Below are 49778 nucleotides of genomic sequence, written 5' to 3'. Positions count from 1 at the left end.
AAACACGCTCGACCGATCGTAGCGGCCGTCGCCGTCGTCATCGCGCAGGCAGCGAATGCGCCCGCCGGGCCGGCCGTCGCCGTCGATGCCGTTGGGGTAATCCCGCATCTCGGCGACCCAAAATCGCCCGTCGGGGCCCCAGTCGAACGCCACGGGATCGACGACCAGGGGCTCCGCGGCCACGAGTTCGACCGTCAACCCATCGCGCGGCCGCAGCGCGGCCAGCGACTCCGCCGGCGATTTCGCCCGCGGCGCCGTACTGCCGAGCAGTTGGCGAAACGAGCGGCGATCAACCAGATCCTTGAGCCGTGCCGTGTCCTCGTTCTGCACCCACAGATGCGCGGAATGGAACCAGGCGCCGTTGTTCGTACCGCGGCGCGAGATGAGCGGCAACGCGCCGCTCTCGCCCGGTTGCGCGGCCAAGGCCTGCTCGGTCCAACCCTCGCCGGGAATGTACAAGGCTACGCCGGACCCGGACTCATTCGCATAGACCAGGTCGAGAGTCAAATCGTCGTTCAGGTCGACCAGGCGCAGTCCGGCATCGCGCTGGGCATCGTCAACGAACCGCGCCCCGGCCGGCCATTTCCAAGGCCGTGCCTGCCAGGCGTCGCGCTGGGGGTCCCAGGCATAGGCTGCCTGCCGCTCTGCGTTGGCGACGAGCAGTTCGGTCTGCCCGTCGCCGTCGACGTCATACAGACGCCACCCCCGATCGAGATGCGCCGCCGGCGTTGAGCCGCCGGAGACCTCCATCCCCGCGGCGATCGATGGCACCTCGCGCCATTGCTCGCCGACGTAGCGGAATCCGCGCATCGCGCCGGTGCCCGCGGCCGCAAGCAGGATCATCTCGCCTTGAGGGCCGGCGATTCCGAATCGTGCCTCGCAGGCCGGCGCGCCCCGATCATCGACCAGTGCCATGGGAAACGGCGAGTCGATCCAGCGGCGCTGTTGCGGCTGCCAGACGCGCGTCTGTTGCACCCGATCGTTGGCGATCACGACGTCCTGGTAGCCATCGGCGTTCACGTCGATCAGACGGATGCCGTGGTCGGCGCCGTTCGCCGCGCGCAGCGGCACGCCGCCCGTCAGGTTCCACTCGAGCCGTTCGGCCGCTTCGCGAAAGTTCAGGAATTTGACCCGCCGTCCATGCCTGGCAATGGCGCCGTCGATGAACTCCACGACCTGTTCAGGCCGGATCCAGTTGTGCGGGTGAAAGACCAGGTTGAACACGCCTTGCTTGACGACCACGGCATCGAGCGCGGCTTGCCAATCGTCAATCGTGCGCGGATTGTTCGGCTGCTGGACATGCTGCGCCGACCAATCGCTGGGCACGACACACGGAAACTCCCAGCAGCAGCTCCCAATCAGATAGGGATACGGATAGTCGTCGATCGTGTTGGCAAACGAGGGAAAGGGCAGATAGCGACGAAACCGCTCGGTACCGTCGTCAGCGACCACCAACGCGCGCGGCAACGCCGGATCGTTCGAGGTCAGCAGATTGAATACCGAGCTGTCGATCGACAGGAACCGGCCGGCCGCCGTGACGCGGTCGAAGATCTCCGCGTAGAACCGGGGGCTGACCGTGTTCTGCGAATCGCAACACGGCATGCGAAAGGCCACGGGGCGGTTGTTGGGCACCCCGGCCAACAGGTCGATGCAGTTGAAGCAGGTCTGCCGCGCACGCGCCAGGTCGCCGTCCTTGAGCAGTGGGCAGGGGTGGTCGATCGTGTGAACGTCGAGGTTCAACCCCTCGCGCAACCACGACTGCAAGTGCGGTTCGGCCGGGTCGACCTGGTTGGTCATGATGCTCACCGGCGCGCGGCCGTCGATCTGCTTCAACCGCTCGAGGATCGGCCGCAGATAGGCCTCGTACTTGCGCCAGTCGCGCAGATCGTCGATCGCCAACACGACCACCGCTTCGACGTCCGGTTCACCAATCCATTGCGGCGTGGTCAGGCCGGCGTGGTGTCGCGTCGGCCAGTAGGGGTTGTGCTCTTGAAGATGCGTCAGCCGATTTCCCGAGCGGGCCGAAACGACGCTGGCGGGCGAATCATTCGGCAACCCCCACGTCTCGCCGCCTCGCGCGCGACCGGGCAACACGACGCTCAGGGCCAAGGCGAGGGCGCAGAAGTACGGGGGGGCAAAGCAACGTCGGCGACCCATGACCTCGATCTCTCTTCAAATTGCAAGGCGCCATCCGTGTAATCCGCAGGAAGGGCGCAGCCCTCCGGTTCCTTTGTCACAGTTGGAACTATCGTAGCAAAGCATTTCCACTTGGTGACTTACGCTCTCTGGTTGTCTTGCACCTTTACGGCGCTATACTTCTTCTTGGTGGGCCAGACTCCCCCTTAGCATGGTTGTTGGGGCTGAAGGGGAAAAGCATCCGTGGGGGATGCGGGCGGCCAGCAAATTGATTTGCGATCGCCGCGCCGCCCTATCACCCCGCGAAGCCCCGGAAAGGCGTTCCGGGAGCAGTTTACACCGCTTGCGCTGGGTTGCGTGCCAATTGCGGCGTCGATCTCCGCCGGCAGCATGCCCCCCGGCACCGACGAGGGGGCGCGCTTCGCCCAATGCCGCGGAGGAGCGAGCCGCCGCCGGCAGAACGCGCCGGGGCACCTTTCGCTACGGAATGCGAGGCCATGAAAACCCAAGTCGATCTGCTCGAGGAAGTGCGCTCGCTGCGGCGACGCGTGGCCGAGCTGGAGTCGGGCATCGCCACCACGGAACCCTTGTCGAAGGCCCAGGCCAGCCTGCCGCTCGACGAACGCCAAGTCGCCTACTTGCGGCTGTTCAAGCAAACGCAATTGCTCCAATCGATTCTCGACAACATCGGCGACGGGATCGTCGTTTGTGATCATCGAGGCTACTTTCTGCAATTCAATCCGGCGGCCGAGGAGCTGTTGGGGCGCGGTTCGTTCAACACCTCGCGCGCCAACTGGCCCGAATACTACGGCCTGTTTCTGCCCGATCAGCAGACGCCTTTTCCCGCCGAGGAGCTGCCCCTTTCACGATCACTCCGGGGCGAAGACATCGATAATGTCGAGATTTACGTCGTCAACGAAGCGCGCCCCGCGGGGCTGTGGCTGAGCGTCACCTCGAGACCACTGCGCGACGAAAGCGGCGAGGTGCGCGGAGGGATTGCCGTATTCCGCGATGTTACCGAGTCGAAAGTGGCCCGCGCCACGCTGCTCGACAAACAGCGTCTGCTCGAACACCTGCTCGAATTTCACGAGCGCGACCGAACCTTGACGGCTTGCGAGATCCACGACGGCATGCTGCAGGAAATGAGCGCGGCGCTGATCCATTTGCAGTCCGCGCTGCACCGACTGCCGCCGCAAGCGGCCCAGGAATTAGAGACCACGCGCGAATCGATCGAGCGCGGCGTCACCGAGGGGCGCAGGTTGATCGCAGGACTCCGGCCTCCGGTGCTCGACGAGCAAGGTCTGCTGGCCGCCCTGCAAATGCTGGCCGATCATCACTGCACCGATGAGCGCGAGGTACATTTCGACCACGACGCATTGCCCCAGCGGCTGCCTCCAATCGTCGAGGGCAACCTGTTTCGCATGGTACAGGAATGTTTGAACAACGTCGCCCGCCACAGCGAGGCCACCGAGGCCTGGGTCGAATTGCGCCACGCGGCAGGGCAACTCCAGCTGATCGTGCGCGACAATGGCATCGGCTTCGACCCTCTCCAGGTGCGCGGCCAGCGATTCGGTTTGATGGGAATACGTGAACGCGCACAAATGCTAGGCGGAAGCGCGCAAATCACCAGCCAACCCGGCAGCGGCACCCGGCTCGTGGTCCAACTGCCATGGCCTGCGGCAGCAGCCGAGCCTGGCATGTAGTACAAAATCTGTAAGGGCAAAGACAGGATCGCAAAGGGGACGGGCAAACGGGAACCGAGGCGGGGCCGTGGGGGCTTCGCGCTACACTCTCCATGGGTACTTAACCGGCCCGCCTGGTAGGCGGCCAAGAGGATGCGCAACATGTCAATTCGGGTACTAGTGGCAGACGATCACCAGGTCGTGCGATCGGGGATCGCTCGCCTGCTCGAGGACTCTGAAGTCGAGATCGTGGGAGAAGCAACCACGGGCGAAGATGCCCTGCGCCAGGCCACGCAGCTCCGCCCCGATGTGCTCCTGCTCGATATCCGGATGCCACAGCTCGACGGCCTCAACGCGCTGGCCCGTTTGAAAGTCGATTCGCCGGCGACCAGCGTGTTGATCTTTTCGAGCTACGATAATCCGACGTATATCGCACGCGCCGTGGCCCTGGGAGCAAACGGATACTTGATGAAGAACGCCACGCGCGACGACTTGCTGACCGCCATCCGCACGGCAGCCACGGGGGGCAACATCTGGAGCCGCGACGAGCTGCGGCGCGTGACGGGGGCCCTCGCCACGCCGCGCGTGCCCGGCGACAACGAGGTGCCGCTCACTCAGCGCGAGAGCGAAGTGCTCAAGCAGATGGCCTATGGCCTGACGAACCGTGAAATCGCCCAGTCGCTCGGAATCAGCTACGAGACGGTGAAAGAGCACGTCCAGCACATCCTGCGCAAGATCGGCGTGAATGATCGCACGCAGGCGGCCGTTTGGGCCGTGCGCAACGGCCTGGTTTGACCCTCGACTCTCTGCGCTTGCATCGCGAGGTGCAAGCGCAGATAACGTGGCGCTGCCCTGGGAGCAGTTGCGCCCCGTTCACCTGAGGCGATCCGTGCCGAAGCCGACCGACGTTCGCATCGTTGCCGCGAGCATGCAGCTTGCGCGCCTCGCCTATCGCACGCCGATCAAGTTCGGTGGGCGCGTGATGAACGAGGCCTTGATGTGCGACGTCGCCATCGAGGTCGAAAACCGCGCGGGACGCCGCGCGCAGGGGCGCGGTTCGATGCCCTTGGCGCACGTCTGGGCCTGGCCCTCGCAATGCGTCGATGGCAGCGTCGCGTCGGCCGCCATGCAGGCCTTTGCCGCTCGCTGCGTCGATGCGGCCCTGAGCTGCAAGGCAACGGGCCACCCTTTGGAATTGACCCACGCGTTGGGACTCAATCATCCGTCCCTGGCCCGATCGATCGAGGCGGAACTCGCGCTTGCTGAGCCGCTGCCCCGGCTCGCGCAGCTCGTGGCGGCCAGTCCGCTCGAGGCCGCCGTGCACGACGCCTTTGGCCGCGCCTTGGGCCAGAACAGTTTCGACGTGCTGGGCGCGGAGTACGTCGATCGCGATCTGGCTTCGTGGCTAAACGCCGATTTCCGTGGGGAATATCTCGATCGATATACGCTGCGCCGGCCCAAGCCGCGAATGCCGCTGTATCATCTCGTCGGGGCGCTCGATCCGCTCACGCCGGCCGACGTCGCACAGCCCGTCGGCGATGGGCTGCCCGAAACGCTGGGAGCATGGATCGCGGCCGACGGCCTGACGCATTTGAAGATCAAGCTCAACGGCGACGACCTCGCCTGGGACGTAGAACGAGTGATCGCCGTCGAGCAGGTGGCCGTCGCGGCCCAAGCGGCACGCGGCTGCTCGACCTGGTGCTACTCGCTCGACTTCAACGAGCGCTGTGCCGACGTCGCGTACGTGCTCGATTTTCTTGCCCGCGTCGGCGAACGGGCGCCGCTCGCCCTGGAACGCGTCCAATACATCGAGCAGCCCACGCACCGGGACTTGCAGTCCCATCCGGAGAACCGGATGCACGCGGCGGCCCGTATCAAACCCGTGGTGATCGACGAGTCGCTGGTCGATTTCGAAAGCCTGCTGCTGGCCCGTGAGCTGGGCTATTCGGGCGTGGCCCTCAAGGCATGCAAAGGCCAGACAGAATCGTTATTGATGGCGGCCGCGGCCCAGAAATACGGGATGTTTCTCTGCGTCCAGGATCTGACGTGCCCCGGGGCTTCTTTCCTGCATTCGGCCAGCCTCTCGGCCCGCATTCCCGGCGTCGCGGCGATCGAAGGCAACGCTCGGCAATACTGCCCCGCCGGGAACCAGGGCTGGAGCTCACGCTACCCCGGCATGTTTTGCCTCTCGGACGGCGAATTGGCGACCAGTTGCCTTTCCGGGGTCGGGCTGGGGTTCGATTGGCCGTAAACCGCGCCGCTTGCCGGCTTGGCCGACAGCATCACGTCGGATTACTGCTTAGCTTGCGCGCAGAGCCGGACGTGGTGCTGCCGCGCCGAACGTCAGCAGTCGTCGCGGAAATCGGGAAGAAACAGCGGCACATCCGTCGTAAGTCGTTACTCGATGAGAATTTCGACCTGCTGTCGCAAATCTAAAAAAGCGATCCCCCGCGGCACTGGTACGGCAATTGCTTTTGCCTGAAAGCACGTTTGGTCTGAGGGCACGACGCCCTCCACAGAGGAAAGGCCATTTGCATAAGGCGCAAGCCCATGTTGATTCACAGCTATCGGGCGGAAGGTCCGGCATTGAAGGAAGCCGTTCGCTGGGCCGCGGCGAAAGAATCACGACGGGAGCGGAACCACGGTCAATACGGAGGCGTCGAATCGATGTTGACGCTGCCGGGCAACGTGGCGCCACGGAATACCCCGGACGGAAAAAAGTAACCAATCGACCACGAACCACCGAGCGTTGCTTGCAGTAGGCGGACCAGCAACGTTCGACACCCACAGCTTTAACCCCAAACGTATTGGACGGAGACAAAACGATTATGTCCGCCGCATCTGCAGGTACTACTCGCCGCGACCATGACCTGGAAATTCGCGTCCAGTCGGCGCTCGCAGCGAGCAATATTCCCGCATTGCGACGCCTGGTTGTCGAGGCGTTGGATGGAACCGTAACGCTGCGAGGTCGGGTCTGCTCGTTCTACGAAAAACAACTGAGCCATACGCACTGCCGCCATGTACCTGGCGTGGACCGGCTCGTGGATGCCATCGACGTGATTGCCGCGTCGCGTAACCGTACGGCCGTGGCATGAACTGATACACCGAGGCCGTTACACCGAAACCGACACACCGAACAATGCGAACTACTCTCGCTCCCCCCAAGTGAGAGTTTGCCCCCGGCGAAGTCAACTCCTCCACACTCTCCCAAACTTCCCGTGGGCCTTCCCAGAGCCCGGGTCTTCGGACCCGGGCCTTCTTTTTTTACCCGCGCGTCAGGATGCCGGCGTTTGCGCCCGCGGCTAAACTGAACGGGTTCGCCGAGCTTCAGGAGCTTCCTCGACCGGGACCATTCGTGCGTCACGCCTGCTTCGTGTCCCTGTTGTTTGCGCTGGCCGGCCCTTGGGTGCCGAACCTGGCCGCGGTCCGGGCCGCCGCGGTGGTCGTGACGAATCGCACGAACGGGACCGTCGAATTCCGCCTGCGCGCCGCACATGGCCCGTATGCCGACCCTGACTTCCAAGCCAAGTCCGGTCCGCGCCCTTTCAACGATTACAAGCTGGTGTCGGGCGAAGTGCGGCCGATCGCGGTGCTGGGGCCGGTGGAATTGGAATTCCCCTCGCTGGCCGGCGCGAAACATTACTTGCTCGAGCCGAACACGGTCAGCTATTTCGGCGAGTTCGCCAACGGCGTCGATCTCGAGCAGGTCAGCTTCACCGGCGGGGAGGAGACCGTGCCCGACGCCCCGTTGGCCGAGATGCTCGAAGGCATCCCGCCGGGATACGACGTGGAGTTCAACCGCCGCGCCGCATTGGCGCCCCTTGCGGTCATCCCGGTCAAGATTCTCGTTGACGACAACGAAGCGGCCCGGCAAGAGATCTGGCAGCAGCGGCTGACCAGACGACTGGAGATTGCCTCGCAGATCCTGGCACGCGCCTGCCGAGTGCGATTCAAAGTCGTGGCTTTCGACCGCTGGGAAACGACCGACAAGGTCACCGACTTCGTCGAATTGCTCGGCGAGTTCGAACACCGCGTCGATCCGGGTCCCGCCAAGGTCGCCATCGGCTTCGCGAGCCAGTTCGAACAGCCCGATGGCCCAACCAAACTGGGCGGTGTGCGCGGTCCGTTCCGCCGACACTGCCTGGTGCGCGAGTGGCCCAACAAGATCGTGACCGAGGCCGAGCGTCTGGAAGTCCTCGTACACGAGCTGGCGCATTTGCTGTGCGCCACCCACAGCCCCGAGCCTGACTCGGTCATGCGCCCGATCCTGGGTGACGGCCGGGCGCGGGCTCGTAACTTCCGCATCCAGATCGATCCGGCCAACGCGCTGATTTTGCACCTGGTCGGCGAAGAGCTGCGCGTGCGGAACATCTATGGCCTCAGCGAACTCAGCACCACCACCAAGCTGCAACTCGCGCGGATTTATGCCGAACTGGAAAAGGTTCTGCCCAACGATCCGGCCGCCTCGCAATTCCGCGATTTTGTCCGCTTCAGCCTGGCACAAAGCACGCGGCGCGAGGAAGTTGTGTTGCTCGAAGCCACGCGCAGGGTGCTGACCGCGGTGACCGAAGTGTTGCAATCGACCGCGCCGCCCCCCGCCACCGAAGCAGGTGCAGCAACCGAGGCTGCGCTGGCCAATGGACCGGCAGGCGACGCGCTGACGAGCCGCCTGGTGAGAACTGCTGCACGAGCCGCGCGCGGCACTCCGCCGCAGATCCAGCGATTGGCCCTGTTCCTGGGTTTGGCCTTGGCCCTCGACGATACCAACTCCTTGGCCGGTGTCGCGGAGCTGCGCAAGATTGCCGAGACGATTGACGACGAAGGGTCGCGGCGCGTGCGCAGCTCGTACTTGAGCCGGGCGACGATGCTCGATCGTACCGATCTGGTGAGCGAATTCTTCTTCGCCGCCGCGCTCACCGCGGCGCTGGGCCCGACGCAAGGCGAGAATCTGGGGCTAGTACGGTTGACGAGCCCGGCGCGCGAAGCACAAGGCTTCAGCTTCGCGCAATACGCCGCGCAGCGTGCCGGCGGCCACCTGGCAAAATTCCTGGCCGAACAATCTCCCGAGCACTGGGGCTGGCTCGATCGCTTCGCCGTGGCCGACGTCATGCCTCGTATCGACGAGCTACCAGAGAAGGTGACACCCAGCGACTTTGACGCGCGCTATGGCGGTCCAAGCGACGCTCGGTTCCAGGAGGTTCGACAGCGGATCGACGTACGCATCGGCCTGCTCCCCGCTTATCGCTCCGAAGCGGCCGCAGATTAAATCGCCTTAAGGACTCACTCGCCCCGATGCGCGAGGTAGGCGCTTCATGGGCGTTCCTGATCGGTTCGAAAAATCGCGAGCCTCGCTGGGTAGAATCGGGTCATCGACTCTTCGGACCGACCAAGCGAGGCGGCTGCGCAAGGCAGCGTGGCCCGGCAGGTTGCTCAATCTGGCCGCGCACTTTGCTTGCCGGATCGCGAGCCAGATGCTTCACTGGTGCGCGGCATGGCACAATTACCCGACACCGCAGCCACACCAGCCTCGTCCCAACGGGTGCTGGGCGAACACATCGGCCGGATCATGGCGATCATCGTGCTCGTGCTCGATGGCATCGGCCTGGTCTTGACCGCAATCCAATGGCTCGGTCTCGGGGGCGAGCCGCAAACCATGTTCGGAGCGAAGCCGCCGGCGTGGTTGGCGGTGGGGTCGGCGATCGTTGCCGCGGCCGGAACGCTGGCCGCCATCTTGGTGCTTGCCAGGCATCGCCGCGGAGCACGACTCGCCTTAGTCGCAGCGGCGTTGTCGGTGTTGTTTCTGCTGACGTGTTGTCTCGTGGCCGTCGGCGAAGTCGTCCAGCTTTATTCCGAGGTCTACGCCCCCGGCCCCGAGGCCAACGACGAAACTACGAAAACCCGGTTCATCCGGCTCGGCTTCACCGTGGCCACAATCGTCGGCGCGGCACTCGGCGCGTTTTATCGCGGGCTGCTGGCCTGGGCGACGAATCGCAGCAATGCGCAGGTGCGCCTGGTTGCGTAGTCCTGCTGCCGCTGGCCGCTGGTCAGGAACCGACGGCGCCAAAGACGCAGTGGCCCGCGGCGATCGTCGCGGCGATTGGCAACCCAGGCGCTGCAACCGTTGCGTTCGGCAAGCGGAACAACGCCAGGTCAGCCGGCTCGCCGGTCGCAAGGCCCTGTACGGGCAGCCCCACCAAGGCGGCCGGTTGCGAGGTCGCCATCGCGATCGCAGTCGGCAGATCGACACCTGCCATTTGCATCACTCCGGCAATGCCTGCGCCGATCGGGCGCGATGCGCCGGCAAGCAACTGATCCTGGCCGGCAATCACCAGCCGGCCGTCGGCGAGAATCTCCAGCTCGCCATCCATGCTCGTGTAGCGTCCCGGCGGCAGACCTGCCAGGCCCGACAAATCGCTGACCAACACAATGCGTTCGGGCCCCTTGGCCCGCACGAATACGCGCACGACCTCCGGGGGAAGGTGATGACCGTCGACGATCAGGCTCGCGGTCAGCCGGTCCTCGGCCAGTTGGTCCCAGAGATAGTTGGGATGGCGCCGCAACGCGCGGTGGGCGCCGTTGCCCAGATGCGTGCTGAGGCGCGCGCCCGCGTCGACCGCGGCCCGAATCTGAGCGCCCGTCGCCGCCGTGTGGCCGATGGCCACGGTCACGCCGCTGTCGACGCACCGGCGGATCAAGGGAATCGCGCCTTCGTACTCGGGCGACAAAGTCAGCAAGCGAATCCGACCCATCGCGGCGGTTTGCAGTCGTGCGAACTCGTCCCAGCAAGGCGGTCGGCAATGCGCCAGCGGGTGAGCCCCACGTGGGCCGTCTTCTTGAGAGATATATGGGCCCTCGAGATGGATCCCAACCATTTGGCGGGCTATCTCGGGACGCTCTTCGCACGCGCGGGCCACGGTGCGCATACCGTGCGCGAGCACGTCGAACGACTGCGTCGTCAGCGTCGGCAAGAATCTCGTGACGCCGTGGGCATAGATCGCCTGGCCGATGGCGGCGACCTGATCAACCGTCAGTTCGGGAGAACTGAACTCGTGTCCCAACAGGCCATTGACCTGGAGGTCGACAAAGCCGGGAGCAACCACGGGCAACTGGTCGTCGCCGCGCGTGCGAGCGCGCGTTGCGATGGCTGCGATCTGCCCAGCCTCGATCGTCAGCCGCGCCGGGGTCAACGTGTCGAACAACAGGGCGTCGAACTGCATCGCAGATAGCCTGCCGGAAGACGCGCCTTTCCGCCAGGCGCAGCAGAGGTCCGGGGGCAGAATAACCTCGCGAGAGAGTCCGAACCAGGGCACGCTCGCACGGCGTGCCGCCACGAGCAGCCGGCGACTCGGCGGCCTAGTAACGCGGGATGCTGCCGCGCAGCGCGGTGAGGGGCGAAGCCGATCCGACCCACTCGTTGCGGTGCCAACTGCCGGAGACCCAGCCGTGGGCATAGCGCGAAGTACTAGGCGTCGGATTGGCGGCCGGCCGTGAATTCGACAGGCCGAACCAGCGCCGCGATTCGATCCGGTTTTGTCGTGCCTGGGCCGATCTTGCGGCGCGCTGACGGACGGCGACCTTGGGATCGTCGTTGCGGCGGATCATTTCCTGATAAAACCACATCTCGGGCGTCGGCTGTAGTTCGCCCAAGGAGATCGGAGGCGAGATGACCGGCGAGCCTGCGGAGGCCGGGGCCGGTTCCGACTCTTGGGCCCGTGCCAGACCCGGAACCAGCAACAGCATCAACGCGCCGATCTTCAAGAGCCGCTTCATCGACGGATACTCCTCACCGGGTCGGACGGAAATCCCCGCGGCGATCGACCGATCGAACGTCGGGGACGTCTAAGAAGCGTTTCGGCTGTTGCCGATCGCACGGATTAGTCCGATCGCGCGGGAATCGCCGGTCGTAAGGTGCCCGCGGCGCGAAGCTGGAAAAGATCGGCAGACTTTAACGCCACAAACACGTCAGGGCGCTAAATGATCGGCTGCTGTGCCTGGAGAAAGCCGTGGAAATCAGCCTCGTCACCCTGCACGACCAGCACATAGACGAGCCCGCGTTCCTGCCAGCAGTCGCTCGTCACGCCCCGGGTGGTCAACGGCCGGAAGCCGGGCGTACCCGGTAACGGGTTGCCGGCGATTTGCAGTCCACGAGCCGGCATCACCAGCAGGTAAGCCTGCTGTTTACCGCCCGGAACCAGCCGATACAGCACCCCGCTGGTGCCCAGGCAGTTTCGTGCAGCCACCCATTCGACGCGCGGATTTCGCTTCACGGCCGGGCTGTAAGGGAACCCGCGCGGCACCGCCTCGCTCAGCAATCGCCCGGGCTTGTCCATCTCGTCGAGGCAAAACGTCGCGGCTGCCTCGAGAATGTCTTCGCGGGTATAGCTGCCTCGCGGCGCGTAATAGATGGCCAGTCCCAACGATGCCGCGGCGGCCAGTCCGATGCCCAGCCAGAACGGCGAGAATGGCCGCGACCGGCGCGGAGAGTCGCCCCTCTTGGAGCTGTCCGCAACCGCCGTCGGATGGGCCGCCAGCGTCAATTGGAGTTCGGCAACCGGTGGCGTCGAGGCTGCGGCAATTGCCTCGTCGACTATTTGAACTTCGATCATCTCCTCGACTATTTGAACGTCGATCATCTCCGCGGCGATCGTCGCGGAAGTCTTGCCGGCGCCGTCGGGCAAGGCCTGCGCAGGCTCACGCTGGACGATCGAAGCATCGCCGGCACTCAAACCGGCAAGCACCCGGGCGGCAAGATCCGCCGGCGGTTCGACCGAGGCCAGCGCGGAGCGCACCGCGACGTCGAATTGCTGGACGCGCGCCAACCTGCGGTTCGCCTCGGGATGAGACGCCAGATGCTCGGCGAGGCCCGACAATTCCGGCTGCCGAACGTCGTCCGTGTCGGCTCGGCAAGCGTCGAATTGTTCGTCAAGGCGTTCGTCGATCATCGTCGGGACCGATGGGTTTGCCGCAGTGTTTCGCTGCCCGCATGTTCCGCGGCAGCCGGCTCAGCGTCCTGCATGCAGTTCGAGCTCTAACAGTTTTGTCCGCAGATGGCTCTTGGCGCGTGACAACCGGCTCATCACGGTCCCGATCGGCAATTCCAGCCGCTCGGCAATTTCTCGATACGAACAATCCTCGAAATAGAACATCAACACGACCAGCTTGAAGTCGTCCGGCAACTCGTTGAGTGCCTGCTGCAAGCGGGCCTCGTCGAGCGGCGTCTCCTCGGGACGATCCTCAGGAATCGCGTCGAGATTTAATTCGATGGAACTGGCGTTGAACGGGGCGCGGCGTCTCCCGCGCCGCAGGTAGGCGTGCCGCAGGATCGTCAGCAACCAGGCGCGCGCAGCCTCCACTTCGCGAAGCTGACCCAGCTTTTCCTGCGCGACCAAAAACGTCTGCTGGGTCAGGTCTTCCGCGTCGACCGTGCTGCCGGTCAAGCGGTAGGCATAGCGATAAACCGGCGCCAAATGTTCAGCCACCAACTGCTCGATCAACGCGGCGGCAGGCGGCGCGAACGTGTCCGGAAAATCTTGCGAGTCCGGGTGCTGCCCTGCAGCAGGCGGACACCCCTTCGACTCCTCGCAAGGGAGTTCCCGGAATGTGCTGCCGCGAGGCTGCGAATCGTCAACCATGCTCCGTCTCTTTCTGGGAGGCGCAACCGCGGGCCATTATTCCCGACCGCAAGCCCCCGGAGGAGGCTTTTTCCGAAAAACTATTCGGCTCGTGCTAGGGATGCTTGCGAAATTGGTCCCGACCCGGGAATAATCTGGCTCGCAGGTGGCTCCCTTTATATGGCCGGGGGGTCGATTCGGTTCGACCGTTGACCAAACGGTTTGACTGGTGTCATTGCCCGGGCCATGGGTCGCCACCAATTTGGGCGGATTTTTTGTTCCTCGTATCACGAAGAGAAGGGTTTCCCAATGAAGAAGCTCGCTTTCCTCGCCGTGCTGGGCCTCGTCCTGGTCGGCAACACGCTGGGTTGCAAGCCGAAGGAAGAGGGCGCTGCCCCGGCGACTGAGCCCGCTCCGGCCGCCCCGGCTGGCGGTGAAGCCGCTCCGGCCACCCCGGCGACTCCGTAGTTTGAGCGTCCCGCCTACGGCGGGAACGCGAAGTTGTTCGAGCAGCCTGCCTTTGGCGGGAACGCGAGAACAACCTCTCGCCAAACATGAAAAGGGACCGTTCTTCGGAACGGTCCCTTTTTCGTTGGCTGCTTCTCTGACCGAACACGCGTTGCCCCAGCCATGGCGGGGCGCGTGGGCTACACGCCCTTGTTCGGCTTGGGTACGCGGTTACCGGTCGGCCCTCGGCCGCGGCGGCCGCGCTTCGCCCGGGTGGCCGATTCGATCTTCACCTCGTCCAACCGCTTGCCCAGCGACGCGCGAAGCTGCTCGATTCGATCGCGCAAGGCCGCGGCCTTTTCGAATTCGAGCGATTGCGCCGCCGACAGCATCTCTTCTTGCAGTTCGACGATGTACTCCTCGGTCACATATTGCACCTCGTCGGTCCGCCCGGCCGCCGCGTTGGCCGACGAATGGGCCGCGGCCACGGCCTCGATGCCGGCCCGAATGTGCTTGCGAATCGACTCGGGCGTGATGCCGTGCTCGGTGTTATAGGCGATTTGCAATTCGCGGCGGCGGCGCGTCTCGCCCACGGCCCGCGACATCGACTCGGTCATCGTGTCGGCATACAGCACCACTCGGGCATTGACGTGCCGTGCCGCGCGGCCGATGGTCTGAATCAACGAGGTCTCGCTGCGCAGGAACCCCTCCTTGTCGGCGTCGAGAATCGCCACCATGGAAACTTCGGGCAGGTCGAGACCTTCGCGCAACAGGTTCACGCCCACGAGGGCCTCGAACCGTCCTTCGCGCAGATCGCGCAGCAGTTCGACGCGTTCGAAGGCGTCGAGTTCGCTGTGCAGCCACTTGCACTTCACGCCTTTTTCCGTGAGATAGTACGACAAGTCTTCGGCCAAGCGCTTGGTCAGCGTTGTCACGAGCACTCGTTCGCTCACGGCGGCGCGGGCGCGAATCTGTTCGAGCAAGTGCGGCACCTGCCCGCGCGCGGGGTGGATCTCGATCTCCGGATCGAGCAGCCCCGTCGGCCGGATCACCTGTTCGACCACCTCGCCGCCGGTTTGCTCGAGTTCGTAAGGCCCCGGCGTGGCCGAGACATAGACCACTTGCCGGATCTTCGCCTGAAACTCCTCGAATCGCAGCGGGCGATTGTCCAGCGCGCTCGGCAGCCGGAAGCCGTGATCGACGAGCGTCCGCTTGCGGCTGTAGTCGCCGGCGTACATCCCACGCACCTGCGGCACCGTGACGTGCGATTCGTCGACGATCAGCAGGTAATCGTCGGGAAAGAAGTTGAACAGCGTATCGGGCGTCGAACCCGCCGGCCGGCCGCTCAGCGGGCGGCTGTAGTTCTCGATGCCCGGGCAATAGCCCACCTCCATCAGCATCTCGATATCGAAGCGCGTGCGCGCCTCGAGCCGCTGGGCTTCGAGCAGCTTGCCCTGGTCCTTGAATTCCTGCAGCCGGGCGACGAGTTCCTCCTTGATCGAATTGACGGCCGCGTGAATGCGCTCTTCCGGCATCACGAAGTGCTTGGCCGGGTAGATGAACAACTCGTCCTGGTGCGAGATCACCTCGCCGCTGGTCGGATTGATGATCGAAAGCTGCTCGATCTCGTCGCCCCAGAATTCGATCCGCACGGCGAACTCTTCGTAGCTCGGCCACAATTCGACGCAATCGCCGCGCACGCGGAACTTGCCCCGGGCGAATTCCACGTCGTTGCGGTCGTACTGGATTTCGACCAGCTTCATCAATACGCCGTCGCGATCGGCCGATCCGCCTCGTTCGAGGCCAACCATCATCGAGCGATAATCCTCCGGCGATCCCAAGCCGTAGATGCACGACACACTGGCCACGACGATCACGTCGCGCCGGCTGACCAGCGCGCTGGTCGTCGCCAGGCGCAACCGATCGATGTTCTCATTGATCGACGCATCTTTTTCGATGTAGATGTCGCGCTGCGGGATGTACGCCTCGGGCTGGTAATAGTCGTAGTAGCTGACGAAGTAGTGGACGGCGTTGCGGGGAAAGAACTCCTTGAACTCGGCGTAGAGCTGCGCCGCGAGCGTCTTGTTATGCGAGAGCACTAGCGTCGGGCGGTTCAGCCGGCGAATGACGTTGGCCATCGTAAACGTCTTGCCCGAACCGGTGACGCCCATCAGCACCTGGTGCCTGCGCCCGGTGGACAGGCCCTGAGACAGGGCCTCGATCGCCTGCGGCTGATCCCCGGCCGGGGCGAACGGTGCAGCGAGTTCGAATTCCACGTCCCTTGGCTCCTGGGGGGCCCTGCGGCTGGGGCGATGTCTCCGGTGACGCGGCTCCGACCACCTGCCGGACACATCGCCCAAACCGGGAATTATAGACATCGGCCCTGTGTGTCGAGCGATTCCTGCGGGCGATTCTCGACCAGCTTGGCCGGGGCCGCGCGGCGCGATTACACTGCACGGACGTTTGTACGATTCGCCTTTCGATCTTTACCGGCCAACCCTGAGGGCCACCGCGCGATGCCAACTCTCACCCGATCTACCTGGCTGGCCCTCGCCCTGGGCCTGGCGAGCCTGCTTGACGGCACCGGCCTCCGCGCCGACGACGCGCCAGCCGAGGGGACTCCCAAACCGGAAGGCACCCTGGCACGCTCGAGCTATGCAATGGGCCGCGAGTTCGGCGAGAATTTTCGCAATCAGTTCATTGAAATTGACTTGCAGGCCCTGTACCAGGGCATTGCCGATGGGCTCAAGAATAACCCCTCGCCGCTCTCGGCCGAGGAGGCGCAAGCGGCGCTTAAGGAGCTCTCCGCGTTGCTGCAGCAGCAATACACGGCGCGCCGGCAAAAACTCGCCGAGGCAAACAAACGCGCCGGCGCCGACTTTTTGCTCGACAATGGCAAGCAAGAAGGCGTCGTGATCCTCGCCAGCGGGCTGCAGTACAAGGTGGTCCGCGTGGGCAAAGGCGAGAAACCCGCGATCACGGACCGCGTCGCGCTGCACTATCGTGGAACGCTGCTCGATGGAACCGAATTCGACAGCTCTTACAAGCGCGGCGAGCCCCAGCACTTGAATGTCGCCACGGCCATTCGCGCCTGGAACGAGGCCTTGCCGCTGATGTCCTCCGGCTCGAAGTGGATCTTGTACGTGCCGCCGGAACTGGCCTACGGCGAAAAGGGGAGCGGCGAAAAAATCCCGCCGAACGCGACGCTGGTGTTCGAGATCGAGCTGCTGGGGATCGATTAGCCGCGATTTCCGAGCGCGGAAATCCCCCTCACTTCGAGCTGGGAGACGCCGCCTCGGCCGGGTCATCGTCCAGCGGCAACAAGTAGGGCCGCATCTTGTCCAGCGTCGCTGGGCCAATGCCGTCGATATCGAGTAATTGCTCGATGGATGTGAATGCGCCGTGCTCGTCGCGATAGGCGACGATCCGGTGGGCAGTCGTCTCACCCACCTCGGGCAGCAGTTCTAACTCCGGCCAGGCGGCCTCGTTCAGGTCGACCAAGAAACGCGCCTGGCGCGCGGGCAGCCGGTCAAAGTCGATCAAATCGATGCCGCGGCGCCAGAGGTCGATTCGCCACAGCAGCAGCGCGACCAGGGCCAGGGCTACGAGCATTGCGACCGTGCGCTGGTCGTGCCGCTGCAAAAACGCCTTGGGCGCTTGGTGCTTTTCGCTACCCGCTGCCGATCGATCCACAGCACTGCCACCTGGGACGCTACACTGAACGCACTCGACGCAGAGCCGGCCCGGCGCCGGCGTACCGACCCGATCTGGATCAGGCGATTCCCGTGGCGAAGGATTTTACTCCGGTTTGTTGGGATCAACAGCTTGCCGACTCCTGGCAGGCCCTGCTGCAACTGGCCGTTCGCGAGGATCTGGCCCGGTTGTACGACTGGACCTCTGCGGCCCTGGTGGATGTCGAGACCGAAGCCCGCGCCGCAATCGTGGCCCGCAAGGCGGGAATCCTGGCCGGGCTGCCGGCGGCCATCATGACTTTGGCCGAGTACAGCCGGTCGGCCCAGTTCGCAGCCCTCGTCGCCGATGGCGCCGCCGTGCAGGCAGGCCAGACGGTGGCCGTGGTGAGCGGTTCGGCGCGTGCCTTGCTGGCCGCCGAACGCGTCATGTTGAATATCCTCGGCCATCTGTCCGGCATCGCCACGCTGACGCGGCGCTATGTCGACGCCGTGGCTGGAACCGGCGCGCGCGTCTACGACACCCGCAAGACGACGCCCGGCTATCGCCGTTTGGAAAAATACGCCGTGCGGCTGGGCGGGGGCCACAATCATCGCACTGGGTTGTTCGATCATCTGCTAATCAAAGACAACCATCTGGCCGTGGCCGAGTCGCAGGCGGGTGGCTCACTTACGCCGCGCCAGGCCGTCGTCCGCGCGCAGGAATTCATGGCCCAAATGCTGCCCGAGGGCCAGCGCGCCGTGATCATCGAGATTGAAGTCGATCATCTCACACAACTGATCGACGTGCTGCCGGCCGGTCCAGATATCGTGCTGCTGGACAATATGACACCTGACGAGTTGCGCGAGGCCGTGGCCATTCGCAACCGCCTGGCCCCGCACGTCGAGCTGGAGGCCTCGGGCGGCGTGCGTCTCGAAACGGTGGCCGCGATTGCCGCGACGGGGGTCGAGCGGATCAGCGTGGGGGCCCTGACTCATTCGGCCCAATGGTTCGACGTCGGCCTCGACTGGAACCCCGCTGCACTCGCCGAAACGCCGGGCAATTGACTGTTGTGACGGCTGTAAGGGTCGTCTACTCGCCAGGTAGACGGATCGACCTGGCCGCGAGCGTCCCGTCGGGACGATTTTTCGCCGATTTCCTGCGGAGTTTGACAAGCCTAGCGAGCGAACTAGGGTTCCCATGCATCCATGCCTCGGGGAGGGGAGTGGGTGCATTGACTGGCGCGGCAGGGATAGCTGGGAGCTAGAGGGGACCCTGCCGCGCCATTTTTATTGTCCAGCGGACGGATCAACCGCTGCCGGGCGACTCACCCATGACTCGCACTGGCCCAACAGCACGCCGGACTTCCTGTCGCCGCGGCTTCACGTTGCTCGAGGCGATCGTTGCGATGGCCATCATGGCAATCGCCGGCACGGCCTTGATCTCGGGCGTGTTCAGCGCGATCGAGAATGCCGATTTTGCCGCCGAAGCGCAGATCGCCCAGGGCCTGGCAGCACAGATGCTCGACGAGATCGCCGCCCGGCGCTATGCCGAGTCGGGAGCAGGGGCCTATCAAGTCACGCTGGGGCCCGAAGCCGGTGAGACGAATGGCGTCGTGCGCACGGCATTCGACGACCTCGATGACTACGCGGGGCTGAGCAATACGCCGCCGGTCGACCGCTACGGCGTGGCGCTGGGCACCGAAAATGGCTCCGGCGCGACGCGCAACGCCGCCGCTGCCGCGCCCGCCAGCTTTTTCTCCACCTGGCGTGTCGACGTCGAAGTGAACTACTTGAACGCCACGAATCTCAGCCAGACGAGCAGCACGCCGACCGATTTCCGCGAAGTCCAGGTCAAGGTCTATCGCACCAACGGCAGCTCGCCACGACTGGTCGCCACGCAACGCAGGGTGTTTGCCTATGTGCCGCGCCCCTAGCTGCCGACTTGCCGCCGCGCCGCGCTGGCGGGCACCCCGTGACGGGATGACCCTCGCCGAATTGCTGATGGCGATGGTCATCACCGGCCTCCTGGCCGGGATCGCCGCCGGCATGGCCAATGCCACGTTTCAGGGCCATCGCTACAGCCGCGGGCGCTCCGACGCCACGCAGCATGCCCGCGTCGCCTGCGAGCGCATGGCCCTGTTGATCTCGCAGGCCTATGCATCGCCGACGCATCCGGGGGTGGCCGTCGTGTACAAGACGGTCGGGAGCGAACAGTTTCCCGATACCTTGGTCATTTGGACCCCCACCGGCTCGCCGGTGAACACCGCCGGGCCACCGCAAATCAGCGAATGCGTGTTCATCTGCTGCGACCCGGCCGCCCCGCAACGGTTGATCGAGCTCCGAGCCCCAGGCGACACGCGCACGCTGCCGCTGGACGACACGATCAACGATTCCGCGAACCAGGCCATCGTCGCGGCATTGAAAGTCGCTCCGACGAGCACGGTCATCGAACTGACCCCCCTGGTGCGCACTTTCACGGTGAGCAGTACGTCGCTGGGCGCCGTGCGTTTCGAGCGCAAGCTGCATCCGACGACCGCCGAATGGACGAGCTACCAGGCCAACACGCTCGCCTTCTCGGCGATGTCCTGGCCGCGGGACCTGTGGGGCGCCACGGTCGGCATGCGTCAGTGCACGGTGCGATACGAGCTGCAGCTGATGCCCGGCGACGAGGCCGTGCTGACCGATCCGCAAGGCGTTTCGGCCTTGCCGTTTCTTGGCTCGGCCACGTTTTACGACGACCTGAAGGCCACGCACTAGCGAAGGAGGGAACCCACGATGTTGCGTTCGACCGATCGCTCCGCTCGGCGCGGCGCGGCCATGATCATCGTGATGGTCTTGCTGGCGATGACCATGGTCGTCACCTACTCGGTCTTGCATACCAGTGCGACGGTCACGCAGATCCAGGCCAACGGCGGTCGCGAAGATCGGGCCCACCTGGCCGCCGCGGCCGGCATCTCCGCCGCACTGCGGGCCATGCACAACGCGAGCGTCTGGACAGGCGTGAGCACGACGCTCACCGGCAGCCTGTCGACACTCGACAGCTACAGCGTGACCTACACGGCCGGCGACAGCTCGCTGACGGTGAGCAGCTCTGATTATGCCGAGTATCCCTATCGCGTGACGCTGCTCTCAACTGGCACGGCGGTCGACTCCAGCAATCCGGCGCTCAGCTCGACCCACCAGATTCGGGTCGTCGTACAACTGGTGCGCGAACAGTTGTCGGCACAACCGTCGAACTGGTCGTCGCTGTCAAACTACACCGTCTACCAGAACAAAGACTCGAGGGTCGTCAAGATCGACTTTCCCTGCAGGATTACGGGCAACGTGTTATTCAATGGCGACCTCGACCTTTGCAGGGACTATCCCGACGGCAGTTCCCGGGCCACGTTCACGATTGACATGGGGAATATGCCTGGCGCCGGCCAGGCCGATTATCGGCCCTTCGGCGGCACGGTCACGCTCAACGCCGACAAGCAATTGAACGACGACTCGGCGGTGCTGAGCGCTCAGATGCAGACGGCGGTCAATACTATTTCCGGTGCGGCCGCGTCGCTTGGCTCCAGCATGTCCTCGGTGACCACCTATCGCCTGTATGCCGGAGGGCCGGTCTACTCGATTCCTGCGCTGGCTTCGAGTATCAGCAACGTCACGTTGGCACCCGACGTACCGACGAACCCCTTGGGTATCTTCCGCGCCACCTCGAACATCACGGTCGGCAGCAATGTCACGATTCAGGGCATGCTGCGCAGCCCTGCGAAAATCACCATCTCGGGCAGCAACGTCGTGGTCTCGGGAGCGAACCTCGGCCCCTTGCGCGGCTCGTCCACGCCCGTCCACCTGCCGACGCTGCGATCCAACGACTTGACCGTCAACGCGTGGGCAAACTGCACCGTAACCGGCCTGGTCTGGGTGGACAACGCGTTCAAATCAGCCAAAGGCGCTTCGAACGGATCGCTCACGATCACCGGCCGCGTGCTGTGCGAAGAGTTTCTCGTCGAAGGTCGCAACGAATGGGACTTGGGATTGTCCTACTGGAACCTGATGCTGAGCGTCTTCAACACTCAGAAAGGCCAGCCGGGCGGGATTCAGTACTACCCGGCCTACTGCGTCACGTTGCCCTCGCTATCGCTCACGCCGCTGTGCACGATTCAGCCCCCGACGAGCAATGTGACCTATCACGGCAGCTCACTGTCGAACCCTGTTTTTGCACCCGCCACGGGGGCCGCCGGGCTCAAGTGGGATCTCGTCTCGTGGGCAGATGTGAACTAGGGCCGCGCTTGTCTGCGAGCGCTCGACCAGCAAGATCGCCAGCAGCGACAGCACCGCGACCCTTCACGAGCGGCGACATTTTCCCGCAACTCCCGCCCTTGAAAATCGCGACAATCGTTACAGGCAGCCTACGTTGCGCCGCCGTTTTGCCAGCATTCCTCGCACGATTGCTTTCCTGGAGACCTACCGATGCTGAGCCGCGTAAACCCGGGGTGGAAGACTCTCGTCGTCACCCATGTCGTATCTCTTTGCATGCTAGGCTTTTACCAGTCAGCCGCCGCGCAAAAGCCGACGCCCGAGCCCTTTGCCAACGCCGTCGAGCAGCGGTTCGAGATGATTACCCAGTTGAAGGAAATCAACGCCCAGCTTCGCGAGCAAAACGCGCTGTTGCGCTCCGGCAAGTTGCAAGTGGTCGTAGCGCCCAAGCGTTAAGCGCCGATCGCGCAAGCCCCGCCTCGGGGCGCGGCCCCGCAACCGCGGACGCAGGGCGTGTAGATCGATCGCCCGGTGTCCTCCCATGGCCTGCTCACGACAAATTCGACGCGGATACACGCTCGCCGAGATGCTGGTGGTCGTGACGCTCGTGGCCGTTCTGGCCTGGACGATGATCCCCAGCATGACCCCCTCGGCCAGCCAGCAATTGCTGGGCACCGCCGAGACCGTCGCGTCCGACCTGGCCCTGGCCCGTAGTCTGGCAGTGGCCAATGGCAGCACCTACCGCGTCACGTACCAGCTCACTCAGAACCGCTACGTGCTTGAGCACACGGGCACCAATCCCGCGCTGGAAACGCTGCCGCATTGGGCGTTCCGCTCGCCGAGCGACCCGGCCGACCAACACATCGTCGAACTGAGCAAGCTGCCGAACTCCGGCTTTACTTTGCCCGCACTGGCGAGCGTGACGCTGGGCGGCACAAGCACGGCCTCGACTTGGATTGAATTCACGCCGCTGGGAGCCACGTCCGCGGCGGCCGAGTCGGTCGTCTGGTTGCAGACCGGTAGCGCAACCAGCGCTCGCTACGTCGCCGTTCGCGTCAATCCCGTGACCGGCCTGACCACGATCGACGACATCACCGGCACCGCGCCCGCCGGCGCAGGGATCGGCGGTGGATAACAGGACCAGCCGTCGGTCCCCGGTTCGAAGGTACGTGCCACCGATTCAATTGACCGTTTTGCCAAGAGTGTCGCCATGGTGGGGTTTCCCAAATTCAAGCATGTAGGACCGATCGGAGTCGATCTCGGCTCGCGAACGGTCAAGCTGCTGCAATTCGATGACGCGCGCGGCAAGCTGCTCGAAGCGGCGCGCGCCGAGCTGCGCCTGCCGGCGGACGCGGCTCCCGCCGACGTCGAGGCCGGCCTGGTCGCGGCGCTGCAGCAAGTCCGACAGTCGCACAATTTTGTCGGCCGCGACGCCGTGGTCTGCCTCGGCACCCGGCAATTGGTCGTGCAGAACATTCGCGTACCGAAGGTCGCGGCCTCGCAATTTGCCATTGCCGTGCGAGACGAGGCGGCGAGCCGGTTGCCGTTTCCACTGGCCGAAGCCGAGCTGCGCTACCTCGAAGCTGCGGATGTCCGCCAGGGCGACGAACTCAAACGCGAAGTCATCCTGCTGGCCTGCCATCGCCCGGTGCTCGACGGCACGTTGAACGTGATCGAGCGTGCCGGCCTGCGCCCGGTGGCCGTCGATGCCGAGCCGGTCGCCATCCTCCGCTGCTTTAGCCGCCAATTTCGCCGTGAGAGCGATCAGCAGATTTGCCTGATGCTCGTGCACATCGGCGTGGCCAGCACGGTCGTCATCATCTCGCGCGGCGGCAAGGCCATGTTCATCAAGTACCTCGACATCTCCGGGTGCCACTTCGACGAGGCACTCGCGCGGCACCTGAAGATGGACCTGGCCGAAGCAGCCGCGCTGCGCCGGCAACAAGGCGATGCCCGCCCCGAAAACTGCGATCCCGATATCGACCGCGCCATCCGCGACGCCACGCGACGGGTGCTCGACCAGTTGGGCCAGGAGTTGGCTCTGTGTGCCCGATACTACAGCGTGACGTTTCGCGGCCAACCGATCCATCGCGTGATGCTGAGCGGCGGCGAAGCCGACGCGAACTTGTTGGAAGCGCTGTCCGGACGGCTGGAGATCCCCTGTGAGCTGGGCAACCCCTGGCGCGAAGTCGGCGATGCGCACGGCACCGGCCGGCGCACGCAATGGGATGTAGCCACGGGGCTGGCCCTCCGCCCCTTGAATTAACCGCAACAACATCCGACTGAACACGTTTCCGCGGCCACCATGGCACAGCCCACCGCACAACTCGAAATCGACTTCCTGCCGGCGCGGTATCGCGAACAGCACCGCAAGCGGACGTTGAATCTTTGGCGCGTCATCGTCGTATCGATGGCGACGGCGCTCTTGGTCGTCGGGGCGGGGCATCAGTGGAGCATCCGGTGGCAGATGCAATGGGAGCTGCAAGCGGCCCATGAACGTTACGAATCGCAGCGCGCGGTGTCGGATCAGCTCGGCAAGTTGCAAGAAAGTCTGCACGCCGCCGAGTCGCGAGCGCAACTGCTGACGTTTCTCGACCATCCCTGGCCGCAATCGCAACTGTTGTCCGCGGCCCTGGCCCCGGTGCCAGCGGACATGCAGGTCACGAGTTTGCACATGGTGCACGAGGCCGTTGTGCCGAGCGCCGCGGAGTCGGCGCTTCCGGCCGTCGACCCGCTGGCCGGCACCCCGGAGGTAGAGGAGTCGCCATGGGTCAATGATCTTCGCACGCTGCAGAAAGAGTGCGGCGCGATGCAGGTCTGTTTGATCATCGAAGGAACGGTCGTCAGCGCCGCCGAAGTGCAAGCCTATTTGCGGGGCGTGCGCGAGTCGCAACTGATCGCCGGCGCCGAGATGCAGGCCCTGGAAACCGATGCCGAAGGCACGACCCGTTTCCGCGTCCGGCTGCGAATCCGGCCAGGGCTGGGAATACCAGGAGGTCCTGCCGTCACCGTGGATGCACCGCTGGCCAAGGCAGGTAACCCATGAATCGCAACTACAGCGAGCTGAAATGGAATTATCGCAACAGCCTGATCATCACCGCCCCGTTGGTGGTCGTAACGATCGTCTACTTCATCTACGTCTACCTGCCGGTGCAGACCGAGATCGCCGAACTGCGCCGCGAGCGTGATGGGATCGAATTGCTGGCGCGCGAATCGCAACAGCTGGGCGCAAAACTGGAATCAACCCAGCAGGAGCTCGCCGCAGTTCAAAAATTCATCGACGAGCAGCCCCGCAGGCTGATGCCGCTCGAGACGGCGATGGACGAGCTTGCAAGCATTCCGATGCTGGCGCGCCAGGCGGGCGCCAGCATGGAGCGCTTCGAACCCGCGACGGCGATCACCACCGACAAGTCGCTGGCCCGCATCCCCGTGAATGTGGAATGCAGCGGGAGCCTGAGCGAGCTGTTCGCGTTCCTCGGCAGCCTGGAAGCGTTGCCCAGCAAGTTCTGGGTCGACGACTTGAAGCTCGAAGCCGGCCGCGAAGCTGGGCAAAAGACAAAATGTGAATTGAAGCTGGTCGTGTTTGCCGAACGATCCACGAAATCCGATTAGGTCGACTCGGTTGATCGGCCGATACATGAGGAGCCGGACCGTGCACCCCCGCTGGGTGTGCCGGACGGCGAGCGTGCTAGCGTGAAATCTTCCGAATTGTGGCAAGCCAGCCTCCGCGATCTGAAGCGCAATCCGCGCAAGGCGCTGATGCTCGGCCTGCTGGCGGCGGTGGCACTCTACTTCTGGGTACCGCTCGTCAGCGGCTGGCTCGGCCGCGGAGGACTCGGGGCATCTTCGTCGACGAACGCCATGGGACTATCGAACACCACCGAAACCGCCGCTCCGACGGACGACCAGCCGACCTTCCCTTGGAAGGCCGTGGCCGCCGCGATGCGCGAATGTCCTTGGTCGCGTCCGCTGACCGAGTTGTCTCTGGCACGCGATCCGTTTGCGGTTCCTGCAAAGCCCGTTGCAGAGCCTGCCGCGCCGGTCGTGGACCTGGACCTTCAGGCAGCAACCACCGCGGGGAACGATCCTGATTCGCTCGGGCTGTATCTGAGTGGAACGATTGTCGGTGCTGGCAGCCGCACGGCGACGATCAACGGCCGCGTCTACCGTTTGGGAGATCGCGTCCTGGCGCAGGACGACTCGCTGTGGACCGTCGTCGAGATCGGCGCGCGGTACGTGCTCCTCGATCGCCGCGGCACCGTGGTCAAGATCAAGATGCAACCCTCCGCGGCCGAGAAAATGCGCACCCGCGAAGAACTGACCGATCCACCGGCGGGCTGAGCGCTCGCACCAAATTGAACTTGCGCCAGGCGTCACGGAAGACCCCATGCACTCACTGCTCCGCGCGCTGTTGCTGGTAACCTGCGGCACCGCGGGCATTGCGCTGGCCTGCCACCTTGCGGGCCAAGCGCCGCAACACGCTCGGTCGATGCATCCACGCTCCCAGCATCTCCCCCTGGCAGCCATTGCGCGTCCGGCGCTGCGCGAAGCTGTCACGGCGCCTTCGACACCCACGACCAACCTGCCGTCGCCTTCCATCGCGTCAATTTCGCCGGAGGCGCCGGCATCCGTCGCGATAGCAGCCGCGCCCGCGCCGGCGAACCTCACTCCCGTGCTGGCGGTGCCGAATCCGGCGGTAACGCAACAGCTACCGCAACTGCCCACAGGCAGCCCCGACGCGATGCTCGACTTCGTCCAAGAGACGATGAAGACGATCACCAATCAAAGCGCCCAGCAGGCGGAAATTACCAAGAAGCTTCTCGAAAACCTGCCTGGAAAGTCCGATGCACCGCCGACGGCCGCCGGGGGGCCGGCCGTCGGCGAGGACGCCCCATCCACGGCTCCGACGGCGGATCAACAGGAGGAAATGCCGGCGCCTGCGCCCAGCGGCGGTGGCGGCAGCTCGGTCGCGCCACGCTCGCACATCGACCTGGCCCAGCCAGGCCCGGACGGTCAGGAACGCTACTCGATCAGCGTGCAGAACGAAGACATCCACGTCGTGCTGGAGATGATCGCCGCGCACGGGAACTGGAACATCCTGCCCACAAAGAACGTCTCCGGCACCGTGTCGGTCACCCTCAACGACGTCGAGCTGAAGACGGCGCTCGACGCCATCTGCAAGACCAATGGACTGATCGTGCGGCCGCAAGGCAATTTCTACTACGTAGGCACCTCCGAAGATTTTCAAACCCTGAACCAGTCGTTCGATCGCATCGGCGTGCGTCTGTTTCGACCGAATTACGTCTCGGCCGCCGATCTGCAGCAGTTGCTGACTCCGCTGTTGACGCTGCCGCTGGGCAAGATCAGCGTGACCACCGCGGCCGAGCAGGGCATCGCCAGCGATGCCGACCAGGCCGGCGGCAATACGCTCGCTTCGCCCGATTGCGTCGTTGTGCAGGATTACGAGAGCGTCTTGCAGGAAATGGAACAGATCGTCGCCGAGATCGATCAGCGACCCCTGCAAGTTGCCATCGAAGCCATGATCCTGAGCGTCACGCTTAGCGACGAGAACGCGTTTGGCGTCAACTGGAACTTCCTGCTGCAAAACAAACACGTACGCCTGGCGACAGGCACGGTTCCCGACACGATCTCCCCGAACCAAACGACGACGTCGGCGGCACCGATCAATCCCAACGGGTTCGACACCGCCGGCGGCTCGGGCAACATCTTCCTGCCGAACGGCGGCCTGGCGTTTGCCTTTCTCGACGAAAGCCTGGGTTCGTTCATCACGGCGCTCGAAACGATCGGCGACACCGACGTCATCGCTTCGCCGCGGCTGATGTGTTTGAATAAACAGCGCGCCGAAATCCTGATCGGTGCCAAGCTGGGTTATGTGAGCACGACGGTCACGGAGACCTCGACGGCGCAGACGGTCGAATTCCTCGAGGTCGGCGCGCAATTGAAAATTCGCCCCTTCGTATCGACCGATGGCACGATTCGCATGGAAGTGCACCCGGAGCTGTCCACGGGTTCGGTGCGCATTCAGGACGGCTTCACCTTGCCCGACAAGGAATTGACTCAGGTCACCTCGAACATCATGGTGCGCGACGGCTGCACTGTCGTGATCGGCGGTTTGATGCGCGAAGACCTAACGGTGAATACCACGCAGGTGCCGCTGCTGGGCAGCCTGCCCGCCGTGGGCTTCCTGTTTCGCCAACGTGAAGAAACCGTCGAACGCCGCGAGATTCTCGTGCTCGTCACGCCGCATATCGTTTACGACACGGAACTGGCCGCCGAAGGCGAAAAGGGTGCCAGCGAATTCCACCGCCGCCAGCGTGCCCAACTCGATGCCGGCAATCCGCTGGGGCGCGACTACCTGGGCCGCAAATACCTGCGCAAGGCGCAGACGGCCCTGGCCGAAGGCGACGTCGCCAAAGCCATGCAACACATCGATCTGGCCGTACGGTTCGATCCGTCGAACCGCGCCGCGATCGACCTGCAGAACGATTTGGCCGCCGGGCGCTACAACGGCGAACACCACGGCTCGGCACGCATGCTCGACGGGTTGCCGCCAGACGCCGAAACCATCACCGCGGCCCCGGGCGAATTGCCCGAACCGGGCGACGCCCCGGGCACTGGCCCCGTGTTCGGCCCCGAGGCTCTCGACGGCGCCACGATCGATCCCCGCCTGCTCGACGAACTTGAACAGGGGCCGCCCCAATTTGTCCCGCTGCATCCGCGCGACCCAGGTCAGCCGGGGTCGGTGCGCCCGATTGTACCGGGCAACAGGGAATTCCCGTGATGCTCACGGCGCGACGCGCAGTCCCGCTGCCGGTCGTGTTGGCCATCGGCCTGGGCATGCTGCTGCCGGCGTCGGCGGGCTGCCAGTTGCCCAAGGCCTTGCAGAGCAAGATCCCCGACGTCGCCCCCGAACGCGAGGCACGACGCGAGGATGCAATCACCGAATTCGAGCAGCGGCGCAACGACGCGCAATTCCAAGCGGCCATCGGTCGCCGTGCCGAGCGCGATTGGGACGGCTGCCGCCGTGAACTGATCGCGCTGCTCGAGCGCGACCCCGAGCACCTGGCCGGGCGATTGATGCTGGCCGAGGTGCTGCTCGAGCAGGGGCAAGCCGACGCCGCGATGTCGCACGTGCAATTCGTGCTCGATCGCGAGCCCGACAACGCTTCCGCACAGCGGCTGGCGGCCCTTGTTTCTGACGCCGCGAGCGACGCTCCGCCCGCGGCAACCGGCGTTTCGCCGGCCGGTTATGAGCAATCCACACCTGTTACCGGATCTATCGGCCGTGCGCTTTCGCACGATGTTGCCGAAGGCGCGCGGCTGTTATCGCTCGCGCAGGTCGACGCTGCGCGAGCGGCGTTCGATCGGGCCATCGAAGCGGCGCCCGACGACCCGCAAATTCCGATCTCCGTGGCCGTGGAAGCCCTACGAGCCGGCCAAACGGGCCTGGCGCGCGACTACCTTCAGGCCGCGACCGCGCGGCATGCCGAACAGGCCCGCCTGCATGAGTTGTTGGGGTTAGTCTACTATCGTCGGGGGGAACTGAGCGCGGCCCAAGTCTCGCTGCAGCAAGCACTTTCTTTGGACAATACCCGCGCACTGTCCTACTTTTTACTGGGTTCAACGCTGGCAAAGTCAGGAGACCACGCGGCGGCCGAGCGGGAGTTCCGCGAAGCCGCACGACGCGATCGCCGCTTTGCCGTGTCGCGCTGAATCCGGCGTCAGCGAACTGCTGGCATCGCCCGCCTGGGATAGTTGGTTCGACGCTCTCGTCGCCGCACACGGCCCGACGGAGTTCGCTCGGACGACATCCCACCACCCCGCCTGCCTGATGATTCCGCGCAGCGTCCGACGATTTCCATGAACCGCACTAGTGCCCAACTCGGCTTCGCCGCCAGCATGCTGGCTTGCGCGGTTAGCGCTACGGCGCTGGCCGCGTGGCTGACTGGTTTCGTGCTGCCGCTCGATACGCCGCTGGCTCGCGCTGTCGTCGCCGTGGCCGGCGCGGTGTTTGCTGGATTGAGCGTGGCCGCGTTCCGGTACCAACTGCATGAGTCAGAGCAGGGGCTGGCGCGCTATCTCGACTGCCTGAGCCAGCTCGATTATCGCGACGCCGCGCAGGGCGACGCGGAACGATTGGCCGTGCCGGTTTCGGCCAACCATCCGCTCGCCGCGCCCTTGAGCCGGCTGAGCGGCGCGTTTGCCGAACTCGGCGCGCGGCTGGCAAGCGTCGAACACGCGCGCTCGGCACTCGACATTCGCTGCCGCCGCCAGACGGCCGAGGCCCAACGCGTGCGCGAGATTCTCAGCCGCCTGCCCGAGCCGGTCCTGGTCATCGACCGCTACAACGACGTGCAATTGGCCAACGCCAGCGCCGCCGAGTTGCTGGGCGTCGACATCGAAACCAGCCAGCAGCGGGCCCTGGCGCGGCTGGTGCAATGCGAGCGGCTCGTCGAGCTGCTGTGCGATACGGGCCGGCGCAAGACCGCCACGACGCGGACCGACGAGATCGAACTAGCCGATGCGGAGGGGACGCGACGCTGGTTCAGCGTCGCAGCCAGCAATTTGCTCGTCGACGAAGGCGACGATGCCGGCTCGCAAGGAGCCGTCGCCGTGTTGCGCGACATCAGCAACCAGAAGGCCGCGCAAAAGCGCAATGCCGAGTTCGTCTCGGCGGCCAGCCACGAGATGAAGGCCCCCCTGGCAGGCATCAAGGCCTACGTCGAGCTGCTCGCCGACGGCGACGTCGAAGACCAGGAAACGCGCGAGGAATTCCTGACCGTCATCAACGGTCAGGCCGATCGGCTGCAGCGGCTGATCGACAACCTGCTCAACCTGGCCCGCATCGAGGCCGGCGTCGTCCAGGTGAAAAAGCAGCAACGTTCGCTCAACGAGCTGCTGCAAGAGGCGTTCGACGTGGTGCAGCCCGCCGCCGAGCGTAAGCAGATCGAGCTCGTGGCTGACCTGAGCCCGCTCTATCTCGGCGTGCTCGCCGACCGCGACATGCTGCTGCAGGCCGCGATCAACTTGCTGTCGAACGCGATCAAGTACACGCCCGAGCAGGGCCGCGTCACCTTGCGGAGCCGCATGGCCGACAAGGAAGTGCTGTTCGAGGTCGAAGACACCGGCGTCGGCCTGTCCGAGGAGGACTGCCGCAAGGTGTTCGAAAAATTCTACCGCGTCGAGAAGGACACCAAGATGGCGCCCGGCACCGGCCTGGGCCTGCCCTTGGCTAAACACATCGTCGAGGACGTCCACCAGGGCAGCCTCAGCGTGACGAGCAAGTTGGGAGCGGGCAGCACGTTCCGTGTGACGTTGCCCGCTGCCGGCCAGATGAACTAGCACACCACTGCGCTGGTCCACCAGCGCCTCGCAATCATGATTCCGAAGGACGAACACATGCCCCGTATTCTGTTGACCGACGACGAAGTGCACATCTTGCGTGCGGCCGAGTTCAAATTGCAACGTGCCGGCTATGACGTGGTCTGCGCCGGCGATGGCGAAGAGGCCTGGGCCTCGATCTTGCAGCAACTGCCCGACCTGGTGGTGACCGACTGCCAGATGCCGCGGCTCGACGGGTTCGGACTGTGCCGGCGCATCCGCGAGAACCCCGCCACGCGCCAGCTGCCGATCATCATGCTCACGGCCAAGGGCTTCGAGATCGCCGCCGACGCGTTGGCCGAAAAATACGGCGTGCGCGAGCTGATCGACAAGCCGTTCAGCCCCCGCGAGCTGCTCAAGGTTTGCAACGAGATTCTGCGTCCGGCCGGCGTGGCCGTGGAGTAAGCGCCGATGAACCTGCCGACCGAAACTTTCGATCACGTGGTCGTCGTCCACACGCCCGAAGAACTCGGGCGCGATCAGGCCGACGATTTCACAGCGTTCATGTCGACGCTCGACCGCCGGTCGATCGTGCTCGACATGGACCAGACGGAAACGGTCGACAGCGGCGGCTTGACGGCCCTGCTCGACGTTTACGACGCAGCCCATGACCACGGCGGCGATCTGAAGATCGCCACCCGCAATCCGACGACGCGAAAGATCTTCGAACTGACTCGGCTCGATCAGCAGCTCGAGATTTTCGAGACCGTGATCGACGCCGTAAAGAGTTTCCGCTGACCATGAGCGCTCCGACCGACACCCGCATGCGGCTGGGCGATCATTTGATCTCCCGTGGCTACCTTTCGCGCGAAGGCCTCGAAATGGCCCTGGCGCGGCAGCGAGAAGGTGCGCGCGACAGCCTGCTCGGCGAAGTCCTGGTGGAAATGGGGCTGTGCACCGACGACCAGGTGACCGAGTGCCTGGCGTACGGCTACGGCGTGCCGTACGCCAAGCTCGATGCGCGGCTCTGCGACGCCAAGGTCTTCGACGTGCTGCCCCGCGAGTTCGTCGAGAAGAACCTGGTGCTGCCGTTGTTCGTGGTGCGTGGCACGCTCACCGTGGCCATGGCCGAGCCGAGCAACCTGTTCCTGATCGATGAGATCCGCGCTCACGCGCAACTCCGCGTGCAGATCGTCGCGGCCTCGACCAAGGACCTGCGGCGGATGGTGCAAACGAGCCTGCCCGACTCGAAGGTGTTCGTCATCGACGACATCATCGAGGATTCGGCCAAGGCCGACCTGACGCTGATCGAAAGCGCCATCGACGACATCGGCGAAGTCGAAGAAATCGCCGGGCAGTCGCCGGTCATCCGGCTGGTCAACTACATGATCTACAACGCCGTCAAGGAGGGCGCCAGCGACATCCACGTCGAACCGGCCGACCGCTGCGTGCGGGTACGTTTCCGGATCGACGGCCGGCTTTACAAGTCGCTCGAGGTGCCGCTTCACTTGCTGGCGCCGATTACGAGCCGCATTAAGATCATGGCCTCGCTCGACATCAGCGAGCGCCGGCTGCCCCAGGACGGCCGCGTGCACGTGTTGCTCGAAGGGCGACCGATCGACCTGCGCGTCAGCACCTTTCCCATGGCCCGGGGCGAGAAAACCGCGATCCGCGTGCTCGATACCCGCGCCGTTTCGCTGAACCTCGAAGACCTGGGGTTCGCCGAAGACATTCTCCACCCGCTGCGCGAGCAGATCGCGGCGCCCAATGGCATCGTGCTGGTCACGGGCCCCACGGGGAGCGGCAAGTCGACGACGCTGTATGCCTGCCTCAACGCCATCTCGTCGATGGAGAACAACATCTGCACGGTCGAAGACCCGATCGAATACCACATGCCCCTGATCAACCAGTTCCAGGTGCAGGAGCGCGTGGGCCTCACGTTTTCGAAGGCGCTGCGCACCCTGTTGCGGCAGGACCCCGACGTGATCATGGTCGGCGAGGTGCGCGACGAGGAAACCGCGCGCACGGCCATTCAGGCCGCGCTCACCGGGCATCTGGTGTTCAGCACCTTGCATACGAACGACGCTTGCGCGGCGATCACCCGGCTGATCAACATGGGGATCGAGCCGTACCTGATCGGCGCGGCGCTGAACATGGTGCTGGCACAGCGGCTGGTGCGCAGAATCTGCCCGAAATGCCGCCAGAAATACGACCCGCCGCGCACCTTGCGTCGGGCGATCGAACGCATGGGCTGGGAGATCGATGAGTTCTACAAGGGCGTCGGCTGCCGCCGCTGCCGGAACACGGGGTTCAGCGGGCGCGTCGGCATTCACGAGTTGTTGATCATCACCGACGAACTCCGCGACGCGATCACCGCGAATCCCTCGCTCACGTTGATCCGCGAGTTGGCCATCAAGCACGGCATGATCACGCTCCGCCACGACGGCTTCAGCAAAGTGCGCGAAGGCATGACCACGGTGTCCGAGATTCTGCAAGCGGCAGGCAGCGGCGCGTGCTCGGCCGCATTGCAGCCGGACTAGACGCCGGCGGCTGAGGAACCAGGGCCATGACCTACCACTATCGCGCTCGCGACTCGCTCGGCAATGTCCTCGAAGGGGACATCGACGCGGCAAACCTTGACGAAGCCGGCCAACATCTCCGCCGTGACGGGCTGGCCGTGATCGATTTGGCCGAGGCAGGCCAGGGGCTCAATTTTACGATCGCCCCTTGGGTGCGCCGCCAGGACATCATCTATACGACCAGCCAGTTGAGCCTGATGGTCGACACCGGCATCACGCTCTCTTCGGCCCTCGGCAGCATCGCCCAAGTCGAGCAAAACGCCACCTGGAAGCGGGTGCTCGAGCAATTGCGCGAATCGGTCGAGTCCGGCGAAGATTTTTCCGCGGCCTTGGCCCGGCATCCCCGCTATTTCGACGAGACCTACGTTTCGCTGATCCGGGCCAGCGAATCGACGGGCACCCTCGGCGAAATGCTCGACCGGATCGCCACCTACATGCGCAAGGAGCTGGAGACGATCCACAAGGTCCGCGCGGCGCTGGCCTATCCGGCGGTCATGCTCGTGATGTCGATCAACATCGTCATTTTCCTGCTCACCTGGGTATTTCCCAAGTTCGCCCCCTTGTTCGAGCGCCGCGGGACCGCGCTGCCGAAGCCCACGCGCTGCATGCTGGCCATCTCGCACTTCCTCACCGACTACTGGTACATCGCCATCCTGGGCGCCGCGGGACTGGTCTTCTGCTTCGTATGGGGCAAACGCACTCCACTTGGCCGCGACCTCTGGGACTGGTGCAAGATCAACGTACCGGTGCTGGGGAAGATGCAGCGCAAAGTGGTGATCGGACGGAGCATCCGCACCCTCGGGGCGATGCTCGCCGGTGGAGTGCCGATGCTGCAGGCGCTCGACCTGTGCAGCCGCGTCTCGGCAAACGTCTACTATCGCCGGCTATGGCTCGAAGTAGCCGAGGCAGTCACCGAGGGCAAGCAAGTGCACGACGCGCTGGCCGGCAACCCGTTACTGCCGGCAACGTTGGTGCAGATGATCGCTGCGGGTGAAGAGACCGGAAAGATCGATGAGGTGCTGGCGCGCGTCAGCGACTACTACGAGCACGAGGTCGAACAAGCGGTCAAAGCAATGACCAGCATCATCGAACCGGCAATGATCGGCGTCATGGGCGTCGTCGTCGGCGGCATCGCGATGTCGCTGCTGCTGCCGATCTTCTCGCTTAGCCACATGACCCACTAAGACGCCCCAGAGGCGCTCGGCGGCATCCCGCGCGAAACGCCACCGGAAAAATCGGGGGGCCGATTGCGCAACCCCCGCGTCGATCAGGCCCCGGGCTTGCGTCCGCGGCGAGCACGACGCTCGGCGCGCAGGCGGGCGCGGCGGCGGGTTTCGCTCGGCTTTTCGTAGAACTCTTTGCGACGCATTTCCTTCTTGATCCCGGCACGCTCAACGAGCTTACGGAATCGGCGGACCGCTTCTTGGATCGATTCGCGGTCGCGAACCTTCAACTTGACCACATAACCTCCTTTCGGGGTGGTAGACCGGCTGCCAGTGCAGCGTTGGAACCACGTAAGCTAGCGGAACTTGCGTCGTTTGTAAATACCGTCTTGGCTTTTGCCAGACCTCGGATTTCCTTGTGGCCACATGAGATAGGGCGACCGGGCACTATGGCATCCTGGCCGACAGACCGGGCGGAGTCCCAGCCGTACCGCTCAGTATCGACGAATAACCGGCGCAGATTGCATTCTTACCGCGAATTCCACGACGCCTGGCCCTGGCCAGGGCTGCGTCGTCGCGCGGCGCAACCTGCTGGGTGAACTGCGGAAAACTCCTCCCACACCGTTCAATTTAGGCAGATCGCCGAAACGGTTACGGCAGCGCAACGGCCGGCGCGTGTCGTAGCGGCCGCCGTTGTCGCACGGGTTGGGCAGACTCGAAGGGAGCACCGGCGCCCGGCTCACTCGGGGCGACTGCGTTGGCCGATCGTTCCCCAGGCGTCCACGTCGCTTGCTATCAAGGGGCGCCAGATTCCGCTGGCCCTTTCAACTCGCCCATGACCGACCTGCGCACGATCACGCCTGCCGAGATCGAAACTCGACAGGACGAACTGCTCGCTCAGCTCGACGAGCTGAATCGCCGAATCGAGCGTGCCCTGGCCGATGCCGCGGCCCCGCTGGTCGCGCCGGCCGCGAGCGAAATCCTGCCCGAGCAGCGGGCGGCGTAAGCCCTGCTCGCCCGGTGCGATCGGGCGCATCACGGTGCAACGGTCTGCTACTTGTTGCGCCGCTCGAGGTGGCCCGACTTGTTGATCGCCCGCAGCAGCCGCAGCGCCAGGATCAGGCTCAAAGTCACACCCGCGGCCCCCAACACCGAAGTGTCGGCGACCAGCGGCGGGACCCTTTGGCTCAGCATCAAGGCCGAGCCGAGAAACAAGGCGCTGGTGATCATGCCGAACACCAGCCGATTGACACTGGGGGCCAGGCCGCGATGGTCCAGGTGCACGTCGAACTTCCCACTTTGCACCTGGTCCATGATCTCGTGGATGCCCCGGGGCAGCACTTCAACCAGATGCTCGAACTCGCGATAAATGCGCCGCAGTTTTCGCACCCGGCGCACGGGCGACATTCGCCGCCACAGCATCTCGCGCTGGTGGGGCCGCATCACTTCCAACAGGTTGAATTGCGGGCTCAGCAGTCGCGAAGTCCCCTCGAGCATGACCAACACCTTGAGCAGCATCGCGACCCGGGCCGGCAGGGTGATTTGATAGCGGCGAATCATCTCAGTGAGTTCGTTGAGCGCCCCGCTGAGATTGAATTCGTCGAGCCGCTGGGTCGTGTAAAACGCCACGAAGTCGGCCACGTCGACCGCCAGCGCCGAGCGGTCGCAAGCGGCAGGCACCTCGCCCACGCGCGTGATGACCAACGTCAATTGCGCCGCATCGCCGGCGACGACGGCCAGCACCATTTCTTCGATGTCTTCGCGCAACTGCTCGTCGATGCGGCCCACCATGCCGTAGTCGAGCAAGCCGATCACGTTGCCCGGCAGCAGCAGCAAGTTGCCGGGATGCGGATCGGCGTGGTAGAAGCCGTGCGCAAAAATCATCGTCATGTACAGCTCGGCCCCGCGCCGTGCGACCTCGACGAGGTCGAGTCCGGCCTGGCCTAGTCGCGCCGAGTCGTTCAGCTTGATGCCGTCGAGCCGCTCCATTGTCAGCACCCGCGCTGTGCACAACTCCGGGTACGACCGGGGAATATGAATGCGCGGGTCATCGGCAAAATCGGCGGCGAACTGCTGCATATTGCGTTCTTCGCGGCCAAAATCGAGCTCGCGCAACACAATGCGCTGAAACTCGCTGACCGTCGCGCGCGGCCGATAGGCCCGCAGCTCGCCGACGCTTTCGGCCCATTGGGCGAAGCCGGCCAGGATCTCCAGATCGACGCGAATCTTGTGCTCGACGCCGGGATGCCGCACCTTGACCACGACGGCCTCGCCCGAGTGCAGCCGCGCCGCGTGCACCTGCCCGATCGAGGCCGAGGCCAACGGCCGGTCGTCGAACTCGCGAAACAACTCTGCCACCGGGCGTCCCAGTTCGGACTCGATCGTGGACCGCACCGCTTCGGGTCCGTCGGCGGGCGTATCGCTCTGCAGTCGCTGTAACTCTTCGGCGACCGCCACACCGACCAAGTCGGCGCGCGTGCTCAGCACTTGTCCCAGCTTGATGAAGGTGGGCCCGAGCTCGGTGAGCGCCAGTCGCAAGCGCACTTCCGGACTCTTGCGAGCCAGGGCCTCGCCGTCGGGAGCCTTGAATAGCGACTTGGCGAATTCGAAGTCGAGCCGGCTGAGCCAATTGGCCAGGCCGTACTTGCTGAGGACCGAGATGACTTCGATCGCGCGGTTCGAATGACGGTACAGCTGCGGGATCGCGGTGAGCTTCATGGCGCGTTGCCGGGCCGGGGTCGACTCCACTCTAACCCAGTGGGCCGACCTGCTCCAACCCGGGCCATTCAGGCCGGCAAGCGGCGCATCTCGTCGATCAGACGCTCGTTCCGCAGATCGGCCAGGTGGTCATGCACGATCAGCAACGCATGAATCACGCCGGGCACCCAAAAGCACAGCGTCAGCACCAGGTTCAAAACTGCCTGCAACGGTTTGCCACAGAGCAACACGGCCAACGGGGGCAGCAGGAATGCCAGCAAATAACGCATGACTGCACAACTCCTTTCACGACGCGCGGCGCCCGGCGAACGACGACCACCGGCCGATTGCCGCGCAACGACAAGGTCCTATTCGCCGCGCACCGCCAATTCTTGGCCGCCTTGGCCAAAACACGCAACCGTCCACGGGTCGCACCGACCGGGCAGAACTTCCGCAAGCTGCGCGCAAGTGTTACGCTGGAGATTGTTGCAAAGTTCACTCCTGGGATGGAAATGCCTCGTGCGCCCGGCCGAAACGCCCCTGGTGGGCATCATCATGGGGAGCAAGTCGGACTGGGAGACGATGTCCCACGCTGCGGAAACGCTGCGCGGATTGGGAGTCGCGCACGAATGCCGAGTGGTTTCGGCCCATCGCACACCCCAGTGGATGTGTGAGTATGCCGCCGAGGCCGAGCGCCGGGGCCTGCGCGTGCTGATTGCCGGCGCAGGCGGCGCCGCGCATCTGCCCGGCATGGTTGCCGCGCAGACGATCCTGCCGGTACTTGGAGTGCCCGTCCAAAGCCAGACTCTGCAAGGTCTCGACTCGCTGCTGTCGATCGTGCAGATGCCCGGCGGAGTCCCGGTCGGCACCCTGGCCATCGGCAAGGCAGGGGCCATTAATGCCGCGCTGCTGGCCGTGCGGATTCTGGCGACCGACGACGCCGCCTTGCGCGAGCGCTTGCGCAAGTTTCATCAGGATCAGACAGACCGCGTGCTGAGCGAAACGACGCTCGTCGACGCCCCCCCAGGTCACGCGGCACGGGGAGACAAGGCGCCTTGAGCCACGTCGTTCTGCCCGGCGCAACCATCGGCGTGCTCGGCAGCGGGCAATTGGGGCGGATGTTCGCGATCGCCGCCCGCAAACTGGGCTATCGCGTCCACACTTTGTCCCCCGACGACGATACGCCGACCGGCCAGGTCGCCGATCGCGAGTGGCAGGCCGATTACGGCGACCTGGACGCGGTGCGCCGCTTCGCCGCCGAAGTCGACGTGATGACGTTCGAGTTCGAGAATGTGCCCAGCGAAACGGCCGCGGCCGCGGCCGCCGTCACGCGGGTGCGGCCCGACGGTCACGTCCTGCACGTAACGCAAAACCGCCTCCGCGAAAAGTCGCTCTTGCGCGAAGAGGGAATCCCCGTCACGCCGTTCTGGCCTGTGCGATCGCTGGCCGAACTCGAAACTGCCGTCGCCGCCGCAGGCTGCCCGGCTGTGCTCAAGACAGCCGGCTGGGGCTACGATGGCAAGGGGCAAGTCAAGCTTCATGCTCCCGGCGAAGCCACTGCCGCCTGGCAAAGCCTCGGCAGCCAGGAGGCGATCCTCGAAGCTTTCATCGACTACGCCTGCGAGGCTTCGATCGTCGTGGCCCGAGGGCTCGACGGGCAAATCGCCCATTTCGGTCTCATTCGCAACGAGCACCGTCAGCACATTCTCGACGTTTCCGTCTCTCCGGCCGGTCTGGGCCCGGTGCTCGAGCAAGAGGCCGCCGAAATCGCCCGCGCGATCGTCGAGCGGCTCGACGTGGTCGGCGTGTTGTGCGTCGAGTTCTTCATCACACGCCAGGGGCGATTGCTCGTGAACGAGCTGGCGCCGCGGCCACACAACTCGGGCCACTTGACCTTCGACGCCTTTGTCACCTGTCAATTCGAACAGCAGTTGCGAGCCATTTGCGGTCTGCCTTTGGGCTCGACCGAGCGGTTGCGCCCCGCGGCGATGGTGAACCTGCTCGGCGATCTCTGGACCGACGGTGAGCCGCCTTGGCAGTCCGTCTGCGCGTTTCCCGAGGTGAAGCTGCACCTCTACGGCAAGCTGGCAGCGCGCCCCGGGCGCAAGATGGGCCACTTGACGGCGCTCGCCGAATCGGGCGACATTGCGAAAGAACGAGCCCTTCAGGCTCGCGCCGCCTTGCGGCCTTCGCCACGAGGTTGATGCTCGATAACGCTCTGCAGGCGGCAGGAGTCGCTCGATGGATGCCGCGCTGCCGTTGTTGTTCGACCTGTTTGTCATTCTCACCGCGGCCGCGGCCGCGGCCACGCTGTGCCGTTTGGTGGGCGTGTCGATGCTCATCGGCTATTTGCTCGTGGGCACGTTCGTCGGCGGGCTGCTGCTGCAGCCCAACGCGCACAGCAACGCCCAGGTCGAGGTGATCGCCGAATTGGGCGTCTTGCTGCTGTTGTTCTCGGTCGGGCTCGAATTCACGCTCGACGACCTGCGGCGCATGCGGCGAATCCTGCTTCTGGGCGGCAGTCTGCAGATGGCCCTGGCAGCCGGGGCGGTGACGCTCGTCGGATGGCTGTTCGGGCTGGCCTGGCGACCGGCCCTGTTGATCGGATTCGCCGTGGCGCTGAGTTCGACCGTGCTGGTCTTCAAGGCACTCGGCGAGAGCGGGATGAGTTCCACTGCGCCGGGCCGCGCGGCGCTGGGCGTGCTGCTGTTCCAGGACATGGCCTTGGTGCCGCTACTGTTGGTGCTGCCGCTGTTGACCGGTCAGGGCAAAGCAGCTTCGCTGTCCGGCTACGTGCGTCTGGCGCTGGTCTCTCTGGGAGTGATTGGCGGGGTACTCGTGCTGCGGTACGTCATCGCGCGGTGGCTTGTCCCCCTGTTGAGCCGCCTCCGCAGCCCCGAGGTGGTGGTCCTGCTGGCGCTCGTCGTACTCGTCGGCCTGACCTTGGCCTCCGTCGGCTTGGGCCTGCCCGCGGCGATCGGCGCCTTTGCGGCGGGGCTCGTCTTCAGCGGCAATCGACTGACCGCCCAGGTGGACGCCTTGCTGCTGCCGTTTCGCGAGGCGTTCGCCGCCGTGTTTTTCGTGAGCCTGGGGCTGTTGTTCGACCCGCAGGTCATCGCGGCCGATGCGCCGCGCGTCTTGGCCGCGTTGGTCGGCGTAATTGCCATCAAGTCAACCGCCGCGGCCGTTGCGTTGCGCGTCGCCGCGCGGCTGCCGTGGCGCGCCGCATGGGGCCTGGGGCTAGGGCTGGCGCAGGTCGGCGAATTCGCCTTCGTGCTGCTGCTCGAGGCGCTGCAATCGCAAGTTCTCGAGCCGGCACACTACAACCGGGTGCTCGCATTGTCGCTGGGATCGCTGTTGCTCACGCCGGCGCTGCTGCGCTTCGGCTTGCGCTGGTCGGAACGGCAGCTCGCGCAGCCGCCCGTACGCGGCGACCTGGTACCGGTCGATGCGCGACGTGCCCTGGTGATCGGCGCCGGTCCCGTGGGCCGGCAAATCGCCGGTCAGCTCGAACAGCGCGGTATCGACGTCACGATCGTCGATCTGAGCCAGGTTAATCTGCATGCCCCCGCACAGCAGGGCTTTCACACCGTGGCCGGCGACGCGAGCGACCCCGCCTTGCTGCGCCGCGCCGGAGCGGGCGAGTGCGAAATGATTGTCGTGTGCCTGCCTAACGACCCGAACACCATCGCAGTCGCGGCCGCCTGCCGCGCGGTCAATCCCCGGGCACGCATCCTGGCGCGCTGCAGATATCTCGTGAATCGTGGCAAGGTGCGCCGCGCGGGGGCCGACCTGGTGATGAGCGAAGAAGGGCTGATCGCCGAGGCCCTGATCGCCCGCCTGCAACCGGCCGAGGCGCCGCCGGATCATCCGTCTGCTGCGGGCTGACGCGGCTTGACAGGCCTCGAGCGCTCAAACGACGCACAGATGCTGCGGTGCGTGATGAGCGGCTGGCGTCGTGCGATCCGGATGTCCCGTGGCGCCGGGCACCGGCAACCCCGAATAAAAACGCTCCCCGCCCGGCCGCGAGGCCGGACGGGGAGCCGATAGTCCTGTTGAGTTCGGCGAAAGACGAGCCGTTACTCGCGCACCGCCTCGAACTTGGTCGTGCGAGTCTGGCCGTCCATCTCGAACTCGATTTCGCCGGCGAGCTTGTTGCCGTCGAGCGTACCGCTGTACTTGAGGGTGATCTCGTTGCCGTCGCGCTCCCGCGTGACTTCGAAGCTCAGCTTGTTGCCGTCGAGCTTGGCATTCTCGACCTTGGCTTCGCCGAGCGGCCCAGTGTAGTCGCCGCCGATCTTGTCGCCGTCTTGCGTCAGCGTGGCCTGGGCTTCGTACGACTCGCCGTTTTCGGCCATGATCGTGATCTTCCAAGTGCCGGCGACGCTGCCCGCCTTGGCTCGAGCGCCTTCGACCGTGGCGGTACCGGTTTGGCCGCCGAGGTCGTAGTCGACCGTACCGGTTAGCTTGTCGCCGTCGATCTTGAGCTTATAGGTGACGACGATTTCCTGGCCGTCGAAGTCGTGCTTGGCCGTGTAGGTCAGCTCGCCGCTTTCGTGCTTGGCGTCGATGATCTCGACGACCGTTTCCGGCGTCCATTCATACTTTCCACTCAGCGTGCCGCCGTCCTGGCTGAGGTGCAGCTTGGGCTCGAACACGCCCGCCTCGCTGTTGACCGTCAAGTTCCAGGTACCGGCGATGCCTGCGCCTTTGCGCTCGCCGGTGACGTCGAGCACGCCGGTCTGGCCACCGAGATCGAACTCGACCGTGCCGGTCAGCTTGTCGCCGTCGACCTTGGTGTCGAACTTCGAGACCAGGGACTGCCCGCCGAAATCGGCCTTGAAAGCGAACTTCAGCGTGCCGCCCTCGTAGCTCACGTCTTCGAGCGTCGCTTCGGTGCCGTCGTCCGCCACGAGCGTCCCGCCCAGCTTGTCGCCGTCCATCAACAGCTTCAGCACGGGGGCCAGCATGGCGCCGTCGGGAGTCGAAATGGCGAGCTGCCATTCGCCGACGGGCGAGGCGCCTTCGCGTTCACCGGTCACCTCGAGTACGCCGGTCTGGCCGCCGAGATCAAATTCGACGGTGCCCGTCAGCTTGTCGCCGTCGATTTCGGTGGTGAACTTGGCGACCAGCTGCTGGCCGCCGAAGTCAGCCTTGAACCCGAACTTGAGTTCCTTGCCTTCGCAGCTGACGTCCTCGAGTGTCGCCTCGGTGCCGTCGTCGGTGACGAGCGTGCCGCCCAGGCTTTCCCCGTCCATCTTCAAGTTCATGACCGGTTGCAGCATTGCGCCGTCGGGTGTCGAAATCGACAACTTCCATGCGCCCACCGGCGAGACCATGGCGCCTTCTTTCTCACCCTTGATCGACAGCGTGCCGGCCTGGCCGCCGAGGTCGTAGTCGACCGAGCCTTCGAGGCTATCGCCGCTGACCTTCGCCGAGAAATCGGCCTTGAGCTCCTGGCCGCCAAAGTCGCGGACCAGTTTGAATTTCAATCCGTCTGCATCGCACGAGACGTCCGACACCGAGGTCTCGACGCCGTCGTCGCCCATCAAGGTGCCGGCAAGTTTGTCGCCGTCCTGCTTCAGATCGAGCGTCATACCCAATTCCGAGCCGTCATCCATCAGCACGATCAGCCGCCACTTACCCGTGGGGGCTTCCGCATGAACCGTCGAGGCCGTAAACGCGGCCAACAACATCAGACAACTAGTAACGATGAAAGAGCGCATGTTCTGCCTAGGCTTTCGTAACGAGAGTCCCCCGACACCACCGAAAGTCGGACGGAGCCACTATACAACCACTGCCGGAAGTCCGCCACAAAGGGCAAACAGGGAGGCCCGGGGAAGCTTGGACCGATCTCGCCCCCCCGTGAGAAAATGGCCCGGCAGTGCGTGAAATTGGCCGTCCCCGCCTCATTTCGGCAGGGCGTGAGCGCGGCTGGCCCCCGAGAACACGCGCTATTCGAACTTGAGCAGCAGGTCACCCGTTTCGACCTGGGTGCCCGGTTTGACGACGACTTCGGCGACCCTGCCGGCGCGCTCGGCGGTGAGCGTGGTCTGCATCTTCATGGCTTCCATCATCACCAGCTTCTGTCCCTGGGCGACCGAATCGCCGGCGCTGACAGCCACCACCACGACCAGGCCCGGCATCGGGGCGCCGATCTGCTTCGGGTCGTTCGGTTCGGCCTTTTCGCGCCGCCGTACTTCGCCCTCGAGCGAGCGGTCCTGCACCGTCACGCTGCGCGGCTGACCGTTAACCTCGAAGAAGATCGTCCGCAATCCTTCGGCATGGGCCTCGCCCTTGGCCAGGTACTTGAAGATCAACGCCTTGCCGGGCTCGAGGTCGATCGACACCTCCTGGTTGAGGTCCAAGCCGAAGAAGAATTCCGGCGTCGGCAACACGTCCGTCTGGCCGTAGCGTTCGTTGTGCTGGACCCAATCGGCGAAGACGCGCGGAAACATCAAATGCGAAACCACGTCGCGCCGGGCGATGGGCCGCGCCAGCTTCGCCGTCAGCTCGTCGGCCGTGCCTTCGAGGTCAGCCGGCTCCATGCTGGCCCCCGGACGCCCCTTGACCTGTTCGCGCCCGCGGAGAACGCGCGCACGCACGCGGGCGGGGAAGCCTCCTGGCGGCTTGCCCATGCGCCCCGAAACGAGGTCGATGATCGACTCGGGAAAGGCCAATTCATGGTTGGGATCGAGGACGTCGTCGACCGTCAGATCGTTAGTGACCATGAACAGCGCCATGTCGCCGATGGCCTTCGAGCTGGGAGTCACCTTGACGATGTCGCCCAGCATCTGGTTGACGTCGGCGTACTTCTTGCACACTTCGTGCCAGCGGTGACCGAGGCCAATGGCCTGCGCTTGCTGGTACAGGTTCGTGTACTGGCCGCCAGGCATTTCGTGATGATAGACCTCGGCGGTGCTGGCCTTGAGATTGGCCTCGAACGGTGAATAAAACTCGCGCACGGCCTCCCAATAGTCGGCCGTTTGCTGGAGCGGGTGCGCCGCCAGGCCCGTCTCGCGCTGGGTGAACCGCAGCGCCTCGACGATCGAGTTCAGGTTCGGCTGCGAGGTCAGTCCCGACAGTGGGGCAAAGGCCGCATCGGCGATATCGAGCCCAACATCCGCGGCCTGCAAAATGGCCGCGGCCTGCACGCCCGCCGTGTCGTGCGTGTGGAAATGGATTGGGATGCCGATCTCCTGCTTGAGCGCGCGGACCAGCGTGACCGCCGCATAGGGCTTGCACAATCCGGCCATGTCCTTGATGGCCAACAGGTGTGCGCCCATCCGCTCCAGCTCTTTGGCCATGTCGACGTAATACTTCAGGTCGTATTTTGGCCGCGCAGGATCGAGCAGGTCGCCCGTGTAACAGATGGCCGCCTCGCACAGGGCGCCGGTATGCAGCACCGCATCGATGGCCACCTTCATGTTCGGCAAGCTGTTCAGCGAATCGAACACGCGGAAGATGTCCATGCCCGCGGCGGCCGATTCCTCGACGAACGCCCGGACGACGTTGTCCGGGTAGTTGGCATAGCCGACGGCGTTGCTGGCCCGGAGCAACATCTGGAACAAGATGTTGGGAATCGCCTCGCGCAACTGAGCAAGCCGGTCCCAGGGGCATTCCTTGAGAAACCGCATCGCCGTGTCGAACGTCGCGCCGCCCCACATTTCGACCGAGAACAGCTCGGCATGCTCGCGGGCGTAATACGGCGCGATCAGCAACATGTCGTGTGTGCGCACCCGCGTGGCCAGCAGCGACTGGTGCGCGTCGCGCATCGTCGTGTCGGTGATCAGCAGCCGCCGTTGGTCGAGGATCCACTGTTTGAAACCGTCGGCGCCGAGCTGCTTGAACTTGTCGCGCGTACCCGGCGGGATCGGCGAGCGCTTGTCGACCACCGGCCGCGGCGCCGGTTCGCGACAGACCACGGCGGGCCGCTCGCCCACGAGCGGGTTGCCGTTGACGATCACGTCGGCCAGGTAGGTCAGAATCTTCGTCGCCCGATCCAGCGACTTGGCCTGCTGGAACAGCTCGGGCGTCTCGTCGATGAACCGCGTCGTGCACTCGCCGGCCAGGAAGGTCGGGTGCGAAATCAGGTTGATCAGGAACTGGATGTTCGTCTTGACGCCGCGCACGCGGAACTCGTGCAGGCAGCGCTCCATGCGCTCGGCCGTGTCGCTGAACCGCGCGGCCGATGTGGTTACCTTGACCAGTAGCGAGTCGTAAAACGGCGTTACGACGGCGCCGGAAAACGCCGTGCCCGCGTCGAGCCGCACGCCCATGCCGCCCGGCGACCGATAGGAGGAGATGCGCCCGTAGTCGGGCTGAAAACCGTTCTCGGGGTCCTCGGTCGTCACTCGGCACTGCAGCGCAAAACCGCGCACGGTGACGGCCGCTTGACCATAGAGACCGATTCGTTCGTCGGCCAGCGACACCCCTTGGGCAATCAGCAGTTGGCTCTTGACGATGTCGACCCCGGTCACCACCTCGGTCACGGTGTGCTCGACCTGGATCCGCGGATTGACTTCGATGAAGTAGTATTCGTCCCGTTCCGAGTCGAGCAGAAACTCGACCGTCCCAGCGCTGACATAGCCGACTTTGCGCCCCAGCGCGACGGCCGACGCGCAAATCTCGTCGCGCAAGCGACGGTCGAGCTTGGGCGCGGGCGCGATCTCGACGACTTTTTGATGGCGCCGCTGCACCGAGCAATCGCGCTCGTAGAGATGCAGGAGATTGCCGTAGCGATCGCCGAGCAACTGCACCTCGATGTGCCGCGGCCGCGCGATGTACCGTTCGAGAAACACATCGCTCGAGCCAAACGCCGACAGGCTTTCGCGCTGCGCCTGCTCGAGCGCCCCGGCCAGTTGATCGGGCTCGCGGACGACGCGCATGCCGCGCCCGCCGCCCCCCTTGGCTGCCTTGAGCAACACGGGATAGCCCAGCGATTCAGCGAGCTTGCCCGCTTCGGCCGCACTGGTCAGCGGCGCCGAACTGCCCGGCAGTACGGGAACCCCCAGCGAGATTGCCATCTGGCGGGCAGCGATCTTGTCGCCCAGGTTGTCGAGCACTTCGGCGCGCGGGCCGACGAAGATGACACCGGCCCGGTCGCAGGCGCGCGCCAGCTCGGGGTTTTCCGAGAGGAACCCGTAGCCTGGGTGGATCGCGTCGATCTCGTGCTGCTTGGCGATGGCCAGGATGGCATCGATATCGAGGTAGGCGCGGATGGGCTCGCCTTGCCGGCCCACCTGGTAGGCCTCATCGGCCTTGAAGCGGTGCAGCGCGAAACGGTCTTCGTGCGAATAAATGCCGTAAGCGCGGATGCCCAATTCGTGCGCGCTGCGGAAAACACGGATGGCGATCTCGCCGCGGTTGGCGACGAGCAGCTTGCGAATCGGTTTCATGGCCTCTCGACGGTGGTGACTTCCCTGCTTGGCAGAGCGCGCAGGCGCAGCCGGCGCCGCTCGACGTCATCCGCCTGGACGAGGCCTCAATCTACGGGGCCAACGCCCCTCGCGAAAGGCCCTCTCGACGGGCCGCGACCCCGGGGCTGGGACCAAACTCAGCGAATCGTTGGAAAAGCGGCGCCTTGGTCGCGCAGCTGCCGCAAGCATTCTTCGCGCATTTGGACCACCCGCTCGGGCTCCTGCGCGGCGAGATTGGTGCGTTCGCCGACGTCCGACGTCAAGTCGAACAGCTCGTCCAAGCCTTCGTACCAATGAATCAGCTTGTATCGCCCCTGCCGCATTGCCGAAGCCGGTCGATTCCCATTCGGCAGGTGAAAGCAGAGCGTTTCGCGTGACAGGGTGCTCGCGCCGAAGAACAGCGGTTCCAGGCTTTTGCCATCCGGCGATTCGCCAGGACGGGGGCTCACGTTCGCCATCCTGAGGATCGTCGGATAAAGGTCCATCGTGACGACGGGCAGCTCATACTCGGTTCCGGCTCGCGTGACCCCCGGCCAGTGCACGACGAGCGGCACCCGCAACCCACCTTCGTACAGATTCCCCTTGCCGCCACGCAGCGGAAGATTCGAAGTGATCGCCGTCCCAAGCGGCGGGGGATAGGCCGTGTGCGGGTATTGGCTACCGTTGAACCGCGTGACGCCGCCATTGTCGGAGGTCAGGATGATCGCCGTCGTCTCCAACAACTGGAGCTCACGCAGGGCTGCCCAAACCCGCCCGACGCTTTCGTCCACGCTGGCCACCATCCCGGCATAGACGGGATTGTTCTGCGGTTCGTCGGCGCGCACGCGGTCGCGAAATCGGGCAACCAAATCAGGCTTAGCTTCCCAAGGAAAGTGCACGGCGTAGTGAGATAAATACAGGAAAAACGGCTTATCCTTGTTCCTGCGCAGAAAACCAATCGCTTCGTCGGTCAGGCGATCGGTGAGATACTCGCCCTTGGGACCGTCTTGAATGGTTTCGTTGAAGTAAGGAGAGAAATACCGCAAGGGGTGGGACGAGTAGTTCCCCCCGATATTCAGCAGAAAACCGGAATTACTCGGCGAACGCTGGCCGGAGCCCAAGTGCCATTTGCCGATCAACCCCGTTGCATAATCGGCGGCCTCGAGCCGCTGGGCCAAGGTCGTCTCGGTAAAAGCTAAGGCGTCGCGCGTGGGGGCCTGCATCAGGCGTCGGCCGTCATCCAGTTCGACCGCACGCGGTTTCTGCTCCGGAGCCCCGATGGCAGCCGTAAGCTGGAGCCGTGCCGGAGACTTGCCTGTCAGCAGCGCGGCTCGCGTCGGCGAGCAAAGCGGCGCGGCCGCATACGCCCAGTTGAACACCGCCCCTTGCTGGGCAAGGGCGTCGATGTTGGGTGTTTCATAGAAACGGCTACCGTTGTAGCCGACGTCGCGCCAGCCCAAATCGTCGATCAAGATGACCACGACATTCAAGGGCCGAGGCGCTGCCGCGTTCAACACCTCGACGCGACCGAGGCACGCCAGAACGATCAGCGCAGCGACGCTTGCGTGCAAGATCATGCCGGCGCTCGCGCGGCGCGTGCCTGCTGGCATGGTTGGAAGCAAACGCTCAGCGGTTCGCCCTGAACGACCGGAAGCCACGGTGCTCGACTCATCGCCTCGATTGCGGGCAGGCAGCAGAAACGGCCGATACGAAAACCCAATTTCAGTGGCTTGCGTGGGGGCAAGTCAACCCGAACTAGACCGACTTGTACCGTTCGGACACCGCGTCCCAATTCACCACGTTCCACCAGGCGGCCACATAGTCGGCCCTGCGATTCTGGTACTTGAGGTAATACGCGTGTTCCCACACGTCCAAGCCCAGGAGTGGCAGCTTGCCTTCGCTCACCGGAGTGTCTTGGTTGGCGGTGCTGATGATTTCCAGTTTGCCGTTGCCGGCCACGAGCCACGCCCAGCCGCTGCCGAACCGCGTCATGGCCGCCTTCGTAAAATCTTCCTTGAACTTGGCGAAACCGCCCAAGGATTCCTTGATCGCGTCGGCCAACTTGCCCTTCGGTTCGCCGCCGCCCTGCTTCGACATCAGCGTCCAGAACAGCGTGTGGTTGGCGTGCCCTCCGCCGTTGTTGCGCACGGCCATCCGGATCGCCTCGGGCACCTTGCTCAAATCGGCCAGCAGCTCGTCGACCGGCAGCTTGGCAAGGTCGGGGTGGCCGTCGAGGGCCTTGTTCAAATTGTCGACATACGCCTGATGGTGCTTGTCGTGGTGGATCTCCATGGTCCGGGCGTCGATGTGCGGCTCCAGCGCGTCATATGGATAGGGCAGGGGAGGCAGGCTGTGCTTCGTGTCGGCCGCCAGTGCGACCTTGCTCCAGACGTTGGGCCATGCGGCCGCGGCCGTCACAACGGCGGCACCTTGCAAGAAGCGGCGGCGGTCGACTGCGGACTCCACGAGACGTTGCATCGGGACACCTCAGGTGAACTTCGAGGGATCAAGGATGGTCAGGTTGCATTCTGTCGGGGCGAGCGCCGGCACGGATGCGGTTCCCCCCAGGAACGTTGGTAGTGTACCTTCCTAGTGTGGCGATTGCGCTATCGTGCGGCGCCGCAAGGTGGCTGCCGCCCCCCGGAGAGGACTCGGCGCATGAAACACCTGGTCTGGCCGCTGATCTGCGTGCTGCTCGCGGTGTTGCCGGCGAGGGCGCGAGCGCAGCCGCAGATCGCCCCCCTGGCGGACCGATTATCCCACGGCACGCTGCGTTGGGGCGGCGACGCCGAAGGCGGCGCTCCCTT

The 49778-nt window shown here is 64.7% G+C and carries 44 protein-coding genes (1 of these 44 only partly in view); 30 read left to right on the top strand and 14 right to left on the bottom strand.

The window, feature by feature from the left end:
- Positions 1-2157: hypothetical protein (locus tag K1X74_14960; GenBank protein MBX7167628.1), on the bottom strand; the 2157-nt coding region annotated here is incomplete at its 3' end.
- A gap of 476 nt (positions 2158-2633) precedes the next feature.
- Between K1X74_14960 and K1X74_14955 the strand changes: the two genes are divergently transcribed.
- The 6 genes from K1X74_14955 to K1X74_14930 all read left to right on the top strand — a co-directional run bounded on the left by K1X74_14955 (position 2634) and on the right by K1X74_14930 (position 9840).
- Entirely contained in the window at positions 2634-3839 is a 1206-nt protein-coding gene (locus tag K1X74_14955) for a PAS domain-containing protein (GenBank protein MBX7167627.1), read from the top strand.
- Between the two features lie 141 nt (positions 3840-3980).
- Complete coding sequence (locus tag K1X74_14950; protein ID MBX7167626.1) at positions 3981-4613, top strand: response regulator transcription factor; 633 nt, start codon at positions 3981-3983, stop codon at positions 4611-4613.
- Positions 4564-6069: a hypothetical protein gene (locus K1X74_14945; protein MBX7167625.1), complete on the top strand. Its 1506-nt coding sequence runs from the start codon at positions 4564-4566 to the stop codon at positions 6067-6069. Before K1X74_14950 ends, K1X74_14945 begins: the two co-directional genes overlap by 50 nt.
- A 577-nt stretch (positions 6070-6646) precedes the next feature.
- Positions 6647-6913, top strand: a complete 267-nt coding sequence (locus tag K1X74_14940) for a BON domain-containing protein (GenBank protein MBX7167624.1) — start codon at positions 6647-6649, stop codon at positions 6911-6913.
- 278 nt (positions 6914-7191) lie between these two features.
- Positions 7192-9084 (top strand): hypothetical protein, encoded by a 1893-nt coding sequence (locus K1X74_14935; GenBank protein MBX7167623.1) that lies wholly within the window; start codon positions 7192-7194, stop codon positions 9082-9084.
- 225 nt (positions 9085-9309) lie between these two features.
- Positions 9310-9840, top strand: coding sequence for a hypothetical protein (locus K1X74_14930; GenBank protein MBX7167622.1), 531 nt, complete (start codon positions 9310-9312; stop codon positions 9838-9840).
- A 22-nt stretch (positions 9841-9862) separates the two neighbouring features.
- Here the strand turns inward: K1X74_14930 and K1X74_14925 are convergent, their stop codons facing one another.
- From K1X74_14925 to K1X74_14910, 4 genes are all read right to left on the bottom strand, one after another.
- Positions 9863-11035 (bottom strand): amidohydrolase family protein, encoded by a 1173-nt coding sequence (locus tag K1X74_14925; GenBank protein ID MBX7167621.1) that lies wholly within the window; start codon positions 11033-11035, stop codon positions 9863-9865.
- 136 nt (positions 11036-11171) lie between these two features.
- Entirely contained in the window at positions 11172-11588 is a 417-nt protein-coding gene (locus tag K1X74_14920; GenBank protein ID MBX7167620.1) for a hypothetical protein, read from the bottom strand.
- Positions 11589-11788: 200 nt separating this feature from the next.
- Positions 11789-12760, bottom strand: coding sequence for a hypothetical protein (locus tag K1X74_14915; protein MBX7167619.1), 972 nt, complete (start codon positions 12758-12760; stop codon positions 11789-11791).
- A gap of 60 nt (positions 12761-12820) precedes the next feature.
- Positions 12821-13450, bottom strand: a complete 630-nt coding sequence (locus K1X74_14910; GenBank protein ID MBX7167618.1) for a sigma-70 family RNA polymerase sigma factor — start codon at positions 13448-13450, stop codon at positions 12821-12823.
- Between the two features lie 288 nt (positions 13451-13738).
- Here K1X74_14910 and K1X74_14905 point away from each other — a divergent pair, with 288 nt between their 5' ends.
- On the top strand, positions 13739-13897 hold the full coding sequence (locus K1X74_14905; GenBank protein MBX7167617.1) for a hypothetical protein: 159 nt from the start codon (positions 13739-13741) through the stop codon (positions 13895-13897).
- Between the two features lie 179 nt (positions 13898-14076).
- Here the strand turns inward: K1X74_14905 and uvrB are convergent, their stop codons facing one another.
- Entirely contained in the window at positions 14077-16254 is a 2178-nt protein-coding gene (gene uvrB / locus K1X74_14900; GenBank protein MBX7167616.1) for an excinuclease ABC subunit UvrB, read from the bottom strand.
- Positions 16255-16392: 138 nt separating this feature from the next.
- Here uvrB and K1X74_14895 point away from each other — a divergent pair, with 138 nt between their 5' ends.
- On the top strand, positions 16393-17118 hold the full coding sequence (locus K1X74_14895; protein ID MBX7167615.1) for an FKBP-type peptidyl-prolyl cis-trans isomerase: 726 nt from the start codon (positions 16393-16395) through the stop codon (positions 17116-17118).
- Between the two features lie 28 nt (positions 17119-17146).
- On the opposite strand, the gene K1X74_14890 is transcribed toward K1X74_14895, so the two are convergent.
- Positions 17147-17377 (bottom strand): helix-hairpin-helix domain-containing protein, encoded by a 231-nt coding sequence (locus tag K1X74_14890; protein MBX7167614.1) that lies wholly within the window; start codon positions 17375-17377, stop codon positions 17147-17149.
- Between K1X74_14890 and nadC the strand changes: the two genes are divergently transcribed.
- From nadC to K1X74_14805, 17 genes are all read left to right on the top strand, one after another.
- Positions 17272-18612: a carboxylating nicotinate-nucleotide diphosphorylase gene (gene nadC, locus K1X74_14885; GenBank protein ID MBX7167613.1), complete on the top strand. Its 1341-nt coding sequence runs from the start codon at positions 17272-17274 to the stop codon at positions 18610-18612. The genes K1X74_14890 and nadC overlap by 106 nt on opposite strands.
- Positions 18613-18878: 266 nt before the next feature.
- Positions 18879-19481 (top strand): type II secretion system GspH family protein, encoded by a 603-nt coding sequence (locus K1X74_14880; protein MBX7167612.1) that lies wholly within the window; start codon positions 18879-18881, stop codon positions 19479-19481.
- Between the two features lie 46 nt (positions 19482-19527).
- Positions 19528-20304, top strand: coding sequence for a hypothetical protein (locus K1X74_14875; protein MBX7167611.1), 777 nt, complete (start codon positions 19528-19530; stop codon positions 20302-20304).
- Positions 20305-20322: 18 nt separating this feature from the next.
- Positions 20323-21816: a hypothetical protein gene (locus tag K1X74_14870; protein MBX7167610.1), complete on the top strand. Its 1494-nt coding sequence runs from the start codon at positions 20323-20325 to the stop codon at positions 21814-21816.
- A gap of 189 nt (positions 21817-22005) precedes the next feature.
- Entirely contained in the window at positions 22006-22248 is a 243-nt protein-coding gene (locus tag K1X74_14865) for a hypothetical protein (GenBank protein MBX7167609.1), read from the top strand.
- An 85-nt stretch (positions 22249-22333) separates the two neighbouring features.
- Positions 22334-22927 carry a GspH/FimT family pseudopilin gene (locus K1X74_14860; protein MBX7167608.1) on the top strand — a complete coding sequence of 198 codons (594 nt, stop codon included), beginning with the start codon at positions 22334-22336 and terminating at the stop codon, positions 22925-22927.
- 75 nt (positions 22928-23002) lie between these two features.
- Positions 23003-24058: a type IV pilus assembly protein PilM gene (gene pilM / locus K1X74_14855; GenBank protein ID MBX7167607.1), complete on the top strand. Its 1056-nt coding sequence runs from the start codon at positions 23003-23005 to the stop codon at positions 24056-24058.
- Between the two features lie 39 nt (positions 24059-24097).
- The gene (locus K1X74_14850) at positions 24098-24838 is read left to right on the top strand and encodes a hypothetical protein (protein ID MBX7167606.1); all 741 of its coding nucleotides are present in this window, start codon (positions 24098-24100) and stop codon (positions 24836-24838) included.
- Positions 24835-25404, top strand: a complete 570-nt coding sequence (locus K1X74_14845; GenBank protein ID MBX7167605.1) for a type 4a pilus biogenesis protein PilO — start codon at positions 24835-24837, stop codon at positions 25402-25404. The genes K1X74_14850 and K1X74_14845 overlap by 4 nt, the downstream gene beginning before the upstream one ends.
- 81 nt (positions 25405-25485) lie before the next feature.
- The gene (locus K1X74_14840) at positions 25486-26133 is read left to right on the top strand and encodes a general secretion pathway protein GspB (GenBank protein MBX7167604.1); all 648 of its coding nucleotides are present in this window, start codon (positions 25486-25488) and stop codon (positions 26131-26133) included.
- A gap of 46 nt (positions 26134-26179) precedes the next feature.
- Positions 26180-28594 carry a hypothetical protein gene (locus K1X74_14835; GenBank protein ID MBX7167603.1) on the top strand — a complete coding sequence of 805 codons (2415 nt, stop codon included), beginning with the start codon at positions 26180-26182 and terminating at the stop codon, positions 28592-28594.
- Positions 28594-29526, top strand: a complete 933-nt coding sequence (locus K1X74_14830) for a tetratricopeptide repeat protein (GenBank protein ID MBX7167602.1) — start codon at positions 28594-28596, stop codon at positions 29524-29526. The genes K1X74_14835 and K1X74_14830 overlap by 1 nt, the downstream gene beginning before the upstream one ends.
- Positions 29527-29673: 147 nt before the next feature.
- Positions 29674-31155, top strand: coding sequence for a cell wall metabolism sensor histidine kinase WalK (locus tag K1X74_14825; protein ID MBX7167601.1), 1482 nt, complete (start codon positions 29674-29676; stop codon positions 31153-31155).
- 57 nt (positions 31156-31212) lie between these two features.
- The gene (locus K1X74_14820) at positions 31213-31599 is read left to right on the top strand and encodes a response regulator (GenBank protein MBX7167600.1); all 387 of its coding nucleotides are present in this window, start codon (positions 31213-31215) and stop codon (positions 31597-31599) included.
- Between the two features lie 6 nt (positions 31600-31605).
- On the top strand, positions 31606-31932 hold the full coding sequence (locus K1X74_14815; protein MBX7167599.1) for an STAS domain-containing protein: 327 nt from the start codon (positions 31606-31608) through the stop codon (positions 31930-31932).
- Between the two features lie 2 nt (positions 31933-31934).
- Positions 31935-33674 carry a Flp pilus assembly complex ATPase component TadA gene (gene tadA / locus K1X74_14810; GenBank protein MBX7167598.1) on the top strand — a complete coding sequence of 580 codons (1740 nt, stop codon included), beginning with the start codon at positions 31935-31937 and terminating at the stop codon, positions 33672-33674.
- Between the two features lie 26 nt (positions 33675-33700).
- The gene (locus K1X74_14805) at positions 33701-34897 is read left to right on the top strand and encodes a type II secretion system F family protein (GenBank protein ID MBX7167597.1); all 1197 of its coding nucleotides are present in this window, start codon (positions 33701-33703) and stop codon (positions 34895-34897) included.
- 83 nt (positions 34898-34980) lie between these two features.
- On the opposite strand, the gene rpsU is transcribed toward K1X74_14805, so the two are convergent.
- Positions 34981-35175, bottom strand: a complete 195-nt coding sequence (gene rpsU / locus K1X74_14800; GenBank protein ID MBX7167596.1) for a 30S ribosomal protein S21 — start codon at positions 35173-35175, stop codon at positions 34981-34983.
- A gap of 536 nt (positions 35176-35711) precedes the next feature.
- Between rpsU and K1X74_14795 the strand changes: the two genes are divergently transcribed.
- Positions 35712-35882 (top strand): hypothetical protein, encoded by a 171-nt coding sequence (locus tag K1X74_14795; protein ID MBX7167595.1) that lies wholly within the window; start codon positions 35712-35714, stop codon positions 35880-35882.
- Between the two features lie 47 nt (positions 35883-35929).
- On the opposite strand, the gene K1X74_14790 is transcribed toward K1X74_14795, so the two are convergent.
- Both K1X74_14790 and K1X74_14785 read right to left on the bottom strand, forming a co-directional pair.
- Positions 35930-37594: an AarF/ABC1/UbiB kinase family protein gene (locus tag K1X74_14790; protein ID MBX7167594.1), complete on the bottom strand. Its 1665-nt coding sequence runs from the start codon at positions 37592-37594 to the stop codon at positions 35930-35932.
- 68 nt (positions 37595-37662) lie between these two features.
- Positions 37663-37863, bottom strand: coding sequence for a YqaE/Pmp3 family membrane protein (locus K1X74_14785; protein MBX7167593.1), 201 nt, complete (start codon positions 37861-37863; stop codon positions 37663-37665).
- 265 nt (positions 37864-38128) lie between these two features.
- Between K1X74_14785 and purE the strand changes: the two genes are divergently transcribed.
- Genes purE through K1X74_14770 form a run of 3 tightly spaced genes read left to right on the top strand, consistent with a single transcriptional unit; the run spans position 38129 to position 41461 of the window.
- Positions 38129-38632 carry a 5-(carboxyamino)imidazole ribonucleotide mutase gene (gene purE, locus K1X74_14780; GenBank protein MBX7167592.1) on the top strand — a complete coding sequence of 168 codons (504 nt, stop codon included), beginning with the start codon at positions 38129-38131 and terminating at the stop codon, positions 38630-38632.
- On the top strand, positions 38629-39777 hold the full coding sequence (locus K1X74_14775) for a 5-(carboxyamino)imidazole ribonucleotide synthase (GenBank protein ID MBX7167591.1): 1149 nt from the start codon (positions 38629-38631) through the stop codon (positions 39775-39777). The genes purE and K1X74_14775 overlap by 4 nt, the downstream gene beginning before the upstream one ends.
- A 37-nt stretch (positions 39778-39814) precedes the next feature.
- On the top strand, positions 39815-41461 hold the full coding sequence (locus K1X74_14770; GenBank protein MBX7167590.1) for a cation:proton antiporter: 1647 nt from the start codon (positions 39815-39817) through the stop codon (positions 41459-41461).
- Positions 41462-41652: 191 nt separating this feature from the next.
- Here K1X74_14770 and K1X74_14765 read toward each other — a convergent pair whose 3' ends face one another.
- The 4 genes from K1X74_14765 to K1X74_14750 all read right to left on the bottom strand — a co-directional run bounded on the left by K1X74_14765 (position 41653) and on the right by K1X74_14750 (position 49449).
- A complete protein-coding gene (locus K1X74_14765; GenBank protein MBX7167589.1) occupies positions 41653-43299 on the bottom strand; it encodes a hypothetical protein in 1647 nt (548 codons plus the stop codon).
- Positions 43300-43527: 228 nt separating this feature from the next.
- A complete protein-coding gene (locus K1X74_14760) occupies positions 43528-46971 on the bottom strand; it encodes a pyruvate carboxylase (GenBank protein MBX7167588.1) in 3444 nt (1147 codons plus the stop codon).
- 158 nt (positions 46972-47129) lie between these two features.
- Complete coding sequence (locus tag K1X74_14755) at positions 47130-48548, bottom strand: sulfatase (GenBank protein ID MBX7167587.1); 1419 nt, start codon at positions 48546-48548, stop codon at positions 47130-47132.
- Between the two features lie 178 nt (positions 48549-48726).
- Positions 48727-49449: a superoxide dismutase gene (locus tag K1X74_14750; GenBank protein MBX7167586.1), complete on the bottom strand. Its 723-nt coding sequence runs from the start codon at positions 49447-49449 to the stop codon at positions 48727-48729.
- Between the two features lie 180 nt (positions 49450-49629).
- Between K1X74_14750 and K1X74_14745 the strand changes: the two genes are divergently transcribed.
- Positions 49630-49778, top strand: the 5' portion of a protein-coding gene (locus K1X74_14745) for an ABC transporter substrate-binding protein/permease (GenBank protein MBX7167585.1). It continues 1438 nt past the right edge of the window; the window shows 149 of its 1587 coding nt (coding positions 1-149); the start codon lies at positions 49630-49632; the stop codon falls past the right edge of the window.

The sequence above is a fragment of the Pirellulales bacterium genome (assembly GCA_019694435.1).
Lineage (GTDB): Bacteria > Planctomycetota > Planctomycetia > Pirellulales > JAEUIK01 > JAIBBZ01.
The sequence above is the reverse complement of the archived record's forward strand: the minus strand, read 5'-3'. Positions and strand labels throughout refer to the sequence as shown.

Excerpts from the sequence above, each read along its gene's own strand:
- K1X74_14955 (MBX7167627.1), top strand. The coding sequence starts at position 2,634 with ATGAAAACCCAAGTCGATCTGCTCGAGGAAGTGCGCTCGCTGCGGCGA.
- K1X74_14950 (MBX7167626.1), top strand. The coding sequence starts at position 3,981 with ATGTCAATTCGGGTACTAGTGGCAGACGATCACCAGGTCGTGCGATCG.
- K1X74_14945 (MBX7167625.1), top strand. The coding sequence starts at position 4,564 with ATGATCGCACGCAGGCGGCCGTTTGGGCCGTGCGCAACGGCCTGGTTT.
- K1X74_14940 (MBX7167624.1), top strand. The coding sequence starts at position 6,647 with ATGTCCGCCGCATCTGCAGGTACTACTCGCCGCGACCATGACCTGGAA.
- K1X74_14930 (MBX7167622.1), top strand. The coding sequence starts at position 9,310 with ATGGCACAATTACCCGACACCGCAGCCACACCAGCCTCGTCCCAACGG.
- K1X74_14925 (MBX7167621.1), bottom strand. The coding sequence starts at position 11,035 with ATGCAGTTCGACGCCCTGTTGTTCGACACGTTGACCCCGGCGCGGCTG.
- K1X74_14920 (MBX7167620.1), bottom strand. The coding sequence starts at position 11,588 with ATGAAGCGGCTCTTGAAGATCGGCGCGTTGATGCTGTTGCTGGTTCCG.
- K1X74_14915 (MBX7167619.1), bottom strand. The coding sequence starts at position 12,760 with ATGATCGACGAACGCCTTGACGAACAATTCGACGCTTGCCGAGCCGAC.
- K1X74_14910 (MBX7167618.1), bottom strand. The coding sequence starts at position 13,450 with ATGGTTGACGATTCGCAGCCTCGCGGCAGCACATTCCGGGAACTCCCT.
- K1X74_14905 (MBX7167617.1), top strand. The coding sequence starts at position 13,739 with ATGAAGAAGCTCGCTTTCCTCGCCGTGCTGGGCCTCGTCCTGGTCGGC.
- uvrB (MBX7167616.1), bottom strand. The coding sequence starts at position 16,254 with ATGTCTATAATTCCCGGTTTGGGCGATGTGTCCGGCAGGTGGTCGGAG.
- K1X74_14895 (MBX7167615.1), top strand. The coding sequence starts at position 16,393 with ATGCCAACTCTCACCCGATCTACCTGGCTGGCCCTCGCCCTGGGCCTG.
- nadC (MBX7167613.1), top strand. The coding sequence starts at position 17,272 with ATGCGCCGTGCTCGTCGCGATAGGCGACGATCCGGTGGGCAGTCGTCT.
- K1X74_14880 (MBX7167612.1), top strand. The coding sequence starts at position 18,879 with ATGACTCGCACTGGCCCAACAGCACGCCGGACTTCCTGTCGCCGCGGC.
- K1X74_14875 (MBX7167611.1), top strand. The coding sequence starts at position 19,528 with ATGACCCTCGCCGAATTGCTGATGGCGATGGTCATCACCGGCCTCCTG.
- K1X74_14870 (MBX7167610.1), top strand. The coding sequence starts at position 20,323 with ATGTTGCGTTCGACCGATCGCTCCGCTCGGCGCGGCGCGGCCATGATC.
- K1X74_14865 (MBX7167609.1), top strand. The coding sequence starts at position 22,006 with ATGCTGAGCCGCGTAAACCCGGGGTGGAAGACTCTCGTCGTCACCCAT.
- K1X74_14860 (MBX7167608.1), top strand. The coding sequence starts at position 22,334 with ATGGCCTGCTCACGACAAATTCGACGCGGATACACGCTCGCCGAGATG.
- pilM (MBX7167607.1), top strand. The coding sequence starts at position 23,003 with ATGGTGGGGTTTCCCAAATTCAAGCATGTAGGACCGATCGGAGTCGAT.
- K1X74_14850 (MBX7167606.1), top strand. The coding sequence starts at position 24,098 with ATGGCACAGCCCACCGCACAACTCGAAATCGACTTCCTGCCGGCGCGG.
- K1X74_14845 (MBX7167605.1), top strand. The coding sequence starts at position 24,835 with ATGAATCGCAACTACAGCGAGCTGAAATGGAATTATCGCAACAGCCTG.
- K1X74_14835 (MBX7167603.1), top strand. The coding sequence starts at position 26,180 with ATGCACTCACTGCTCCGCGCGCTGTTGCTGGTAACCTGCGGCACCGCG.
- K1X74_14830 (MBX7167602.1), top strand. The coding sequence starts at position 28,594 with ATGCTCACGGCGCGACGCGCAGTCCCGCTGCCGGTCGTGTTGGCCATC.
- K1X74_14825 (MBX7167601.1), top strand. The coding sequence starts at position 29,674 with ATGAACCGCACTAGTGCCCAACTCGGCTTCGCCGCCAGCATGCTGGCT.
- K1X74_14820 (MBX7167600.1), top strand. The coding sequence starts at position 31,213 with ATGCCCCGTATTCTGTTGACCGACGACGAAGTGCACATCTTGCGTGCG.
- K1X74_14815 (MBX7167599.1), top strand. The coding sequence starts at position 31,606 with ATGAACCTGCCGACCGAAACTTTCGATCACGTGGTCGTCGTCCACACG.
- tadA (MBX7167598.1), top strand. The coding sequence starts at position 31,935 with ATGAGCGCTCCGACCGACACCCGCATGCGGCTGGGCGATCATTTGATC.
- K1X74_14805 (MBX7167597.1), top strand. The coding sequence starts at position 33,701 with ATGACCTACCACTATCGCGCTCGCGACTCGCTCGGCAATGTCCTCGAA.
- K1X74_14795 (MBX7167595.1), top strand. The coding sequence starts at position 35,712 with ATGACCGACCTGCGCACGATCACGCCTGCCGAGATCGAAACTCGACAG.
- K1X74_14790 (MBX7167594.1), bottom strand. The coding sequence starts at position 37,594 with ATGAAGCTCACCGCGATCCCGCAGCTGTACCGTCATTCGAACCGCGCG.
- K1X74_14785 (MBX7167593.1), bottom strand. The coding sequence starts at position 37,863 with ATGCGTTATTTGCTGGCATTCCTGCTGCCCCCGTTGGCCGTGTTGCTC.
- purE (MBX7167592.1), top strand. The coding sequence starts at position 38,129 with ATGGGGAGCAAGTCGGACTGGGAGACGATGTCCCACGCTGCGGAAACG.
- K1X74_14770 (MBX7167590.1), top strand. The coding sequence starts at position 39,815 with ATGGATGCCGCGCTGCCGTTGTTGTTCGACCTGTTTGTCATTCTCACC.
- K1X74_14765 (MBX7167589.1), bottom strand. The coding sequence starts at position 43,299 with ATGCGCTCTTTCATCGTTACTAGTTGTCTGATGTTGTTGGCCGCGTTT.
- K1X74_14760 (MBX7167588.1), bottom strand. The coding sequence starts at position 46,971 with ATGAAACCGATTCGCAAGCTGCTCGTCGCCAACCGCGGCGAGATCGCC.
- K1X74_14755 (MBX7167587.1), bottom strand. The coding sequence starts at position 48,548 with ATGATCTTGCACGCAAGCGTCGCTGCGCTGATCGTTCTGGCGTGCCTC.
- K1X74_14750 (MBX7167586.1), bottom strand. The coding sequence starts at position 49,449 with ATGCAACGTCTCGTGGAGTCCGCAGTCGACCGCCGCCGCTTCTTGCAA.